This is a genomic window from Herbidospora daliensis (assembly GCF_001570585.1).
GTDB lineage: Bacteria > Actinomycetota > Actinomycetes > Streptosporangiales > Streptosporangiaceae > Herbidospora > Herbidospora daliensis.
Genome location: NZ_BBXF01000003.1, coordinates 1066853 through 1122378 on the forward strand (window position 1 = coordinate 1066853; position 55526 = coordinate 1122378).

The following is a 55526-nucleotide window of genomic DNA, read 5'->3' on the forward strand; positions in this document are numbered from 1 at the left end:
CGGGCGGCGGCGTCATCGGCCGCCCTCACGTCGCGCGGGCGATGGTGCAGGTCGGTGCGGTCGCCGACTTCGAAGAGGCCTTCTCGAACCGGTGGATCGGCTCGGGCGGCCGCGCCCACGTGGCGCGTTACGCCCTCGATCCGGTGCGCGCCGTCGAACTGACCCGCGCCGCCGGGGGCGTGGCGGTGCTGGCGCATCCGAGGTCGGCCAAACGCGGCCGGGTGGTGCCCGACGAGTGGATCGCCGAGATGGCCGCCGCCGGGCTGGCCGGCGTCGAGGTCGACCACCGCGACCACACCACGACCGCGCGCGAGGAGCTGCGCGGCCTGGCCAAGGAACTCGGGCTGGTCGTGACGGGGTCGAGCGACGACCACGGGGAGCTGACCGGCCACCGCTTGGGCTGCGAGACCACCGCGCCCGAGGCCTACGAGGCGCTGCTCGACGCCCGGCCGTAGTCCTTGAGCGTGATCGCGTTCGCGGCCGTGCGGATCGGCTCGGTGACCCGCCTGATCATGCCTTCCCTGCCCGGCAGGTGGGGCATCAGCCGCAGCAGGAACATCTGGACGCGGATCCGCGCCGCCGGGGCGCGCTCCACGACGGTGAAGCGGCCGGCACCAGCCTCGCCGCCATCGGCTACCACTTCCGATCGACGAAGGCGCTGCTGAACGAGGCCCTCATCGAGGCGATGGAGGATTGGGGCAAGGAGATCGAGCGGGCCCTGACGACCGAGGCCCCGCCCGGCGCCACGCCGCTCCAGCGTTTCGAGGCGATCTGGACGCAGATCATCGAGTCCTACGTCCGGCTGCGGCCCCTGTGGGCCATCCAGTTCGAACTCGTCGCCCAGATGGACCGGCTGCCCGAGGTGCGCGAGGCGTTCGCGAACGCCAACCGGCAGGCCCGGCTGGGGCTGGCCGCGCTCTTCGAGAACCTCGACCCCGAGGCCGACGAACGCAGGGCGATGGCGGTGGGGGCGTTCTACCAGGCGCTGCTCGGCGGCCTGGCGACCCAGTGGCTGGTCGACCCCGACACCGCGCCCACGGCCCAGGACCTGGTCGAGGCCCTGCGCACGATCGCGGCCGGGCAGCACGCGCGGTGATTGCCTCGCGCGGAGCCGGGTAGCGACCGGGGAACAGCACAACAGCCGCGCTGTGAGCACGTTCTGTTGTGACAGGGGTCCTCGTCGACAGGCCGGCCGCTGTTCTCAACCAGCCTCGAAGGCGGTCTCATGATCACCCCTGACAACCGGCCGCTGGCCCTGGTGACCGGCGCGTCGAGCGGAATCGGCTACGAACTGGCCCGTCAGTTCGCCCAGAACGGCTTCGACCTGGTCGTGGCGGCGGAGGACGAACGCCTGCTCGAAGCGGCCCGCGCCCTGGAGGACCTGGGCGCCGCCGTCTCGGCGGTCCGCGCCGACCTGGCCCACTACGAAGGGGTCGAGGAGCTCCATCTGCGCGCCACGGCGTCCGGCCGCCCGCTCGACGCGGTCGCGATCAACGCGGGCGTCGGCGTCGGCGGCGACTTCGCCCGCGAGACCGACTTCGACGCGGAGCTCAAGCTGATCAAGCTCAACGTCGTGTCGTCCGTCCACCTGGCCAAGCGGGTGCTGCCCGCGATGGTCGAGAAAGGCCGCGGCCGGGTGCTGTTCACCTCGTCGATCGCGGGCACCATGCCGGGGCCCTTCCACGCGGTCTACGCCGCGTCCAAGGCGTTCCTCTACTCCTTCGCCGAGTCGATCCGCGAGGAGCTCAAGGACACCGGCGTCACCGTGACGGCGCTGCTGCCCGGCCCGACCGACACCGACTTCTTCCGGCGGGCCGGGATGCAGGACACGAAGGTCGGCTCGGCCGACAAGGACGACCCGGCCGAGGTCGCCCGCCAGGGGTACGCGGCGCTGATGAGCGGCGACGACCACGTGGTCGCCGGTTCGAAGAAGAACCTGGCGCAGAACCTGGCCGGCAAGGTGCTGCCCGAGACGGCCAAGGCACGGCTCACCCGCCGGATGACCGAACCCGGCGGCGATTAGGCCGTCAGCTCCTCGCCCAGCAGGTGGACGAGGGTCTGCACCCCCTTGAGCAGCACGCCGACGTCGGCGCTCTCGTCGGCGTCGTGCCAGCGGTCCTCCGGCAGGCCGGTCCCGAAGAACACCACGGGGCTGTCCAGCCGGCGGGCCAGCAGGTCGGCAGGGGCGCCGCCGCCGTTGCGCATCCGCCCGGCGGGCCGCCCCCAGGCCCGGGACATCGCTCGTTCCAGCGCGGCGACCGCCGGGTGGCCGGGCGGGGTGACGTAGGGCTCGGAGAGGGTGTCGGCGAAGGTCAGGGTGTACTCGTAGCCGTCGGTGACCTGTTCGCTCACCCACTGCCGGATCTGCGCGGCGGCCTTGCCGGAGTTCTGGCCCTGGACGATGTGGAAGACCAGCGAGGCCGACGCGGCCGACGGGATGACGCCCCGCGACGAGGTCACGCCGGTCCCGCCGAGCACCTGCTCGATCTCCACCGCCGGGCGGGTCCACAACCGTTCGGGCACGCTGCGGCCCTTCTCCCCGCCGATGAAGGAGGTCCGCGTACGGGCCAGCCAGTCGCCGGGGTCGAACGGGAAGAAGGCCAGTTCCGGCGGCGTCTCGGCGACGGCGTCGTAGAAGTCCGGCACGGTGATCCGGCCGTCGCCGTCGACGAGCCCGCCGAGCAGGCGGCACAGTTCGCGCAGCGGGTTGGGCGCGGCGCCGGAGGCCACCCCGGCGTGCACGTCGACCGCCGGGCCGCGGATCTCCAGCGTGAGGCCGACCAGGCCGCGCACCCCCGTGCACACCGCCGGCTGGCCGGCCGACCACAACAGGGTGTCGCTGAGTATCACCAGGTCGGCGGCCAGCCGGTCGCCGTGCTCCGCAAGCAGGCCGGTCAGATGCGGCGAGCCGATCTCCTCCTCGCCCTCGACGAGGAGGGTCACGCCGACGGGCAGGTCGCCGGCGGCCAGCAGGGTGCGCAGCGCCCACAGGTGGCACAGCACCTGCCCCTTCGCGTCGGAGGCGCCCCTGCCGTAGACGCGGCCGCGGCGCACCACCGGGTCGAACGGCGGGGTCTCCCGCCAGTGGTCGGGCCGCACCTCCCGCACGTCGTGGTGCGAGTAGACCAGCACGGTGGGCGCGTCCGGGTGAGGGCGGGGCCAGCGGGCGTACACGGCGGTCCCGCCGCCGGTGGGCCACTCCTCGACCTCCGGGCAGCCCATCTCCTCCAGGTACGCCGCCAGCCAGCGGGCCGACCGGGCGACGTCCGGCGCGTGCCCGGCGACCGCCGAGACCGACGGGATCCGCACCCAGGCTTCGAGGTCGGCCAGGAACTCCCCGACCGGCGGCCTCACGTCGTCTCCTGGAGCGAGAGGGCCTCCCCGCGCTCGACGTAGCGGATCCGGTCGGCCAGGCCCGCCCGTTCCATGTGCCGGTGGAAGTCCTCGATGGGCGAGGTGAAGACGTCGTAGTCGTCGAAGTGCACCGGCATGACGGCGCGCGGATCGATCAGTTTGACCCAGCCCGCGCCCTGTTCCCCGTCCATGGTGACCAGCATCAGGCCCAGGATCTTGGTGCCGCCCAGGTGGACGATGGCCAGGTCGACGTCGGGGAACCGGGTGGTGATGCGTTCGAGACGGCGGTCGAGCAGGGTGTCCCCGCTGATGTGGACGCGCAGGTCGACCAGGCCGTCGGCGCCGGTGAACTCCAGCATGCCGCCCATGACGGGCGGCAGCAGGAACTGGGCCGCGCCGGGCGCGTGCCGGGCGGGCAGCGCCGTGATCGTGAGTGAACGGTCTCCTTTGTGCAGTTCGTGGCTCCGCCAGGCGGGCAGCCCGATGGCGTTGCCGTACCCCTGCCGGCGCAGCCGCCGGGCGGCGTGCTCGGTGGTCAGCACCGGCAGGTCGTGGTCGAGGCCGTCTCTGGCGGTCTTGTCCCAGTGGTCGTCGTGCAGGTGCGAGAGCACCACGGCGTCCAGCGGCGGCAGTTCCGAGACGTCGAGAGCGGGTTCCCTGAGCCGCCGCGTGGTCAGGCCGTACCCCAGATGCGCCCGCTGCCCCCGGTGCATGAAGTTGGGGTCGGTCAGCAGGGTGAAGCCGTTGTGGCGGATCACCGTGGTCGCGTTCCCGATGAACCGCACGCTGGACTCGCCGTTCATGGCGCCCCCTCCGTCACGCGGCCCGGTGGTGGGTCAGGGAGCTGGGCGCGTCGAGGTTGGCGCCGTCGTGCACGCCCACGCCGAGCCGGTCGACCAGCTCGCCGCCCAGCCAGCCGGTCACGCCGCCCAGCACCACCCCGGCGAAGCTCAGCACCAGAGCCCAGGCGCCGGGCGTCCAGTCGACCGCGCCGGCGCGCAGCAGCCAGCTGCCCGCGAAGAGCAGCAGCACCACCACGTTGCCGATCCCGTGGTAGGCGCCGATGCGCCGGGCCCGGGTGCCCGCCGGGACGGCGAGCCAGTCGACCAGCCCGAAGACGCCCGCGATCACGCCGCCGACGACCCCGGCCGCGATGACGTAGGCGGCGGCCAGCGCGAAGCCGGCGCCGCCGGTGAACAGGCGGATGACGTCGAAGACCACCCCGGTGACGAGCAGGCCCAGCGGGAAGACGATGAGCACCTGGTGGATGGGATGGCCGAGGGCCTTGGCTCTGCTTTCCATGACACGCCCCTCTCGTCATCCGGCCGGGCGGTCCAGCCGGAGGCTCGGTACGGGATGCGGCCCCTCCGTCTCGAGCCGGTATTCGCGTCCGGACTTGCCGGCGTTCTCGGCGATCACCAGCTCCGAGGCCGGGCTCTCGCTACCCATGACGGCGTTCTGCATGGCCTCGAACCGCTCGTGCGCGTCCTGGACGTAACCCGTTCCGATCGTCGTGTAGTCGATCTGCGTGGCGGTGAGCTCGCGCAGGTAGCCCTTGTTGGGCTCGAAGGTCACCGGCGCGGGCAGTTCGGGGGCGAGCACCTGCTCCGGGTCGCGGCCGTCGTGCTCCCTGAACAGCTCGGCGGCCAGCCGCAGGTGTTCGAGCTCCATGTTCAGGTGGAGCTCCCAGATGGCCTTCACCTTCGGGTCGCTCTCGGTCTCCATGAACGAGTGGTAGAGGTAGCACTCGTTGTACTCGTGGTGCAGCAGCATCTCCCACCAGGTCTCGCCCGGGTCGACCAGGGACTCGTAGTGGGTGACGTGCTCCTCCTCGATCATCCCGATCTCCTGGTAGAGCTAGCGGGCGATCGGCTCCATGTACGTCGGGCCGACGTTCATGTAGAAGTTCATCGTCTGCTGCTCGGCCGACATGATCGTGAGGGCGTGCAGCTTGGAGATCGGCGCGGTGGCGTCCTTGTCGTAGCTCTGCCGGACGTTGTCGATCGGATCGCGGTGGTGCAGGTACGTCGGCCGTCCGGGCATCACCTCGGTCAGCCCGTCGACGATCTTCTCGGCGCGGCGGTGCTCGATCATCTCGTAGAGGTTGGCGTACCGGTAGAGGTGGTCGAAGTCCTCCAGGACGCCGAACTGGTAGGCCTGCTTGAGGTAGGGGTCGGGTTCCATCCGGGCGACCCACGCGGTGAGGTCGACGGCGACCTGCTCGTAGGCGATGGTCGTCTCCAGGACCGAGGCGAGGCCGGGCAGCAGCCAGTTGACCGCCTTCTGCTGCTGGGCCTCGATGTAACGCACCCGGGCCAGGTGCTGTTTGAGCTCCAGGCTCGGGGCGTGGCGGGCCATCTGGTGACTGAAAAGGATCGCCTCGACCTCGATGCCGTTCAGCGTGATGATGCGGCAGCGGGTGTAGGGGTCGGAGTGCTCGGGGTCGACGGGGGTCACGGCCAGCTCGCGCCAGGAGCGGAGTTGCCGGTCGAGCGGGATGCCGCGCTCACGCAGGGGATTGAACGTCATCGGCCCTCTCCCATCGCCTTGCGGATGGCGTCGCGGGCCCGGTCCATGATCGCCACGGGCGGGCCCAGCAGCAGGTTCCTGGTCGCCGACTCGACGCCCGGATGCGGCCGGGTGGGGGCCATCTTCTCGGCGGCCTGGACGGCGGCGGTCATCTTGGCCAGCCGCGCCGGGTCGCCCTCACGGGTCAGGTGGGTGAACTCGTACCGCTCCTCGGCGCGGGCGTGGGCCAGCACCTCGACCCGCAGGATCTCCAGGTGCTTGGGGAAGTCGGGGTGGTCGCTGCCCATCTGGTCGAGGTCGGCGAGCAGCCGCTTGGCCTGGTTCTCCTCGCGGAGCCGGTCGTCGGCGATGCCGTCGCCGCCGTCCACGACCTGCCGGACGTAGGGGTGGACGAGTTCCTCCTCGGCCGTCTCGTGCACGGCGAGCAGGCGGACGAGGCGGCGGAAGGCCTCTTCGCGGGCCGCGCCGTCGGTCGCCGTGACTTCGGTGAACAGATCGTTGATCTCCGCGTGCTGGCGGACGAGGAAGGCCACGACATCGGTCTGCTGAGCGTCCATGACGGAACACCTTCGATGATCAGCAGGGGTCGGCTGCGCCTTGGGGGAGCCGACGAGATGGCACGCTGTTCGGCCAGGTGGACTCCCTTACCCCCGCTGCCGGGGGCTAACCACAGCCGTGCGCCGCTACTCCTTGACGACGCGGATCGTCTCCAGCGAGGAGTCCCACGCGTCCGGGATGACCATGCCCGACCGCAACCCGGTGGTCAGATACGCCAGCACGTCGCCGGTGAGCCGCTCGCCGGGCAGCGCGGCCGGGATGCCCGGCGGGTAGGGCGTGAGCATCTCGGCGGAGATCCGCCCGGCGGCCCGGTCGGCGGGGACCGGCTCGGTCTCGGCGAAGAAGGCGTCGCGCGGCGCCATCACCTGGTCGAGGCGCAGGTCGCCGGGCACCCGCACCTGGGCGGCCGGCAGCTCGCCGGCGCGGTCGGCCAGGTCTCTCAGGGCGGCCAGCAGGGCCTCGGCCGACTTCTCGTCGTCGGCGTGGCTGAGCTGGGCGCTGATGCGGCGGTGGTCCGACAGGTGCATGTTGATCTGGTGGTGCTCCCGCAGCCAGTCGGCCATCGCGTAGCCCGAGGCGCCGGTCGCGGAGACGTCCACGACGACCTGGAGCGGGTCCATGTCGGCGATCATGCCGTCGTAGTCGGCGCGGCCGTACACGTGGAAGCCGTCGAGGTCGTCGGCGGCCGCGCGCACGTGGTGGGCCAGCGCGAGGGTGCGGTCGTACGTCGCGCGGCCGTGCTCGACCATCTGCCGCCGCCAGCCGTCGAGCGCGGCGTAGATCAGCACCGACGAGCTCGTGGTGTTCAGCAGGTCGGAGCGGGCCTTGAGCAGGGCCGGGTCGATGCGGTCGCCCCGCAGGTGGAAGACCGAGCTCTGCTCCAGGGCCGATCCCATCTTGTGGACGGACGTCACGCACATGTCCGCGCCGGCGTCCATCGCCCAGGTGGGCAGGTCGGGATGGAACGGCAGGTGGGCGCCCCAGGCCTCGTCCACCAGAAGCGGTCGTCCGTGCTCGTGGCAGACCCGGGTCAGCTCGGTCAGGTCGGCGCAGGTGCCGTAGGGCGTCGGGCTGACCACCAGGACGCCCTTGGCGTCGGGATGGGCCTTCAGGGCGGCGGCGAACGCCTCGACCGACGGCGGGTGGGCGAGCTGCCGCTCGTGGTCCCACGTCGGGTCGACCCAGACCGGGATCACCCCGGTCAGGACCAGGCCGGACCCGACCGACTTGTGCGCGTCCCGGCCGATGATCAGCTTCTCGCCCGGCCCGGCCGTCGCCATGATCGCCGTCTTGACCGACAACGAGCTGCCGCACGTGCTGAAGAACGCCTGGTCGGCGTCGACGGCGTCGGCCATCAGCTCCTCGGCCTCCTGGACGACGCCCCCAGACGCGCGCCGGTCGTCGAGCCCGGCCGTGGCCAGCACGTCCGACCGGAAGACGTCCAGGCCCATGACCTCGGCGACCCGGGGATCCACCCCCCGCCCCTGTTTGTGGCCGGGCGGGGTGAACGGGGTCTGCCCGCTCGCGTGGTAGGCGGCGAGGGCTTCCAGGATCGGTGCGCGTGAATGGTCCACGCCGGGGCCCTTCCCGGCAGGCCCGGGAACAGCCCCAACCGCCAGGTGATTTTCTTTGGCCCGCGTCAGCCGGGCCGGTCCACGCGCAGGCTCGGCACCGGGTGCGGCCCTTCGGTCTCCAGGCGGTACTCGCGCTCCGCATCGCCTCGAAGCGCTCGTGCGCCTCCTGGACGTAGCCGGTCCCGATCGATCCCTCGGCCGAACTTCGACCTCACATATCCCCACGAGACGGAACGGGACCGCGGTCGTGCCGGGCGCCAGGTGGTGACCAGGGCCAGGGCCAGGAGGAGTTCGGCGAGGTCGCCGCCGTAGTACATGATCTCGCCCGCGCCGCGCAGCTGGGCGATCGGCGCGTCCAAATGGACGAGGTAGCCGCCGTACATGAGCTGCGAGACGACGGCGTGGGCGGCGATGGCGACGCCCAGCACCACCAGCCGGGCCCGCACCCCCGGCCGCGCGGGAGCCGGATCGGGACCGGCCACAGCCCAGGCGAACAGCAGGCCCGACAGCAGGAAGTGGACGTGCACCACCGGATGGGCGCCGATGAGTGAGTACAGCGGGGTGAGGTAGAGCGCCGCCATGCCTCCGGTGCTCAGCACCAGGGCCGTGACCGGGTGGGCGGCGACGCGCACGAACGGGGTGCGCAGCGCGCCGGTCACCCGCCGGGCCGCGGCGGCGGGCAGCGCCCGCAGCAGCACCGTGACGGGTGCGCCCAGGACGAGCGCGATGGGGGCGTACATGCCGATGAGAAGGTGCTGGAGCATGTGGCCGCGCAGGTCGTGGTGGGCCGCCGAGGCCACCGCGGGCAGCAGCGCGACCACCAGGAGGAGGCAGCCGAGCACGAACGAGACGGCCCGGCCCCGGTCGGCCGGGCGCGCTCCGGTACGTCCCCGGGCCCGCGTCAGCAGGAGCAGGTAGGCCGCCGCGGCCAGGAGGGGGATCGGCCAGGCGCCGATCGGGTGGTCGTGCATCAGGCGGTCTCGGGGGCGAGCGCCCGGCCGCCGCGCTGCAGCAGGTAGCCGCCGGCCACCAGGGCCGCGCCGAGCAGCAGGAAAGCGAGGTCCCACCACACCTGGTAGGGGCCGCCGTGGACGTGGTGGATGCCCAGGACGTGGTGGTCGATCACGCCCTCGACCAGGTTGAACAGCCCCCACCCGACGAGCATCCAGCCCCACAGCACCCGGGAGGTCCAGACCCTGCGGCGGCCGTGGGCGACCCGGCCGTACAGGAGGGCGAGGCCCGTCAGCACCGCCAGCCAGCACACGGTGTGGAACAGCCCGTCCCACAGGGTGTTCATCTCCAGCCCCGGGACGGTGAGGGGCGAGTAGTACCGCACCCCGATGTTGTCGGTGTCGGTGCTGCTCAGCATGTGGTGCCACTGCAGGACCTGGTGCAGCAGGATGCCGTCGACGAACCCGCCGAGCCCCACCCCCAGGACGATCCCGGGCAACCTCAGGCTCACCACGGCCGCTCCCGCCTCTCCGTTACAAGATCACGTGCAGTCTGCCCCCGAGGGCGCGACCGTGAAACCTCCGGGCCGGCGGGAGCGGCTCCGGCTCAGAGGTGGTCCCTGGCCTGCTCCGCCGTGGTGTGGGCCGCCTCACCGGCCGTCTGCCGGACCTTCTCGGCGGCCTGCTGGGCCGTCTCCCTGGCCTCCTGGCCGAGCGTCTGGGCGCTGTCTTTCACCTGGTCGACGACCGGCTGCACGTACTCGCCGACCTGGGCGGCGGCGCGTTTCTCCGCGCGGCTCTCGGGGATCAGCGCGGCGGCCAGCGCGCCGACGCCGAAGGCGACCAGCCCGGCGGCCAGCGGGTTGCCCCTGGTTCCGCGCATCGCCTGATGTGGTGTGTTCGCGATCGTGTCCTTCATGGTGCCGGCTGCGTGTCCGGTGGTGCCCATGACGCGCTCCTTGATGGTTCGGGTGGTGGTCCGGATGCCTTCGGTGCGCCGGCGCATGATCTGGCGGGGGCTCGTGTGCTCGCCGATCCGGTCGACGTCCTGGGCGATCTCGGCGCGGGTCCGCTCGATGTCGCGTTTCAGCTCGTCCGGTCGCGCATCCACTGGGCGTCCTCCTTCAGGGTCTGTACGGTCTTCTCCGGCACGGGATTGATCTCCCGCGCCTGGCGGCGTGCTCGGGCGTACATTCCGGCGGCCGCGCCGCCCCACAGGACGGCGACGATGAAGGCGGCCCACCCGGCGTCGAGCACGGCGTCGAGCGCCCACACGACCGCCAGGCTCAGGAAGATCGCGGCCATCCATCCGGCCAGTCCCGCGCCGCCGAACAGGCCCGCCGCCTTGCCCGCCTTGGCGGCCTCGGCCCGGATCTCCGTCTTGGCCAGCTCGACCTCCTGCCGGAACAGGGTCGACAGGTCGCCGCCCAACTGCCCCACGAGCTCGCCGAGCGTGGGCTCCGGACGGGCGGGACCGCTCATCGCGGGTCCTCGCCGGGCCGCGTGGGAGCGGGCGTGCCGTAATCGGTCGGATAGGACTGGCGGGGGGCGGGCGTCGTGTAGTCGGTCGGGTAGGTCGTGGCCGGGCCGGGTGCGACGGGTGCGGTTCCGGTCGGTCCTGAGCCGGTGGGCCCCCAGCCCGTCGAGTTCTCGGTGCCCGCCTTCGCGACGCGGCCGATCAGGAAGCCGGCCGCCAGGGCGCCGGCGAGGAAGAGGCCGGGGCGGCGGCGGGCGAAGTCCTGCAGGTCGCCCGTCGCGCCGGTCAGGCCGCGGTGCTGCAGGTAGTCGGCGGCCCGGTGGCCGGTGCCGGCGACCTGCTGGAGCATTCCGTGGACGGGGCTGTCGGGCTTGCCGCTCTCGGTCATGCCGGACAGGTCGTCGGCCCACTGCCGCAGGTTCTGCGCGGCCCGGCGGGTCTGGGAATCGGCCTCGTCGCGGACCCGGCCGCGCAACTGGTGCGCGGCCTGGCCCGCCTGGGTCCTGATCTCGTCGCCGACCTGGCGGGCCTGCTCCTTCGCGGTCCGCGTGGTGTCCGCGGTGGCCTCTTTGGCGCGGTCGACGGTGCTGGGCGTGGTGTGGTCACTCATGAGGGCTCCTGCCTCGTCGGTGGATTCATCGAGGGCGCCCTAGTCGCGGCGGCGCGAGCCTTCGCCGGGACGGGAGAGGACGACGCCGAGGGCGATCATGCCCAGGCCCAAGGCCAGGTGCAGCCAGTTGTCGGCGGTGTTGAGAGGGACGAAGTTGGCGTCGCTCTCGTGCCCGACGAGGAGGCCGTACACCAGCAGGAGCAGGTAGACGACGCCGCCGCCGATGAGGAAGACCCGGGAGGCGGTCCAGGAGCGGTAGGCGGCGATGCCGGCCACGCCGAAGAGCAGATGCACGATGTTGTGCAAGATCGACACCTGGAAGACGCCGAGGAGCAGCGCTTCGGAGTGGTGCCCGGCGAACTCCATCGTGTCGTAGTTCGTGGTGATGCCCGGCACGAAGCCGAGCAGGCCCACCAGCAGGAAGACCACGCCGGTGATGAGCGCGGCGCGGCGCAGCGGTAAGTGGGTGCGGGGGGAAACCGAGGTGTTCACGAGTCCTCCTACGACGGAACGTCGATCGGACGGTCTCGACAGCGCGACTGATGTGCTGGTCCCCGTGCGCTACCCGGCGATATCGGCCTCAATCGTCATGGACGACACAACACCGACTCGCGGATCGGGTTGTGTCCGGCCGGTCATGCGTCTGGCCTGGCCGCGGAGGGGGTTCCGCGTTGTCCGCCAGGCCGGTTCACGGCTTCTCAGCTCCGGGTCACGCCGGGAAGTCCTTCGGGTTGACGCCGGTCGTGCGGGCGTTGCCGCCCTTGACGGGGTTGAGGGTGAGCGTCCAGACGGTCGACGAGGTCGCGGTCGTGGTGAACTTCAGGCGGCCGGTGAAGCGCTGGTAGGAGGCGCTCTTGGTGAACCTCCGCTTCGAGGTGCTGAAACGGTAGCCGGTGGTGAAGTAGACGACGTAGTTGCCGTCGTCGACCTGCTTGAAGCTCGCGGTCGACTTCGCCCGGACGTACAGGCTGAAGGCTTTGGACTTGCCCCGGACCAGGGTGACGACCCCGTCCTTGGCGGTGCCGTTCTTGATCTTCAGGATGCCTTCTCCGCCGCTGATGCGGTTGTAGATGACCTTGCCGTTGCCCGGTCGCGCCGCGGCCTGGGAGACCGTGGCGGTCTCCTGGACGGAGGCGGCGGCGGGCGAGACGACATATCCGGTCAGGAGAGCGGATGTCAGGATCGCTCCTGCGAGGGGACGTAATGAGAACATTTCGCCAGAATGGCGAAGTTCTGTCGGCCGCGCAACGCGCTTAATGTCGGCCGATCCCGCGCTGGAAGCGGCCCGACTGCGCTGATCAGGACACGTGCGCCGGTTCTCGAAGCTCGGGCTCGCCGGGAAACGGGCACGGGTAGGACATCCTCGGTGACGTGACCCGCGTCACCGAAAAAGGTCGGTCCGGCGGTGATCAACTGGCCGATGCGGGGGCAGTACCGGTCGACCCGAGAGGTTCCGTCCGGAGGAGTCTGACATGGCCCTGTTCGAGCTGATCTGCTACCTGATCGCGTTCGTCCTGTTCATCCTGGCCGCGCTCAACGTCGGCGCGCGCTTCAACCTGGTGGCGGCGGGGCTCGCGGCGGCCGTGCTGCCGACCCTGGTCGCCGCGTTCAACGGCCTGACCTGAGCCGCTACGATCTTCGGCGTGCTTCGTCCCTGGTCTCTGGTCGCGCTGGTCGCCGCCGTGGTGCCGATCGTGGTGCTGGCCCACGGCGAGGGGAGCGGATCGGTCCCGGCCATGCCCGTCGGCATGGCCGGCACCCTGTTCCCCGGCAGCGGCCATCGGGGCCTGCTCTATCCGGTGGACGTCTTCCTCGTCGGCGTCATGCTGCTCCTGGTGGCGGCGGCCCTGCTGGCCGCCTCCCGGACCCCGGCCCGCGTGGTCGGGGTCGGCTGCGGGCTGCTGGGGTCGTTCCATCTGGCGGAGCTCGTCGACGAACTGCCGTCGACCCTGGCGATGATCGGGCTGCCCGCCGACGCGACCGCGGGCAGTCAGGCCGACGAGTACTTCGGCACCCGCCCCGACGGCGCCTACTGGGCGCTGGCCGTGCTCGCCTACGGGCTGATCGCGGTCGCGCTGCTGCGTCACCCCGGCAGGAACGAGAGCACGAAGCCGGCCGCCAGGTCGTGCCAGTAGCGGGGGTTGCGCAGCATCGCGTGGTTCTCCCCGGGCACGTCCACCACCTCGACGGCGCGGGTCACCTCGCGGGCCCGGCCGGCGTAGTAGTGGGTGGCGCGGGGAGAGGTCATGCGGTCGTCGGTTCCGTGGGCCAGCAGCAGCCGCCGGTCCCGGAGCTGCTCCACCGGTTCGCCCTTGGGCAACCACGGCGCCAGCGCCGCGACGCCCCGCACGTTCGGGTGCCCGGCGGCGCGCAGCGCCGTGCGGCCGCCCATCGAGTGGCCGACCATGACCACCGGGACGTCGATCCCGTGCGCGAGCCGCACCTGCTCCAGCACCCGTTCGACGTCGGCGACGGGGGAGGCGGCCGGGCCGTTCCAGCCGCGCACCCGGTAACGCACCCGCCAGACGGCGACGCCGCGGCGCGCCCCGGCGTTCCGGATCGCCCAGGCGAACGGCAGCATGCGCAGGACGGCGAGCTGCCAGGCGTTCGTCGGGCCCGGCCCGACCTCCCGGCCGCCGTGCAGCACCAGCGTGACCAGTCGCGTCGCGCCCCGGGCGGGATGGATCGTCGTGTACGGCATGCTCTCCATGACATCTCATTCGGAGCGGTGGCCGGAACGGACGGGTCTAGACGAGGGTCAGCACCCGCGGGCCGTCGTCGGTGATCGCGACGGAGTGCTCGACGTGGACGGCCCGGCTGCCGTCGACCGTGTGCAGGGCCCAGCCGTCCTCGGCCGTCAGGTAGCGGTCCTTGCCGCCGGCCATGAACATCGGCTCCAGGGCCAGCGTCATGCCCGCCTTCAGCACCAGCCCCCGGCCGGGACGGCCCTCGTTGGCGACGTGCGGGTCCTCGTGCATGTGCCGGCCGATGCCGTGGCCGCCGAAGTCGCGCGGGATGCCGTAACCGGCGGCCCGGCCGACGGCGCCGATCGCCGCGCCGATGTCGCCGAGCCGGTTCCCCGGGACGGCGGCGGCGATGGCCGCCTCCAGGGCCTTCTCCGCGGTGGCGACGAGCCGCTCGTCGGCCGGGTCGGCGGGCCCGACGATGACCGTGAACGCCGAGTCGGCCGCCCAGCCGTTCAGGTAGGCGCCACAGTCGATGCTGACGACGTCGCCCTCGCCGATCCGGTAGCGGTCGGGGATGCCGTGCACGATCACGTCGTTCACCGAGGCGCAGATCACGGCGGGGAAGGGGGTCGGCGCGAAGCGGGGCTGGTAGTGCAGGAAGGCGGGCTTGGCGCCGCTCTCCCTGATGACGGTCGCGGCGATCTCGTCGAGCTCGACGAGCCGCACGCCGGGCCTGATCGCCTCCCGCGCGGCCCGCAGCGCCCTGCCCACCACGAGGCCGACCTCGCGCATGGCGTCCAGTTCGGCGGCGGTCTTGATCTCAACCATGGTGTACTCCCGTGGATCCAATACTTATACCGGTATTGTTATCACGTGTTGCTATGATCGCGTGCATGGTCCGACCACCGCTCACCGAACTCGACCACGAACGCGGCAACCGCCTGGGCGCCCTCCTCCGCCAGGCCCGCGGCGACCGCAGCATGACCGACGTCGCCGCCGCCGCCGGCATCAGCCCCGAGACCCTCCGCAAGATCGAGACCGGCCGGGTCCCCACGCCGGCCTTCTTCACCATCGCCGCCCTCGCCGGCGCCCTGGGCATCTCCCTCGACGTCCTCGCCGAGATCACCACGGCGGAGCGCGCCGCCTGACGCCCGCCCGGCCCCTGATCCTGCTCGACGTCGACGGGGTGCTGAACCCGTTCCGGCGGCCGGGCCCGGAGTGGGGGCCGCACACGTGCACGTCGGCCGGGCAGCCCTACCTGCTGTGGCTGAACCCGGCCCACGGCCCGCGCCTGCTGGCGCTCGCCCACGAGACCGGCGCCGAACTGGTGTGGGCGACCACCTGGCAGCACGACGCCAACGTGAGCATCGGCCCGATCCTCGGGCTGCCGAAGTTGCCGGTCATCGAGGTCGACAAGGGACGGGGCGCCGAGGGGCCCGGGTGCTGCTGGAAGATCCCGGCCGTCGCCGACTACGTCGGCCGCCGCCCCTTCGTGTGGTTCGACGACGACCTCGGCCGGGCCGACCGGCTCTGGCTGGAGGCCCATCCGAACGTCGGCCGGTTCCGGCTGCTGCACGTCGGTTCGAGCCGGGGTATCCGTGACGCCCACTTCCGTCAGGCCCGTGCCTGGCTCACCTCCTGACGGAGTGGCCCGTCGTCGGAGTGGTCTTGGGTGTTTTCGCTGGTCACGACGGTTTTCGCGGGTCGGTTCGGCCGGGCTTCAAGTGCCTCGCAAGGTGATCCTCCGACGGTGGCGTTCACGGCTGCCCATTCAGCAGGAGGATGCGCGATGTCCGCGTACAAGAAGATCGCCGTCGGTGTGACCGCCCTCGCGGCGCTGGCGCTGGCCGCGCCCGCGCAGGCGGCCGACGAGGCCGGCAAGCTGACCGCCCGCCTCACGATCACCGAGCTCGGCAAGCACGGCAACGACTGCCGGGTGCTCACCGTCGGCAAGGTCGGGATGACGCACGCCCAGGCGCAGTACCTGGTCGACAACGGCGCGACGGCGCGGGTGGAGATCTGGGGTGAGGACCCCGCCTACGACAACCGCATGTACAAGGGGCCGAAGGCGTCGCTCAGCGCGGTGTCGGACAAGAACGGCGGCGGGCTCTTCATCCTCTCCGACCTGACCCTGTTCTGCGCGAAGTACCTCGACGAGGACGACGGGCCGCTGCTCGACATCGGCGACGAGATCTACACGAAGATCATCTTCGAGGCGCCCGGCTATCCCCGAATGACGAAACGGTCGAATACGGTCCACGGCTCCTACGGCCTGTTCGGCACCTGACCCCCGAGGCCGGGTGGATCACCTCGGCCCAGATCGCCGATCCCGAGCAGCCTGGTCGGAAAGCCCGGCCCGAAAGCCCGGTCGGAAAGCCCAGCCGTAAAGCCCGGCCGTAAAGCCCGGCCGGGCCGGCTCGGAATGGCCGAGCGGCCCGGCCTCAGCGGGGGGTCAGCGTTTCTTGCGGCCGCCCTCGTCGGTCAGGCCCGCGCGGCGCAGTGCCTCGGCCATCGCGCCGCCCGCGGGCGGGGGCGACTGGCGGCGGTCCTGCTGGCGGGGCTGGCGGTCCTGGCGGGGCTGGCGTTCGCCGCGTTCGCCGCGTTCCTGGCGGGGGGCCTGCTGGCGGGCCGGTTCGTCCTGCAGGCGCAGCGTCAGCGAGATGCGCTTGCGGGGGATGTCGACCTCCAGCACCTTCACCTTCACGATGTCGCCGGGCTTGACGACGTCGCGCGGGTCTTTGACGAAGGTGTTCGACATGGCCGACACGTGGACCAGGCCGTCCTGGTGCACGCCGACGTCGACGAACGCGCCGAACGCCGCCACGTTGGTGACCACGCCTTCGAGGATCATGCCCTTCTGCAGGTCGGAGATCTTCTCCACGCCCTCGCGGAAGGCGGCCGTCTTGAAGGCCGGGCGCGGGTCGCGGCCGGGCTTCTCGAGTTCGCCGAGGATGTCGGTCACGGTCGGCAGGCCGAACGTGCCGTCGACGAAGTCGGCCGGCTTCAGCGACCGCAGCGCGGCGGTGTTGCCGATCAGGGTGCGCAGGTCGCCGCCGGTCGCGGTGAGGATCTTGCGGACCACCGGATAGGACTCGGGGTGCACGCTGGAGGCGTCGAGCGGGTCGTCGCCGCCGGGGATGCGCAGGAAGCCCGCGCACTGCTCGAACGCCTTCGGGCCCAGGCGCGGCACCTGCTTGAGCGACGACCGCGACCGGAACGGGCCGTTGGCGTCGCGGTGCTGCACGATGTTGTCGGCCAGCGTCGAGCCGATGCCCGACACCCGGGTCAGCAGCGGGGCCGACGCGGTGTTGACGTCGACGCCGACGGCGTTCACGCAGTCTTCGACCACCGCGTCGAGCGAGCGGGAGAGCTTCTGCTCGGCCAGGTCGTGCTGGTACTGCCCGACGCCGATCGACTTGGGGTCGATCTTGACCAGCTCGGCCAGCGGGTCTTGCAGGCGGCGGGCGATCGAGACCGCGCCGCGCAGCGACACGTCGAGGCCCGGGAGCTCCTGCGAGGCGAACGCCGACGCCGAGTAGACCGACGCGCCCGCCTCGGAGACCATGATCTTCGTCACGCCGGGCATCAGCGCGACCAGTTCGCCGGCCAGCTTGTCGGTCTCGCGCGAGGCGGTGCCGTTGCCGATCGCGATCAGCTCGACGCCGTGCTTCTGGCACAGTGCCCCGAGGACCGCCATCGACTGGTCCCACTGCCGCTTCGGCTCGTGGGGGTAGATGGTGGCGGTGTCGACGACCTTGCCGGTCGCGTCGACCACGGCCACCTTCACGCCGGTACGCAGGCCCGGGTCGAGGCCCATCGTCACGCGGGTGCCGGCCGGGGCGGCCAGCAGCAGGTCGCGCAGGTTGGCCGCGAACACCCGCACGGCCTCGTCCTCGGCCGCCTGCCACAGGCGCATCCGCAGGTCGATGCCCAGATGGACGAGGATGCGGGTGCGCCAGGCCCACCGCACGGTGTCGGAGAGCCACTTGTCGCCCGGACGCCCCTGGTCGGAGATCCCGAACCGGGTGGCGATGCGCACCTCGAACGTCGTCGGGCCCTCCTGCGGCTCCTCGGGCTCCAGCGTGAGGGAGAGCACCTCCTCCTTCTCGCCCCGGAACATCGCCAGGATCCGGTGGGAGGGCAGCTTCGCGAACGGCTCGGCGAAGTCGAAATAGTCGGAGAACTTGGCCCCGGCCTCCTCCTTGCCCTCGCGGACGGCCGACATCAGCCGGCCCCGGCTCCACATCGACTCGCGCAGGGTGCCGATCAGGTCGGCGTCCTCGCCGAAACGCTCGATCAGGATCGCGCGGGCGCCTTCGAGCGCCGCCGCGGCGTCGGCCACGTTCTCGCCGACGAACCCGGCGGCGACCGTCGCGGGGTCGAGCGTCGGGTCGCCGAGCAGCTTGTCGGCCAGCGGTTCGAGGCCGGCCTCGCGGGCGATCTGGGCCTTGGTGCGGCGCTTCGGCTTGTAGGGGAGGTAGATGTCCTCCAGCCGGGCCTTCGAGTCGGCCGCCATGATCTGCGCCTCGAGCGCGTCGTCGAGCTTGCCCTGCGACCGGATCGACTCCAGGATCGCGGCGCGGCGCTCCTCCATCTCCCGCAGGTAGCGCAGCCGCTCCTCCAGCGCGCGCAGCTGCGCGTCGTCGAGCGTTTCGGTGGCTTCCTTGCGGTAGCGGGCGATGAACGGCACCGTCGCGCCGCCGTCGAGCAGATCGACGGCCGCGGCGACCTGCCGCTCACGTACGCCGAGTTCCTCGGCGATCCGCTGGTTGATCGACTGGATCACGATCTTCCTTCTCCCTAGGCTCCGGCCCATTCTGCCGGACCGGCGTGCCCGCCGAGCCTGGTCGGCCACAGCCGGGTGGTGCAGTCGTCCGAGGTGGTGGCCAGCAGGTGGCCGTCGGGATGGAAGGCGGCCCCGTTGACGGCCGAGGTGTGGCCGGTGCGGCAGGCCAGCTCCGCGCCGCTCGCGGTGTCCCAGATCCTGACGGTACGGTCGTCGCCCCCCGTCGCCAGCAGCTCGCCCGCGGCGTCGAAGGCGACGGCCCGCACGCCGGCGGTGTGGCCGGTCAGCTCTCGGGAGGCGCCGGTGCGCCGGTTCTCCAGCCTGACCGCGCCCCCCGGCAGGGCGGTCGCCACCAGGTGGCCGCACGCCGCCGAGGCCCCGACCACCAGGTCGTCGCCGGCGAAGACGACGCTGTCACCCGGCTGCTGGCTCAGCTGGCGGCCCATCACGGTGTCCCACTCCCGGACCGTGCCGTCGGCGCCCGCGGTCGCGATGACGTCGCCCGACGGATGGAAGGCGACCGAGGTCACCGGGCCGATGTGCCCGATCAGGGGCTCGCCGAAGGAGCGCCGGGTGTCGGGGTCCCAGAGCCGTACGGTGTGGTCGGCGCAGGAGGCCGCCAGCAGGTGGCCGCCCGGGTGGAAGGCCACCACCGGGCCGCCCGGCAGCGGGTCGCCGATCGGGTCGCGGGTCACCGGGTCCCAGAGCCGGACCGCCCGGTCGGCGGTGGCCAGCAGGTGCCCGCGCGGGTGGAAGGCCACCCCGTGGACGGGCGCGTCGTGGCCGGTCAGCCGGCGGGCGACGACCGCCGAGGTCATCCGGGTCTCCAGCTCGTCGACGCGGGCGCTCAGGCGGCGCACCAGGTCGTCGCGCTCTTCGAGGCGGCGGTGCAGGTCGTCGCGGACCCGCCGGGCCACCGCGTGGGTGTGCTGGAGGGTCACCAGCGAGCGGCGCAGCCGGGCCACCCGGTCGGCCGGCTCATCGTCGGGCAGGCCCTCGATCCGCCAGCGCCGGACCTCGCCCCGGTCGTCGACGGCGACCAGGAGCGAGCGGCCGAGGGCCACCGCCTGGACCGCCCCCGTATGGCCGGTCACCCGGGCGAGGGGGGCGGCGCCCAGGTCGTACAGGGAAATGGAGTCGTCCCAGTTCACGGCGGCCAGCACAGCGCCGCGGGCGGCCAGGCCGGACACCGGCTCGGGCGTGATCACCTCGTCGCCGACGCGGGCGAGGCGGTCGGCGCCGACGATCACCAGCCGCCCCGCGAGGAAGGCGACGCCCTCGCCGGGGACGGGGTCGCCGACCGGCTGGCCGGTGCCGGCGTCCCACAGGCGGACCGTGCCGTCCTTGGCGGCGGTGGCGAGCAGGTGCCCGGCGGGGTGGAAGGCCAGCTCGACGACCCGGCCGGTGTGCCCGGTCAGCGGGTCGCCGACCGGCATCCGGGTCACCGGGTCCCAGAGGCGGACCGTGTGGTCCCAGCCCGCGCTGGCCAGCAGGTGGCCGTCGGGGTGGAAGCCGACGGCGGTCACGAGGTCGTCGTGACCCTTCAGCTCCCCGGCCGGCACCCCGGACAGGTCCCACAGGCGGACCACGCCGTCGTCGCCCCCGGAGGCGAGCAGGTGGCCGTCGGGGTGGAAGGCGAGGGTCATCGTGTACGGGGACCCGCTCATCTCCACGCCCGTGGAGTAGCGGATCAGGCCCGTGTCGTCGGAGGTGGCGATCAGTTCGCCGCCGGGATGCAGGGCCACCCCGGCGACGGGGGCGGAATGGCCGGTCAGCGGTTCGCCGAAAGGCGTGACTCTAAGGCGCATATGACCGGCAGCATTCCAGATTGTCAGGGTTACGGCAGGAGAACGACCCGTCCCCGCAGTCCGCCCTCGGCCATCCGGATGTGCGCGGCGGCCGCCTCGGTGAGCGGATAGGTCGCGGCCACCCGGACCGTCACCTTGCCCGCGTCCACCAGCCCGGTGAGCGCCTCCAGCTGGTCGCGGGCCGAGTGGGCCCACATGACCTGCGACGTGATGCCGCGCCCCTCGCCGGGCACGCCGTCGATGACCACGGACACGAACCCGCCGCCGTCGCGCACGGCGTCGTGGGCGGCCTGCACCAGCTTCGCCGGGTCGACGGCCCCGTCGACGCCCTCGGGCAGCAGCTCGCGCACCTTCGCGACGTCGTCGACGACGTACTGCGCGCCGAACGCCCGCAGGACCTCCTCGTCGGCGGCCCGCGCCAGCGCGACGACCGTGAGGCCGCGCAGCGCGGCCAGCTGCACCAGCATGCCGCCGACGCTCCCGGCCGCGCCGGTGACCAGCAGGGTCGAGCCCTCCGGCAGATCGAGGATGTCGAGGCACTGCCACGCGGTCAGGCCCGGCAGCGGGAGGCCGGCGGCCCGCTCGGCGGGCCACTCGGCGGGCACGGGGGCGAGTTCGTCGACGCCGATGACCGCCTGGTCGGCGTACGGGCCGAAGTCGCGGCCGAAACCGCCCCAGGTCGAGGCGGCCATGACGCGGTCGCCGACCGCGACGCCGGTGACGTCGGGGCCGAGGGCCTCCACGATCCCGGCGACGTCGCAGCCCATGCCGGTCTGCTCGCGGGCCGGGGCGCCGTGCAGGACCAGGCCGCCGCCGCGGATGAACAGGTCGACGGGGTTGACCGCCGCCGCCTCGACCCGGATGCGGACCTGGCCGGGCCCCGGCTCGGGGGCCGGCGCCTCCACGGTCAGCAGGGCCTCCGGGCCCCCGTAGTTCCTGACGACCACCGCGCGCATTGGTTCTCCTCCGGTGAGGGGGTCCCGAGGCTGATGATCGTAATAGATATTTCAACCAATAATCAGACAAGGAACCCCGGGCGGAATCGCCCGGGGTTCCTATTCAGCGTTTAGGCGAGGCCGTTTTTCATGGCCGTGATGAGTTCGCCGTTGCTCGTGTCACCGCTGAGCTCCCAGAAGAACGAACCGCCGAGGTTCTGGTCCTTCGAATAGGTCATCTTCCCGGTGATCGTGGACGGGGTGTCGTAACTCCACCAGTTGCTGCCGCACTTGGCGTAGGCGGTGCCCGCGATGGTGCCGGTGGGCGGGCAGGTGTTCTTCAGGACCTTGTAGTCCTCGTTGCCGGCCTCGTAGGTGCCCGGCGCGGCGCCGGTGGCGCTGCCGCCCGGGGTGGCCTGGGTGACGCCGGTCCAGCCCCGGCCGTAGAAGCCGATGCCGAGCAGCAGCTTGGACGCCGGCACGCCCTTCGACTTGAGCTTCTGGATCGCGTTGTCGCTGTAGAAGCCGGCCGTCGGGATCCCGCTGTAGCTGTGCAGCGGCGAGTGCGGGGCGGTCGGGCCCTGCGCCGCGAAGGCGCCGAAGTAGTCGTAGGTCATGACGTTGTACCAGTCGAGGTACTGCGCCGCGCCGCCGTAGTCGGCCGCGTCGATCTTGCCGCCGCTGGTGCCGTCGGCGGTGATGGCCGCGGTGACCAGGTAGTTCTGGCCGAAGCGGTTACGCAGGGCCTGCATCAGGTTCTTGAAGGACGCGAAGCCGGAGGCGTCACAGGACAGGCCGCAGGCGTTCGGGTACTCCCAGTCGATGTCGATGCCGTCGAAGACGTCCGCCCAGCGCGGGTCCTCGACGAGGTTGTAGCAGGAGTTGGCGAAGGCGGTCGGGTTCTGCGCGGCCTGGCCGAAGCCGCCCGACCAGGTCCAGCCGCCGAAGGAGAACAGCACCTTGATGTTCGGGTACTGCTGCTTGAGCTTGCGCAGCTGGTTGAAGCTGCCGCGCAGCGGCTGGTCCCACGTGTCGGCCACGCCGTCGACGCTCTCGGCCGCGGTGTAGGCCTTCTCGTAGTCGGCGTAGCTGTCGCCGATGGTGCACTGCCCGTTCTGGACGTTGCCGAAGGCGTAGTTGATGTGGGTCAGCTTCGCCGCGGAGCCGCTCGTGACGATGTTCTTCACGTGGTAGGCGCGCTGGTAGACGCCCCACTGGACGAAGTAGCCGAGCAGCTTCTTGTTCCCGCCCGTCCCCGTCTGGGAGGTGGTGCCGGTGACGCTGCCCGACAGGCCCGACTGATTGTTGGCCGCGTCGCGGGCGCGCACCTGGTAGGTGTACGCCGTGTTCGCGGAGCGCCCGGTGTCGGTGTAGCTGGTGCCGGTCACGGTGGTGACGAGGCTGCCGCCCCGGTAGATCAGGTAGCCGGTGACGCCGACGTTGTCGGTCGAGGCGTTCCAGCTCAGCGAGACGGAGTTGCTGGTCACGCCGGTCACCTGCAGGCCGCCGGGCGTGCTCGGCGCGGTGGTGTCCGGGCCGCCGGTCCCGGAGGTGGTGCCGGTGACGCTGTTCGACAGGCCCGACTGATTGTTGGCCGCGTCGCGGGCGCGCACCTGATAGGTGTACGCCGTGCTGGCCGAGCGCCCGGTGTCGGTGTAGCTGGTGCCGGTCACGGTGGTGACCAGGGTGCCGCCCCGGTAGATCAGGTAGCCGGTGACGCCGACGTTGTCGGTCGAGGAGCCCCAGCTCAGCGAGACGCTGCTGCTGGTCACGCCGGTCACCTGGAGGTTGCCGGGGGTCGAGGGCGCGGTGGTGTCGCCCCCGCCGGTGCCGCCGGTGACCTGGACCGCCGACACGATGGCGTAGTTGGCGCCGCCGTTCATGTTGAACTGCACGTTGAGCTGCCCGTCGGAGACGGTCGCGGTGTAGGTGCGGTCGCAGGCGGTCAGCGCGCCGCAGGAGGCGAACACGTCGAACGCCGAGGCGACCACGGTGTTCTCGATCCGGATGTCGAACCTGCGCTGCCCGGCGGCGTTCGCCCAGTCCTCGACCATCTTCAGGGTGACCTGGTAGGTGCCGTTGGCGACGTCGAACTTGTAGCCGCCCCACCCGCTGAACAGCTGGTAGTTCTGGTAGAGCGCGTCGTCGGTGGTGCCGGCGATGGCGCTGCCGGTGGAGCCGGCCCCGTAGGACGTCTCGTAGCCCCAGGTGCCGCTGGTGTACGCCTTGTCGGCGAGCCAGGCGTTGCCGCCGCCGTCGGTCAGGGCCGGTCCGTTCGCGTTGGCCCGCAGGGGCACGCTCACCGCGCCGAACGCCGCGGACTGCGCGAACATCAGCGGCAGGATCAGCGCACCGATCGCCAGTAAGAGGGTCAGGACTCTTCTCATCGAGCTACTCCACGTCCGGGGGGAAGGGGATGCGGCGGGACGCGCCGGGAACAGGTGGTTCCCGTCCAACTAATAGGAAGCTTTCCTTTTAATTAGGGCGAACGTAACCCGCGTCACAGATCCCGTCAATGGGCGCGCAGGGAACGCCAGATCGGGCCGGGCAGCGCGTCGGCGGCGGCGTCCAGGTCGAGGCCCGGCGCGCCCGCCAGCACCCGGCGCGTGGTCTCGGCCAGTGGCCCGATGAGCAGCATCTCGATCAGCGCCGGGGGCAGGTCGGCGATCTCCCCGGCCGCGACGCGCGGCGCGAACCAGGCGGTCAGGCGGGCCATCAGGGGCGCCTTGCGGGCCGCGACGGCGGCGGCGTGCGGCTCGACGAGGGGAGCGGCGTGGATGAACCGGGCCTTCGGGGCCGCGTCGCGGGCGAAGGCCAGATAGGCGCGCACGATCGCACGCACCCCCTCCTCGGTGCCCTCCGCTTGTTCGGCCGCCTCGATGAGGCGGGTGAGCAGGTCGTCCATGCACTCGGAGTAGAGGGCGGCGGCCAGCCCGTCGAAGCTGCCGAAGTGGTGGTAGAGGCTGCCCACGCTGACGCCGCTGCGCGCGGTCACCGCGCGCAGGGTGAAGTCGCCGTCGGTGAACGCCGCCAGGGCGGTGCCGAGCAGTCTGCGGATCGTGGCCTCGCTGCGGGCCTGCCTCACGCGACCCCCGACAACGTCTCCGCCTGCTCCCACAACCGCAGGCCGAGGTCGCGGTCGACGGTCATCGGGATCTCCTTCAGCTCGTCGTAGTAGCGGCCGGTGGTGGACCGCGTGGTCAGCGCCACCACGGGGGCCGCGCCCTGCTCGGGAGTCTTCCAGAACCGCTTGGCCGCCTTGAGCAGCAGCCCGACCGGCCCGCCCCGCGCGCCCAGGCCGGTGTTGATCACCCCGGGGTGGACGGCGTCGATCGTCACGCCGCGCGTGCGCCAGCGCTCGGCGAACAGCGGCAGCACGGCGACGTTGCAGAGCTTGGTGTCGGCGTAGGTGCGCAGGGGATGGAAGTCCCGGCCGAAGGGGGTGCGGCCGGGATCGGCCTTCCCCTTCACGTAGAGCCCCGCGCTGACCTGCACGACCCGGCCGACGCGCTCTTCGAGCAGCCGGTTCAGCGTGTACGGCGCCAGGTGGTTGACCGCGAACGACTCCTCCAGGCCGTCGGCCGTGAGGGTGAGCCGCGACGGCCACAGGCCCGCGTTGTGGACCAGCACGTCGATGCGCGGGCAGACCTCGGCCAGCCGCCCGGCCACACCGTGCATGCCGGCGACGGTCGCCAGGTCGCCGACGACCAGGCCGGCCTCGCCCGGCAGCGAGCGGACCGCCTGCTCTCCCCGGGCGGCGTCGCGCGCGACGACGACCACCCGATGCCCCCGCCGCGCCAGTTCGGCGCAGACGGCGTACCCGATTCCCCGGTTTCCTCCGGTCACCACCACGTTCATGGCCGGAGTATAAATTAGAGCAGTTCTCTAAATCTTCTTCAGCTGACCTTGGTGTGTGTCATCACGCCAGCATGCGAGGGGGAGCTGTCTCGGCTGTCGAGTCCTTGCCATGGCGTCGGACGAGAAGACGCGAGTACGCGCACACCTTTCGTAGGGCCCGGTGCAGAGAGCAACCAGTGGACCGGAGATGGGCTGCGTAGCAGATCCGAGCGACGACCAGAAATGGCGAAGCGGACAACATGGCCCATAGTGCGACCTTGATGCTCCGTCTGATGTGCGACAGGGGTCGGCCGATAAGAAACTGACACCGGTGGAACCAGACGGGTTCTACGACATAGCCCGCGCGCCCGTATTGACCCAATTTGGTGGTTTAGCGGTTCCGGGCGGTCGGGAAACGGGCTTCGGCCTGGTTCCATGTGTAGTGATCAATGCTTGTGACGGTGGGTGCGGTTGGTTCCCTCGCGGAGACCTGGGCGCCTCCTGTCATAAAGGCGCCCACTTATTCGGTCGACCCAGAGAAACCCCTGAGTCACCTCGATGGCCTTCCTGTGATGATCTATGAGAGATCCACCCTGTCGGCTCATCGATCCCGTGCCATGTCGATCGCCAGGTATCGAATGAGTAACAAAATTGTGTTGACGGATTGATCGCGGTGTTCTGGAGCTAAATATCTGTGGGGCATTCCAGGCGTTCGGACGGTGGGTGGCAGCAATTGTCTGCGATGATGTCGAACCAGGCGCTCAGGCGTAGGCTCCTTGCTTATGCGCTTGGTCTCGGATATGTGATAACGCTTGCCGTCGGCTTTGTGATGGTGATTGGCGACCCCAAGATCAGTGCCCCTGCCGTATGGTCGGCGATCGGTCTGAACCTCATCGCCTCGGCGGTCTTCGCGCTTATTTTTGCCACGCTTAGTTCGCGTATACAGGAGCGTAGTGCGCATGAAAATGTCGAGGAACTATTCCGGGGTCTGTCTGACAAGCTCTTGCGGCGGCTTGCGGATGAAAATGTAACCTATATGCCGATGGCGGAGTATCCGATGTCGCAGGGCTATGACGTCGGTATCAATAGAGACATAATGGATAGTTTTTCTCGCTCTAGCTTTTTCGCCTACCGGGGCCCTAGCGCTCGATATGTCCCCGCCCGGATCAGGGTGGCGATGAGATGCCCCCAGCAGGTCAGGGTCTGCATGCTCAATCCGAAACTTGATAAGGCGATAACGAGGGCGGCTTCTGACACCCGAGGCAGGCCGAATCAGCGAGGGTTGCCGATTGATGTACTCGCCCGCAAGCTCCAGCGGGAGATCGAGCTATCCGTGGTCGGGCTCTTCGATTGCCGTCTCATCTGCCCCATTGAGATCAGCTATATGGAAGATACCATGATCAACCGAGTCGAAGTCTTCGATGACTCGGTTTATATATCTTGGTATCATGCCGGTTCGGCATATCATTTCAACTTCCCTCCTTGTCTGCGATTTCCGGCGGGATCGCTTTTGTATCAGTCCGAGCGTCTTGACGTGACGCGTCGGTGGGAGGTGAGTGACACCTCCATCAGGTTTACGTCACGGAGCACCGATCGTGATCTTATCGAGCATCTGAGGGTGTTGACGGGAAACGAAATAAACCAGGCTTATGTTGACGAACTAAGGCAAGATTATGAAGACTTCATCTCCGAATTCATCGACTTCCTCAGAGGCTTGTAGAATCCTGCCCCGTCGCAAAGTCGGCGGGCCGTTTTAGAGAGCACCTTGATCAATTCGATGGGAACTTGAAGGGCCTGGCTCCACCTCCAGGCATCGTCCCGCCGACAACGGCGTGTGCACGACCGGGTCACGGTAATCTGCGACCTTGGCTTGAGGCTAAGGTTATCCGGGGGCGACCGGCGTGATGCGCACTCATTCGACTGCCCTCATCGGCCACGGCTTCCATCTCTGGCGGTCGCGGTCATCGGGAGGACTCAGGCTGAAATCGCTCGGTATTCGTGCGGGACCGGATGCGATTGCTTCGGCGATCCCAATGCTAACGGTCGGGTTAACCGATGATCGTTTAGGAATGAAGTTCGCCGAACTGGAATTCGGTCACTAAATCTTCTTCAGCAGGCCGTCGACCGCGGCCAGCGCCAGGGTCTTGTAGCCGACCGAGTCGAACAGCACCGTCACCCGGTCGGGGTCGGCGCTCATCACCGTCCCGGCCCCCCAGGCGGTGTGCTCGACCTTCGATTGGAGCGGGAAGGGGCCGTCGCCCACCTCCTGGACCACGCCCCGGCAGGTGTCGCAGGTGCCGCACGAACGGCCGTACGGCTCGCCGAAGTACTCCAGCAGGAACCGGCGGCGGCAGCCGGTCGTCTCGGCGTAGCCGCGCATCATGTCGAGGCGCGACTCGTCGACGCGGTGGCGCACCTCGTCGAGCTCGACCGCCTTCTCCACCGCCCGCTCGGCGGTCAGGCGCTTGCGGGTCCAGCGCAGCTCGCCGGGGACCAGCGCGCCCGCGCGCTCCAGCAGGTTGGCCAGCGCGGTCAGCCGGGTGGTGCCGACGCCGAGCAGCTCGCGCAGTTCCCCGGCCGGGACCAGCCCGCCGTGCTCGCGCACCAGCACCGCGATGCGCAGCAGCAGCTCGGGGTCGGCCCGGCCGCCGGTCTGGAACCGGCGCAGGCCCAGGTCCTCGGGGCGGTAGAACAGGATCGCCTCGGCCGGGCGGCCGTCGCGGCCGGCTCGGCCGATCTCCTGGTAGTAGGCGTCGGGCGACTCCGGCGGGCCCGCGTGCAGCACCCGGCGCACGTCGGGGCGGTCGATGCCCATGCCGAAGGCGGAGGTCGCCACGACCACGTCGAGCTCCCCGGCCGCGAACCGGGTGTGGGTGCGGTTGCGGTCGGCCGTCTTCAGCCCCGCGTGGTACGGCTCGGCCCGCTTGCCCGCCAGCAGCGCGCAGTACTCCTCGGCGTCCCGCCGGGTCGGCACGTACACCAGCGTCAGGCCGTCGCTGTCCAGCACGTGGTCGACCAGGGCGCGGCGCCGGTCGTCCTCCGAGGTGAACCGGCGGGCCGACAGGGTCAGGTTCGGCCGGTCGAAGCCGCGCACGATCTCCACCGGGTCGCGCAGCCCCAGCGACCGCACGATCTCGGCCCGCACGTTCGGGGCCGCCGTCGCGGTCAGCGCCACCACCGGCGGATGGCCCAGCTTCTCGATCACCTGGCCGAGCCGCAGGTAGTCGGGCCGGAAGTCGTGCCCCCACGACGACACGCAGTGGGCCTCGTCGATCGCGATCAGCGACGGCCGGGCCGCCGCCAGGCGCTCCACCACCTCGGGCTTGGCCAGCTGCTCCGGCGACAGGAACACGAACTCGGCGGTCCCGGCGGTGACCTGGTCGAGGCCCTTGTCGACCGACTGCGTCGAATTGACCGCCACCGCGCCGGTGCCCGCCTTCAGCAGGCTCATCACCTGGTCGCGCTGCAACGCGATCAGCGGCGACACCACGATCGTCGGGCCGTCGAGCAGCAGGGCGGGCACCTGGTAGACGGCCGACTTGCCGCCCCCGGTCGGCATCACCAGCAGCACGTCGCGCCCGGCGACCAGATGCCGCATGGCCTCCTTCTGACCGGGCCGCAGCCCCTGCCAGCCGAACACGCGCCGGGCCGTCGACCCGAGCCGGAATCTCGCGAGCGCTCTCCTCATGGCCGCCCTCTATGCCCGGCTTGAGGCGGTTCAGGCCGGCCGGGGCGGGGTTCGTTCGCCGACCAGCGCCAGATCGGTCTCGACGGCGTGCGCGGTGGCCCGGAGATGCGCCAGCAGACCGGGCCTGACCTGGCCGGTCATCGCGACGTTCACCGCCGCGACCACCCGGCCGCCGCGGTCGCGGATCGGCACGGCCAGCGCCCGCAGCCCCTCTTCGAGCTCGTCCTCGACGATCGCGTAGCCGTCGGCGCGCGCCTTCTCGATCAGCGCCCGCAGCCGGGCCGGATCGGTCACGGTGTGCGGCGTGAGCGCGACCGGCTCGCCCAGGTCGGCGTCGCCGGTCAGCAGCACCCGGCCCATCGACGTGGCGTAGGCCGGGAACCGGGTGCCGACCGTGATGTCCACACTCATGATCTTGTACGCCGGAGCGCGCGCCACGTACCGGATGTCGGTCCCGTCGAGCACCGCCACCGACGCCGACTCGCCGACCGCCTCGGCCAGCGCCGCCAGGTGGGGCGTGGCGAGCTCGCCCAGCGTCAGCGACGACAACCGGGCGTAGCCCAGCTCCAGCACCTTCGGCAGCGCGACGAACCGGTTGCCCGCCTTCACCGCGTAGCCGAGCTCGACCAGGGTCAGCAGCGCCCGCCGGGCGGTCGCCCGCGCCAGCCCGGTGGCCTCGGCGACCTCCGAGAGCGTGCCGCCGAGCGCGGTGAGCGCCGCCAGGCCCCGGGCCAGCGACTGGACCGGGGTGTCGTCGGGGATGTCGATCGGCGCGGGCGGCGCGGGCGCCTGGACGGCCAGCAGGTGCTCCATCCGGGCGGTGTCGAGCCGGGGGAGGGCCAGCGCCGCCAGCGACTCGACGGTGTGCCGGCTGCGGTGGGAGACCACGCTGACCGCGCACGCCACCCGGCCGCGCGAGCGCACCGGCACCGCGACCGCGATCAGGCCCGGCTCGATGAGCTCGTCGTCGCGGGCCCAGCCCGCCGCGAGCGCGGCCTTGGCCCGGTCGCGGAACTGCGGCTCGGCGTCCGGGTCGGCGGGCACCACGGTCTCCGGCCGGGCCGCCCGCCAGCGGGCCCAGCCCGCCTCGGTCCATTCGGCGGCCAGCAGCGCGCCCGCCGCGCAGCGTTCGGCCGGCACCAGGTCGCCCACCCGGAAGGTCAGCGAGCGGCTGCGCCGCCGGGGGAGCTGGGTGACGAACCGGACCGCCGTGCCGTCGGCCACCGCCAGCGACACCGACTCGTCGAGGTCCCCGGCGAGCCGGGCCGCCTCCGGGGCCAGCGCGTCGGGGATCCCGCTGCCCGACAGATAGGTGTTCCCGACGGCCAGGACGCGGGGCGTCAGCCGTACCGAACGATCGGGCCCGGCCGGACGGGCCAGGCCCATCGCGACCAGGGTCGCCAGCACCCGGTCGACGGTCGAGCGGGCCAGCCCGGTGGCGCGGGTGAGCTCGCTCGGGCGGCAGGGCTCGCCGCCGGCCATCGCCCGCAGCACGGCGAGCCCGCGTTCCAGCGGACCCACGACAGCCTCGGTCATTGACACACGTCCAAAGGGGGTAGCAGACTCCTGAACTACGTCAAATGTGAACAATAGTTCATCAGGCGAACAAGTCCACTCCGAACAGGGAGAACATGGCGGAGATCCGTAGCCTGCGGGACGCGGTGGCCGGGCTCGTGCACTCCGGCGACACCGTGGCGATGGAGGGGTTCACCCACCTCATCCCCTTCGCCGCCGCGCACGAGATGATCCGGCAGCGGGTGACCGATCTCACCCTCGTCCGGATGACCCCCGACGTCATCTACGACCAGCTCATCGGCATGGGCGCGGCCCGCAAGCTGGTCTTCTCCTGGGGCGGCAACCCGGGCGTCGGCTCGCTGCACCGCTTCCGCGACGCCGTCGAGAACGGCTGGCCGCGCCCCCTCGAACTCGACGAGCACAGCCACGCCGGCATGGCCAACCGCTACGTCGCCGGGGCCTCCCGGCTGCCCTTCGCGGTGCTGCGCGGCTACCGGGGCAGCGACCTGCCGTCGCGGTCGGCGACGATCTCGACCGTGGTGTGCCCCTTCACCGGCGAGGAACTGGCGGCCGTCGCCGCGATCAACCCCGACGTCACCGTGATCCACGCCCAGCGCGCCGACCGCGACGGGAACGTGCAGCTGTGGGGGCTGGTCGGCGTCCAGAAGGAGGCCGCGCTGGCCGCCTCCCGGGTGCTCGTGACCGTCGAGGAGATCGTGGACGACCTCACGCCGACCCCCGGCGCGGTGGTGCTGCCGTCGTGGACGGTCGACGCGGTGGCCGTGGCCCCCAACGGCGCCCACCCCTCCTACGCGGCCGGCTACACCGTCCGCGACAACGGCTTCTACCAGCAGTGGGACGCCGTCTCCCGCGACCGCGACGCCTTCCTGCGCTGGATGGACGAGAACGTGCTGGAGGCGGCCCGATGACCTGGACCCCCGACGAGCTGATGACCGTGAACGCCGCCCGCGCCCTGGCCGGGGCCCGGACCTGCTTCGTCGGCATCGGCCTGCCCAGCGCCGCCGCCAACCTGGCCCGCCGGACCATCGAACCGGGCCTGGTGCTCATCTACGAGTCGGGCACCCTCGGCTCCAAGCCGTCGCGGCTGCCGCTGTCGATCGGCGACGGCGAACTCGCCGACACCGCCGACGCGGTCGTGTCGGTGCCGGAGATCTTCAACTACTGGCTGCAGGCCGGGCGGATCGACGTCGGCTTCCTCGGCGCGGCCCAGGTCGACCGGTACGCCAACGTCAACACCACCGTCATCGACCGGGGGCCGGGCCGTCCCGAAGGGCGGCTGCCGGGCGCGGGCGGCGCGCCCGAGATCGCCGCCAGCTGCGGGAAGGTGCTGCTCGTGCTGCGCCACTCGCCCCGGAACCTGGTCGGCAAGCTCGACTTCGTCACCACCGTCGGGCACGGCGACGGGCCCGGGGCACGGGCCCGGCTCGGCCTGCCCGGCGCCGGCCCGGTCGCGGTGATCACCGACCTCGGGATCATGCGGCCCGACCCCGAGACCGCCGAACTCACGCTCACCGACGTGCATCCCGGCACGACCGCCGGCCAGGCCGTCGCCGCCACCGGCTGGCCCCTGGCGGTCGCCGCCGATTTGCGCGTCACCGAACCCCCCACGGAGGCGGAGCTGACCGCGCTGCGCCGCCTCGCCCAAGGAGCACCCGATGCCTGAACCGCTGTCCCAGGAGACGATCTCCCGGGAGATCGCCGCGCTCGCCGCCGAATCCGACGGCGGCGACCACCCCGCGCGCGACTATCCGCCCTACCGCTCCAGCGGCCTCCGGCACCCGCACCGCCCGCTCGTCGCCCCGCCCGAGGCCTACGCCGAACTGCGCGGGCCCGTCTTCGGCGCGAGCGACGTCACCCCGCTCGACGCCGACCTCACCCGCCAGCACCCCGGCGAGCCGCTCGGAGAGCGCATCACCGTGACCGGCCGGGTGACCGACCGCGACGGCCGCCCGGTACGCGGCCAGCTCGTGGAGGTCTGGCAGGCCAACGCCTCGGGCCGCTACCCGCACCAGCGCGACCAGCACCCCGCGCCGCTGGACCCCAACTTCACCGGCACCGGCCGCTGCCTGACCGACGCCGACGGCCGCTACGCCTTCACCACGATCAAGCCCGGCGCCTACCCGTGGAAGAACCACGTCAACGCCTGGCGGCCGGCCCACATCCACTTCTCGGTCTTCGGCACGGCCTTCGCGCAGCGGCTGGTCACCCAGATGTACTTCCCGGGCGACCCGCTGTTCCCGTACGACCCGATCCTCCAGTCGGTGACCGACGACAAGGCCCGCGAGCGCCTCGTGGCCGCCTACGACCACGGGCTCTCCGAGCCGGAGTGGAGCCTGGGGTACAGATGGGACATCGTCCTCGACGGCCCGGCCGCGACCTGGATGGAGGAAGGCCGATGAGACCCACCCCCTCGCAGACCGTGGGCCCGTTCTACGGGTACGCCCTGCCCTTCGGCGGCGGCGGCGACCTCGTCCCGCCCGGCCACCCGGGCGCGATCTCCGTCCACGGGTACGTCTACGACGGCGCGGGCGACCCGATCCCCGACGCGCTGCTGGAGTTCTGGCAGGCCGACGAGGCCGGCAACCTCGACGGGAAGCCCGGCTCGATGCGCCGAGACGACGTCGACGGCTCCTTCGCCGGCCGCGACGGGGTGACGTTCACCGGCTTCGCCCGCGTGGCGACCGACCTCGCCGGACACTGGACGCTGCACACGGTCCGCCCGGGGGAGGTGCCCTACATCGCGGTCTGCGTGTTCGCCCGGGGCCTGCTGCACCACCTCTACACCCGCGTCTACCTCGACGACACCGGCGACGCCCTGCTGACCGCACTGCCCGCCGACCGGCGCGCGACCCTGGTCGCCGCCCCCGAGCGGGACGGGGTGTACCGGTTCGACATCCGCCTCCAGGGCGAGGGCGAGACGGTCTTCCTCGACCTGGGCTGAACCCGGAGGCTCTCGTGATCACCGGTGACGGCCTCCTCGGCCCGGCCTGGTCCGGCACCCCGATCGACGGGGCGACCGCCGACACGGCCGTCCTCCGCGCCCTGGTGGACGCGGAGGCGGCCCTGGCCCGCGCCCAGAACCGCCCCGACCTGGCCGCCGCCATCGAGTCGGCGGCCGGGACGCTCGACCACAGCGGGGGGAACCCCGTGATTCCGCTGGTCAAGGCGTTGCCCGAGGGTGCTCATGACGGGGCGACGAGCCAGGACGTCATGGACACCGGGCTCATGCTGGTCGCGGCGCGGGCGCGGCGGCTGATCCTGCTCGACCTCGCCTCGGCCGCCGGGGCGCTGGCCGGGCTGGCCCGGGAGTACCGGGACACCCCGATGCCCGGCCGCACCCTCACCCAGCACGCCGTGCCGACCACGTTCGGACTGAAGGCGGCCGGGTGGCGGTCGCTGGTGCTCGACGCCCACGAGCGGCTCGGCGCGGTGACCCTGCCCGCGCAGCTCGGCGGCGCCGGGGGCACCCTGGCCACGCTCTCGGTCCCGCTCATGGAGCGGTTCGCCCGGGAGACCGGCCTCGCGGCGCCGCTGCTGCCCTGGCACGTGCTGCGCACCCCGGTCGCCGACCTCGCCGGGGCGCTGGCCTTCTGCTGCGGCGCGCTCGGCAAGATCGCGGCCGACGTCCTGGTGTCGTCGCGCACCGAGATCGGCGAGGTCACCGAGGGCTCGGGCGGCGGCTCGTCGGCGATGCCGCACAAGAGCAACCCCGTCCACGCCACCCTGATCGCCGCCTGCGCCCGCCAGGCCCCGGCACTGGCCGCCACCCTCTACGGCGCGATGGCCGCCGAGGACGAACGCCCCGCCGGGGCATGGCACGCCGAATGGGAACCCCTGCGCACCCTGCTGCGCCTGGCCGGGGGAGCGGCCCACCACACGGCCACGCTCGCGGGCGGCCTGCGGGTCCACCCGGCGCGGATGCGGGAGAACCTGTCGCTCACGGGCGGCCTGATCGTGGCCGAACGCGTCATGGGCGAGTTGTCCCGCCAGATCGGGAGGAAGGCGGCGCGGGACCTCCTCGAAACCGCCTCCCGCGACGCGGCCCGCCTCCGCATGCCACTCCGCCAGGCTTTCGAACTCGCCTGCGCGAATGCCGAAATATCCGTCGAAATAGACGGGTCACCCGTGATCCATCCCGACCCGGAGAACGAAAAAGAAGAGCGCCCGGATGCGTCTGCGGGCTCCATCCGGTTCGAGTCCGCGGACGAAGGGCCGGGGCGGGTGATTCGTCTCGAATCCGGGCTTTTCGAGCCGACCGGCTATTCCGGTGCGGCGGGGGAACTCGTCGATCGAGCTCTCGACCGTCCCCTCAAGGAGATCGCCGATGTTGAACTTCCGCGTTGACGGGCCCGCGCACGCGCCCGCGCTGATCCTCGGGCCGTCTCTGGGCACCTCGCTCCGGGTCTGGGACGCCCCGGCCGCCGCCCTGTCGCGGCACTTCAAGGTCGTCCGGTACGACCTTCCCGGCCACGGCGCCTCGAAGGTCGTCCAGGGGGCGGCCTCGATGGAGTCGCTGGCCGCGCTCGTCGCCGGGGTCGCCGACGCCGCGGGGGCGGACGCCTTCCACTACGCCGGGATCTCCCTGGGCGGCGCGATCGGCGCGTGGCTGGCGCTGCGGCACCCCGACCGGGTGCTCTCGCTGACGATGGTCTGCTCGGCCGCCAAGTTCGGCACCGAGGAGAGCTGGCACGAACGTTCCGCGCTGGTCCGCAACCAGGGCACCCGGGCGATCGCCGACCTCGCGTGGGGGCGCTGGTTCACCCCGGACGCCGACAAGGCCGCCGGGCAGGCCATGATCGACGACCTGCTGGCCGCCGCCGACGAGGGCTACGCCGAGTGCTGCGAGGCCCTCGCGGGCTACGACGTCCGGGCCGAGCTCCCGGCCATCACGGCCCCGACCCTCGTCATCGCCGGCCGCGACGACCCGGCCGTCCCCCCGGCGGTCGCGCGGGAACTGGCCGACGGCATCCCCGGCGCGGCCCTGCACGAGCTCCCCGGCGCCGCCCACCTGGCCCCGGTCGAGCGGCCCGACGCCGTCGTGGCGGCCATGCGCGCCCACCTGCCCCAGACCGACGGCATGACGGTGCGCCGCGCCGTGCTCGGCGACGACCACGTCGACCGGGCCGTGGCGAACACCACCGGCTTCACCGCCGACTTCCAGGACCTCATCACCCGCTACGCCTGGGGCGAGATCTGGACCCGCCCGGGTCTCGACCGGAAGACCCGCAGCTGCGTCACCCTCACCGCGCTGGTCGCGGGCGGCCACCTCGACGAGCTGGCCATGCACGTCCGGGCCGCGATCCGCAACGGACTCACGCCCGACGAGATCAAGGAAGTCCTCCTCCAGACCGCGATCTACTGCGGCGTCCCGGCCGCCAACGCCGCCTTCGCCGTCGCCCAACGTACGCTAGGGAGCCTGGAATGACCCACACCACGGTCGCGATCATCGGCGGCGGCCCGGCGGGCCTGCTGCTGGCCCGGATGCTGCACAACGCCGGGATCGACTCCGTCGTGCTGGAGAGCCGCGACCGCGCCTACGTCGAGCAGCGCCAGCGGGCCGGCATGCTCGAACAGGGCACCGTCGACGCGCTGCGCGAGTGCGGCGCCGGCGCGCGCATGGACCGCGAGGGGCTCCCGCACAACGGCATCGAGCTGCGCTTCGACCGGCGCGCCCACCGCCTCGACTTCCCGGCCCTGACCGGCGGCAGCACCGTCATGATCTACGCCCAGACCGAGATCGTGAAGGACCTGGTCGCCCTCCAGCTCGACGAGGGCGGCCCGCTGCTGTTCGAGGCCCAGGCGACCGCCATCGGCGACGGCTACGTGACGTACCGGCACGAGGGCCAGGAGAAGACCCTGACCTGCGACTTCATCGTGGGGGCCGACGGCTTCCACGGCATCTCGCGGGCCGCCGTGCCGTCGGGCCGGGTCTACGAGGCCGACTACCCCTACTCGTGGCTCGGCGTGCTGGCCGACGTCGCCCCCTCGACCGACGAGCTCATCTACGCCCACTCGCCGCGCGGCTTCGCGCTGCACAGCATGCGCTCCCCGACGGTCAGCCGCCTCTACCTCCAGGTGCCCAACGACACCGACCCCGCCGACTGGGGCGACGAGCAGATCTGGGACGAACTCGACCTGCGGTTCGCGATCGACGGCGACTGGAAGCTGGCCCGGGGGCCGATCACCGCCAAGGCCGTCACCCCGATGCGCAGCTTCGTCACCGAGCCGATGCGCCACGGCCGGCTGTTCCTGGCCGGGGACGCCGCCCACATCGTGCCGCCGACGGGCGCCAAGGGCCTCAACCTGGCCGTCGCCGACGTGGTGGTGCTGGCGCGGGCGCTGGAGCACTGGCGGCGTACCGGGAAGGAGGACCTGCTCGCCGACTACGGCGACATCTGCCTGCGGCGCGTCTGGCGGGCCGAGCACTTCTCCTGGTTCATGACCACGATGCTGCACCTGGCGCCCGGCCAGTCCGACTACGACACCCGGCTCCAGCTGGCCCAGCTCCACCGCATCGCGACCTCCGAGGCCGCGGCGGCGGAGCTGGCGCTCAACTACACCGGGACGGTGTGACGACTACGGCAGGAACGCGCACAGCAGCCGGTCGTCGCCCTCCTGCCACACCGTGCCGATCTCGGCGAAGCCCGCCTTGGCCAGCGCGGTCACGTGGGTCTCCAGGCGCAGCGACTCCGAGCCGTGGTGCGCGGCCATCTCGCGGCGCTTCTCGCGGTCGGCGTGCAGGCCGGTCAGGACGGGGTCCCGCTCGACCGCCGCCCACCAGTCGGCCCAGTTCTCCGGGCGTCCCTGGGGAAAACGCCGGTCGGTGGCGCGGCCGGCCAGGGCGCGCTCGAGGACGGCCAGGCGGCTGCCGTCGGGCGAGGCCATCTGGTCGCCGTTGAGGAAGATGCCACCCGGCCGCAGCACCGTGGACAGCTCCCCGTAGAGGTCGGTCAGGGGCCCTTCCGGGAGCCAGTGGAGCGCGGTCGTGCTGACCGCGGCGTCAGCGAGGCGGGGGAGCTCCGCCGCCGCGCTCCACCCCGGGGTGCGCAGGTCGGCGTCCACGAACCGGAGCCCGTCGTAGGCGGCCTGGCCGAGCGCCGTCAGCAGCGGGTCGGTGTCGAAGCCGATCACGGTCGCCCGTGGCAGCCGCTTTTTCAGCCGGACGCCGAGCGACCCGGGCCCGCAGCCGAGGTCCAGCACGATCGGGTCGGGCCGGCCGGCCGACTCGACCACGGCGTCGATCAGGGTCGCGAAGCGCTCCTCGCGGGCGGGGTGGTAGCCCTCCTGCTGGCGGTCCCAGCGGTCGAGCCACTGCTTGGCGTGCTCGCGGGTGAGTGTCACGGTCGTCTCCCTTGTAACTGTCGTCTAGGCTTGTGGCAGTTACCGTAATCATGAAGGGCGTAACTGGTCAAGTGAACTTCAACAGTCACACCGACGCCGTCGTGGCCATGTTCGTGACCGTGGTGAACGTGCTGACCCCGGGCGAGCGCCGGGGACGGCCCTACGCGGTGCCGTCGGGCCCCGAGCTGACCGCGGAGGTCGCCGCGGCGCTGCGCGAGCGGGGAGAGCTGTCGGAGGCCGACGTGGCCGAGCTGGCGGGCTACGCGGCCGACCTGCGCGCGGCCTTCTCCGGCGACCACGACCACGCCTGCACGGTGATCAACCGGGTGCTCGACGCCACCGACGCCCGCCCCCACCTCAGCGGCCACGACGGCGAGCCCTGGCATCTCCACTTCCACGGCACGACCGGCACCTGGGCCGCCAACTGGGTGGCGTCGGGGGCCACCGCGCTGGCGATCGTGCTGGGCGGGGAGTTCCACGACCGCCTGGGGGTCTGCACGGCCGACCGCTGCGACCGCGTCTTCGTGGACGTCTCCCGCAACGGCACCCGCCGCTTCTGCTCCACGGCGTGCCAAAATCGTACGAAAACCGCTGCTTTTCGGGCCAGAGTGTGACTTTTCGTCATTCCGACGGGGTAACGACGACAGGAACGTTCCGAAAAGGGCGATACCGTCATGAGCATGCGACTAGGTGTCCTCGACGTGGGTTCCAACACGGTGCATCTCCTCGTGATGGACGCACACCGGGGGGCCCGGCCCCAGCCGGCGTTCTCCCACAAGGTCGACATGAGACTCGCCGAACACATCGACGACCACCGCCTCTCCGAAGAGGGGGCCGCCCGGCTCCGCGACTTCGTCGAGGAGGCCCTGCGCTTCGCCGAGGACAAGGGTTGTGAGGACCTGGTGGCCTTCGCCACCTCCGCCGTCCGCGAGGCCCGCAACGGCGAAGAGGTGCTGGCCGAGATCAAGGGCCAGACCCAGGTCGACATCCAGGTCCTCTCCGGCGCCGAGGAGGCCCGGCTGACGTTCCTGGCCGTCCGGCGCTGGTACGGCTGGTCGTCGGGCCGCCTGCTGGTGCTCGACATCGGCGGGGGCTCCCTGGAGATCGCCTCCGGCATCGACGAGGCCCCCGACGCGGCCGTCTCGCTGCCCCTGGGGGCCGGGCGGCTGACCCGCGACTGGTTCACCGAGGACCCGCCCACCCCCGAGGAGATCCGCGCCCTGCGCCGCCACATCCGGACCGAGATCGGCCGCCGCGTCGGCGACGTCACCCGCTACGGCCCGCCCGACCACGCCGTGGCGACGTCCAAGACCTTCAAGCAGCTGGCCAGGATGGCCGGGGCCGCGCCGTCGAGCGAGGGCCCCTACATCCGCCGCAACCTCAGCCACGAGGCCGTCTCGACGTGGGCGGCCCGGATGGGCGAGATGTCGGCCGACCGCCGGGCCGCCCTGCCGGGGGTGTCGGCCGGCCGGGCCGGGCAGTTGCTGGCGGGCGCACTCGTGGCGGATGCGACGATGGACCTGTTCCAGGTGCCGGCGCTGGAGATCTGCCCCTGGGCGCTGCGCGAGGGTGTGATCTTCCGGCGGCTGGACGTCCTGGGGGGTTCGGACCTCGCCCCCGAGTAAGGAATGAGAATGGTCATACCGGGCAAAACGGCCGCATGATCGAGCTACTGGGTGTCGCCGCCATGCTCGCATCGATCCTGGCGATGGCGATCGCGGCCCTTTTCATCATCTCCGTCCTGATGCTGGTGGGATTGGCCCTCATGGCATTGAGTACGAAGTTGCCCGTCCGACGCCACAATCGGGAAATATCCGGAAACCACTTAGAGGCTCCGGAAAACAGTAGGTTCTGGGGGAGCAGACCTGACAGGAGACCCCGTGACCAACCCCCGGATCGACACGACCGTCCCCCATTCGGCCCGGATGTGGAACTACTGGCTGGGCGGCAAAGACCACTACGAGGTTGACCGGGTCGCCGGAGACCAGTTCGCCGCGTCGTTCCCCGACATCGTGGCGATCGCCCGGCTCTCGCGTTACCTGCTGTCGCGGATCGTCCGCCACGTCAGCGCCGAGGGCGTCAGCCAGTTCCTCGACGTCGGCACCGGCCTGCCGACCGTCGACAACACCCACGACCTGGCCCAGCGCATCAACCCCGAGGCCCGCGTCGTGTACGTCGACAACGACCCCCTCGTGCTCTCCCACGCGCGCGCCCTGCTCGTCGGCACCCGCGAGGGCGTGACCGACTACATGGACGCCGACCTGCGCGACCCCGCCCGCATCCTGGCCGGGGCCGCCAAGTCGCTCGACTTCGACCGCCCCGTGGCGCTGATGCTGATGGGCATCCTCGGCTACGTGGGCCCCGACGAGGGCGCCTACGACATCGTCCGCACCCTGATGGAGCCGCTGCCCTCCGGCAGCTACCTGGCCGTCTGGGACGGCTCCAACGTCGTGACGGGCGAGGCCCTCGACAAGGCCCAGGACGACCTCAACGAGGGCCCGGGAGCGCCGTACACGCTGCGGAACCACGAGGAGTTCAGCCGCTTCTTCGACGGCTTCGACCTGGTCGAGCCGGGCGTTGTGCCGATCACCCAGTGGCGCCCCGACCCCGACCCCTTCGGCCCGCCGTCACCGGTCGACGCCCTGGTCGGGGTGGCCCGCAAACCCTAGAGGTCGGCCATGCAGCGCCGCAGGATCCCGCTCGTCGCGGTGGCCGGCTCCGCCTCGGTGCCGGCCTCGTTGAGCAGGTGCAGATACGGCTGCACCTCGTGGTCCTTGGTCAGGTACTGCGCGTCGCCGAGCCGCTCCAGGTAGATCACGTCGGGCAGGGCGCCCCCCGCCAGCCGCAGCAGGGTGACCGGGCCGATGCCGCGCGAGACGTAGCCCGAGTCGAGCGGGACGATCTGGACGGTCACGTTCGGCAGCCGGCTCATCTCGTCGAGGTGGCGCAGCTGCTCCCGCATCACGGCCGGGCCGCCGATGGTGCGGCGCAGGGCCGCCTCGTCGACGACCGCCCACAGTTTCACCGGGGAGGTGCCGACCAGGATGCGCTGCCGCCGCATGCGCAGCTCGACGCGCTTGGCCACCTGGTCTTCGTCGTAGACGCGGTGGGCGTGGGAGACGACCGCGCGGGCGTAGCCGGGGGTCTGGAGGAGGCCGGGGACGAACTGGACCTCGTACGTGCGGATCAGCGCCGCGTCCTGCTCCAGGCCGAGGCACGGCTCGAACCAGTCGGGCACGACCTCGCGCAGCGGATGCCACCAGCTGGGCTCGTTGGCCCGTCGGGCCAGGATCATGATCGCCGACCGTTCCCTGTCGTCGGTGACGCCGTAGAGGGTGAGCAGGTCGGCCACGTCGCGGGGCTTGAAGGTGGCCTGGCCCGTCTCCATGCGGCTGATCTTCGAGGCGGAGGCGCGGATGGCGAAGCCGGCGTCCTCCCGGGTGATCCGCCGCGTCTCCCGCAGTTCCCGCAACTGGGCGCCGACGAGCATGCGGAGCGCGGTCGGGCCGGAGGTGCGGACATCCTCGCCGGCTCCGTGGACAGGCGGCATCGCTGGTTGTTCCCCCAGAGGCTGGCCGGGCACGAACGGACCCGGCGATAGTGCCATGCCGGGCGTCACTCAGTATGACATTTCATGTCTTTTTCAGGACGTGTCGGTAAATCGCCGGAGAGATACCCGATGAATAGGGAGAAAGGGCCGGAAGAATGGGGGGTTTCCGGCGGCTCATCCGGGAAGCCGGGCGGGGAGATCCGGTCTATGCGGGACGCCCGGAAAGGCCCCGGATCACTCGCGCTCTTCGGTGAGGGCTTCCAGCATCTCGGTGAGATGGGCGACCTGCGTCTCCAGCCCCCGGACCCGCGCTTCGAGCTCCGCGACTGTCACCTGCTGGTACGCGCTGGCGATCTGCCTGCTCATGGTGCCTCCGGCGGGCGGAATATCGACTCGCACGCCGGACGGCGCGCACATTCATCGTTCACTTCCCTGTATATCCCGCTTCGCACCTAGGGAGGGCAAAGTCTCCCGGCGCAGTAACCTGCGAGGATGAACGTCTGGCAGGTCCCCGCCAAAGTCGTGGCCGTGAAGGCCGCCGGGACCCTGATCTGCTTGCTCCTGGTCCTCTACGGCTGGCTCGCCGGCGACCTCCGCGCCCTGATCCTGACGGGCGTCGCCACGGTCGTGCTGGCCGCCTTCACCGCCCGCGACGTGCTCGCGCGGGTGCGCCTGAGCGCCGACCAGGGCGGCATCACGGTGGTCGAGGGCTTCGCCGGCCGCCGCCGCATCGCCTGGAGCGAGATCGAGCGCATCAAGGTCGACGAACGCGCCCGCTACGGGATGCGGACCACCATCCTCGAGATCGACACCGGCGACGACGTCCACCTGTTCAGCCAGTACGACCTGGGCGAGCCCGTCGTCCCGGTGGCCGAGACGCTGATGCGGCTGCGCCCGTGAAATCACGCGATATGTGATCCTTGCCGCATGCGGATCGCCGAGATCGCCGGTACGGAACTGTTCGCCGAGGGCCCGCGCCAGATCGTCCGGGTCACCCTCGAAGAGGGCGCTCCCGCCGAGGTGGTGATCACCGGCGAGATGGCGGGCGCCGCCGTCGGATCGGGTGTCGTCGAGGTCCCGGTCACGACCGACCGGCCGCCGGGTGCGACCGCGGCCGTCACCGTGCGGGCGGGCGGCGACGAGAAATCCGCCGCGATCGTCGTCGCCGAACCCGGCTGGACCGTCTGGATGGTCTCCCACTTCCACTACGACCCCGTCTGGTGGAACACCCAGGCCGCCTACACCACCACGTGGGACACGGCGGGCGAGGCCGCCCAGGCCACCCGCCAGTCGTTCCAGCACGCCGGCTTCGAACTCGTCCACCTGCACCTGGAGACCGCCCGCCGGGAGCCCGATTACAGGTTCGTGCTGGCCGAGGTCGACTACCTCAAGCCCTTCTGGGACGCCCACCCCGAGCACCGCGCCTACCTGCGCCGGCTCATCGAGGAGGGCCGCGTGGAGATCATGGGCGGCACCTACAACGAGCCCAACACCAACCTGACGAGCGCCGAGTCGACGATCCGCAACCTCGTCCACGGCGCGGGTTTCCAACGCGACGTCCTCGGCGGCGACCCGCACACCGCCTGGCAGCTCGACGCCTTCGGGCACGACCCCCAGTTCCCCGGCCTGGCCGCCGCGGCCGGGCTGACGTCGAGCTCCTGGGCGCGGGGGCCGTTCCACCAGTGGGGGCCGATGCTGGGCGGCGGCGACCCGCGCCGGATGCAGTTCCCGGCCGAGTTCGACTGGGTCGCCCCGTCGGGCGAGGGGGTGCTGACCCACTACATGCCCGGCCACTACAGCGCCGGGTGGTGGATGGACTCCTCGACGACCGTCGACGAGGCGGCGGAGCAGGTGTACGCGTGGTTCCTGGCGCTCAAGCAGGTCGCGGCCACCCGGAACGTGCTGCTGCCGGTCGGCACCGACTACACGCCGCCCAACAAGTGGATCATGGACATCCAGCGCGAGTGGGCCACCCGCTACGCCTGGCCCCGGTTCGTCTGCGGGCTGCCGAAGGAGTTCTTCGCCGCCGTCCGGGCCGAGCGCGCGGAGTTCCTGCCGCAGACGCGCGACATGAACCCCGTCTACACCGGCAAGGACGTCTCCTACATCGACACCAAGCAGGCGCAGCGCCGGGCCGAGGTCGCCGTCGCCGACGCCGAGAAGTTCGCCACCCTCGCCTCGGTGCGGAACGGGGCCGCCTACCCGTTCGCGCTGATGGACAAGGCGTGGCGGCAGCTCGTCTACGGGGCCCACCACGACGCGATCACCGGGTCGGAGTCCGACCAGGTCTACCTCGACCTGCTGACGGGGTGGCGGGAGGCGTACACGATCGGTTCGCGGACCCTCGACGGCGCGCTGGAGGTGCTCGGCGCGGGGCTGAGCGGGGTGGTGGTCTGGAACCCGTCGTCGTGGCCGCGCACCGACGTCGTCCGGGTACGCCTGACGCCGCCGCCCGGCTGGCGCGGGATCGCCGAGCCGGTGGTGGTCGAGAACGCGGTCGTCGACGACGAGGGCTTCCTCGTCGAGGCCGACGTGGTGTTCCTGGCCGAGGACGTGCCGCCGCTCGGCTACCGCACCTTCTCCTTCACCCCCGGCGTGAACGCCGGATGGCTGCCCGCCGGGGGCGTGTCGATCGCCAACGAGAGCCACGCCCTCACCGCCGACCCCGCCCGGGGCGGCGGGCTGTCGAGCTGGGTCACCGGCGGGCGGGAGCTGATCCAGCCCGGCGAGGTGGGCAACGAGCTGGTCGTCCACGACGAATACCCGGCCCATCCGAAATTTCACGAAGGGCCCTGGCACCTGGTGCCCAAGGGGACCCGGACGGGGTCGTCGCAGTGCGCCGCCGAGGTGGTGGCCGAGCGGTCGGCCGCCGGGGAGCGGCTCGTGGTGCGCGGCGCGTTCGGGCCGGTCCGGTACGTGCAGGAGATCACCCTCTGGCAGGGCCTGCGGCGCGTCGACCTGACGACCCGGCTCGACTTCGACGGGGCCGACCAGCTGGTCCGGCTCCGCTGGCCGGTCGCCGTCGAGGGCGCGCTGCCGGTCAGCGAGGTCGGCAACGCCGTGGTCGGACGGGGTTTCGCGCTCATCGACGCCGACACCGCCGACCATCCGTGGACCCTCGACAACCCCGCGCACAACTGGTTCGCCCTGTCGTCCACCTGCCGGATCGGCGGGCGGCCCGTCGGCGTGGCCGAGATCGTCGCCGGGCCCGACGTGCCGGTGCCGGCCCTGCGGGCGCTCGCGGTCGCGCTGGTCAAGCAGGGCGTCACGGCCACCGTCTCGCGCGCCGACGGCCCCCGCTACGGCGATCTGGCGGTCGACTCCAACCTGCCCGACGTCCGGATCGCGGTCGGCGAGACGCCCTGGCCGAAAGGCTGGCACCCGGCCGCCAGGCCGCTCACCGAGGTCTGGGTGCCGAGCGCCGACCTCACGGCGGCCGACGCGCTCCCGGTCCTGTCGATCGGTGCCGACGAGGTCGGCGCGCTGATCGACGACCTGGCCGACGCGGTCGTCGAGGCCGGCGGGGAGAGCTACCAGCCCTACACGGTCGGGATGATCAACCGGGGCGTGCCCGGCTTCGCGGTCGAGCCCGGCGGGGCCCTCAACCTGTCGCTGCTGCGGTCGTGCACGGGCTGGCCGTCGGGCATCTGGATCGACCCGCCCCGCCGGACGGTGCCCGACGGCAGCGGCTTCCAGCTCCAGCACTGGACCCACCGCTTCGAGTACGCCCTCGTCGCGGGCCCCGGCGACTGGCGCGATACCGGCCTGGTCCGCGAGGGCCACGACGTCAACCACCCGCTGATCGCCCGCGACCGGGGCGTGCGGGGCGAACCCGCCGCCGGGTCGCTGCTGGACGTGCCGCCCAACCTGGTGCTGACCGCGCTGAAGCCCGCGGGCAACCCGATCGCGACGGGCCGGCTGCCGGGCCGGGTCACCGGCATGACGATGCGGCTGTACGAGCCGCATGGGCGTACCGAACAGATCGACCTGCCCGGATGGCGGCGGACTGACCTGCTGGAGACCCGCGAGGTCCCCGACGGGCCGGTGACCGGCATGGACGTCGTCACCTGCACCCGCGACGCCGACGGCGGCGGGGCGGCCCCGGGGGCCGAGCCCTGCCAGCCGGTGTTCACCCGCTACTGGCTGCACAACACGGGCCCCGCGCCGGTCGGCAACCTGCCGGTCGCCGTCCACCTCACCGCCGAGACGCTCACCGTGGCGTCGTCGCTGACCGAACAGACCGTGGACGGCGTGGTCACCCTCGACGACGGGCAGACCCGCGCCTTCACCCTGGAGCCGGGCGCGTTCCGGTCGTGGCCCAGCGAGGGCTGGACCACGGCCCGCCTGGAGTTCGACGGCCAGACCTTCGAAGACCGCCTCGGCCCGGCCGCCCTGGAGGCGGCGACGGAGAGCCCGCACGTCGCGGTGCGCGCGGGCGAACGGTCGGCGATCGTGATCCGGGTGACCTGCGACGCGCCCGTCCAGGCCCAGCTGATCAGCCCGTGGCACACCTACGACCTGCTGCCCGAGTGGCACACCGGCTTCGGCCCCGGAACCCACGAGCTGCGTTTCCCGGTCGTCGGCGGCCCCGAACCGGGCACGTGGTGGGCCCTGGTCAAACTCGCCTCCGCCGGACGGGTCCACTACACCGAGCCGGTGACGATCGAGGTGCTGCCGTGATCGCCGCCACCGTCGGCGACGAGGTCGTCTCGGTCGCCGAGGTCGACGAGCGTCTCGCGGTCCTGTACGACGGCCCGCTGGCCGCCCGCCTCCCGCACCCCGCCTCGCCCGAGGGCCGCAACCTGCGCCGCTGGCTGGTCCAGCTGATGACCATGGAACGCGTGGTCGCCCAGGAGTGCGACCTCGCGGGGGAGGCGGTCCCGGTGACGCTGCCGGTCGCGCTGCGCACCGGGGGAGTGGTCGCCGCCGTGCTGGCCACCCCGGCCGGCCAGGCGCTGTTCGCCCGCGTCGAGGCGACGGTCCCGCCCGGCGAGGTGCGCGGCTACTACGACCGCAACCGCGACCGCCACCCCGGCCCGTTCGAGGAGGAGTCGGGCCGGATCGAGGCGCAGCTCGTCCACGCGCGGCGGGAGACCCTGTTCGCCCGGTGGCTGGACGGACGGCACCGCGCGAAGGTCACCCTGATGCCCGGTTTCGAGCATCCCGGCGACCCGCGTCAGCCAGATGCGACACACCGTCACTGACTCGTGCATTTCATGACTCGCCGGGCCCCCGGATGGGCAATGATCCCTGCATGGGACGGCAACTCAGCGCGCTCGACGCACAGTTCTTGAACTTCGAAACGGCCACGAACGTGGCGCACATCGCCAGCCTGGCGGTTTTGGAGGACGCGTCGGTCACGCGGGCCGGGATCATCGGCCTGCTCCGCTCCCGCCTCCACCTCGCGCCCCCGCTGAAGCGCCGGCTGGTCCGCGTCCCCTTCGGCCTCGACCACCCCTACTGGGACGAGTCGAAGGACGTCGACTTCGACTACCACGTGCGCGAACTGGCGCTCCCGGCCCCCGGCGACGACCACCAGCTCGCCGAACAGGTCGCCCGCCTGCACGCCCGCCGGCTCGACCGCCACCGGCCGCTGTGGGAGATGTACCTGATCCACAACCTGGAGGGCGGCCGGTCGGCCGTCTACACCAAGGTCCACCACGCGGCCATCGACGGCATCGCCGGCGCCGAGGTGCTGGCCACCCTCATGGACGTCACCCCCGAACCCCGCGAGGTGCCGCCCTCGGAGGAGCTCGCGGTCGTGGCGCCCGAACCGGCGGTCATGCTGAGCCGGGGCGTCGACCGTTTCCTCGACAGCCCCCAGGCCCTGCTCCGGTTCGTCGCCGGCGCGATCCCGCGGCTCGACGAGATCCCCGTGGTGTCCCAGATCCCCGGCACCGGCATGGTGTCGCGCTTCATCCGGGGCGCGGGCTGGCCCGGCGACACCGGCTCGGTGCTGCCCGACCTGCCCAGGCTGACCGTGCCCGCGACCCCGTTCTCCGGCCCGATCTCACCGCACCGCCGCTTCGCCTTCGGCCGCCTGCCGCTCCCCGAGGTCAAGAAGGTCAAGAACGACCACGGCGTGACCGTCAACGACGTCGTCATGGCCGTGGCCGCCACCGCGCTGCGCCGCTGGCTCTCCCAGCGCGACGAACTCCCGGTCGAACCGCTGGTCGTCGGCATCCCGTTCTCCTCCAACGTCCGCCCCGAACTCGGCAACCAGGTCCTGCTGGCCACCACGACCCTGCCGACGAACGTCTCCGACCCCGAGACCCGGCTCCGCATGATCAGCGCCAACATGGCGACGGTCAAGGAACGTTTCTCCGTCGCCCCCGCCCGCTGGCTGCTCGACTTCAGCCAGGCCATGCCCGCCGCCCTGAGCGGCCTGGCCGACAGGGCGGCCTTCCGGCTGGCGTCGGGCACGGTGTCGGCGATGAATCTGATGGTGTCGAACGTCCCGGGCCCGCAGCTGCCGCTGTACATCCTCGGCTCGCGGATCGTCGCCCACTACCCGCTGTCGGTGATCACCGACGTGAGCGGCGGCATGAACATCACGGTGTTCTCCTACGACGGTTTCCTGGACGTGGGGATCGTCGTCGACCGCGAGATGGTGCCGGACGTGTGGGACTTCATCGACTACATGAAGGACGCCCTGGCCGAGCTCTAACCGCCGGCCCGCTTCACGACGAGGATGCGCCCTTCGAGAAGAGCGGCGGCGTGTCTTTCCGCGTCCTTCTGCTTGAGGACGACCACGAGTGAGACCTGCTTGCCCGCGCCCCCGGAGGCCACCGACAGGACGAAGGCGTCGAGCTCGGCCCGCGCGCCGGTCAACATCAACCGGACGTGGTCGCCGGGCTGAAGCGCGCCGTTGAGACCACCGGGATAGGGAACCGACACACCGGCGACGATCGGGGTGGTCCCCACAACCTTCGTCACGTCCGGTGAGAGATCGGCCCGGGTCAGCGGTTGGTTCTTCTTGACGGCCTTCAAGGTGAGCCGTCCTGACACCGGCAGCGAGACGTAGTCGTCCCTTCCCGCGGACGCCGCGGTCGAAAGCGTCACGTCGCCTTCGGTGAGCATGCGGTAGGCGGGAAAGTCCTCTTTGAGCACCAGCACCGGTAGCCGGTCGGCGTCGGCGTCCCGCCACAGGAACGTCACGGCCAGTCCTGCGGCGATCGCGACCAGGACGTAGCGGGAGATGATCCCCGCCCTGCTCCGGTACGTCTGCCGCCGGGCCGGGCGGTTCTCCCAGAGGGCCTGATCCTCCAGCGACGCGTATCGGCCGGCTGCCACCGGGTGGCCCTCGTCTTCCTCCGAGACGGGCTGGCCGTCGCCGCCGGAGTGATCGTCACGATTGCCGTTCATCGAGCCGGGCAGTCGCGTCGGGGTCGTAACGCCAGTCCGGCTCGGCGCCACTCACGATGAAACTCATGAGCTGACGCCACTGGGCCTTCTCCTCCTGAAGGTTGTTCGGCAACGGCAGCCGGTAGCGGGCGAGCAGGTCGAACCGATGGAGCTCGAAGGCGCTTCTGAGATGCTCGCCGTATTCGGTAGCCGCCGAGATGGCCGAAACATACAGCAAATAGGCGAGCGGCATTCCGCCGAAGAAGCAGAGAAGCCCCGCCGACATCGACGATCCAGTGGTGTACGCGACCAGCGGGCCGCCGACCCCGAAAGCGACGAACCACAACGACAGGACGAGAGAGAACTCCAGCGTCGCACGGGCGTCCTCCACATCCGCGATCATGTCGCGGGGGAGGACGTAATAGAGGCGCGGCCACACGATGATCAGGTCGGCTCCGTATCGCCGCATCGGGTAGAGCTCCGCGGCGCGCAACACGTTGCCCAGACGGGTGGGCAGGACGTGCTCCTCGTCGGGATAGACGCGGTAGACGGCGAGGTCGGCGTTTTCGGCGGAATCGATGATCTGGCGGCGGGTGGCGCGATGGCGTTCCTCGGCCTGCCGGGCGAAGGGGACGAGGAGGGAAAAGCGTGTCAGCGGATATCCCTCATAAAGCCGGATGATGTTCCGCCACTGGCTGGAGACGATCGCGGCGCCGAACCAGGAAGCGGCGAAACAGCCCGCTAACGCGACGAACTGAACGGTGAGCGATTGGCCGTTCCACCAGGTGACCAGAGCCGGGAATCTGTCTCCCTGCATGAGCACGGGGGTCGCCACGGCAGGACAGAGCAGAAGGACGGGGAGAAACGCGTTCTTGAGAAAACGCCGCTCGAAGATCGAAGCCGCTCTGTCGAAGAGCCCTTCGATCATAGGCTGGAGTATCGCACAACGATCAGCCGGTGTCCGGAACCCGACTCCGCCCCCGGGCATCGAGGGAGTTCCCTTTCGAAGCGCTCGAACTGGCGTCCACAGACGCATCTGAGTTTGACCTTGACCTGTCGCACGCGGTGCCGTTCGTTCCGCGGGCACTTCCCGAGCTGGCTCTTGCGTGCGAAGACCTCGTCACACGCGTCGCACCGGACAAAGAAGACGGGGCTGCTGCCAGAGTGCGGATCGCCCGGTGGGATGAGACTGCCTGGGCTCATGGGTCCGCCCCCAGACCGGGTGTTCGCCAAGCCCCTGGTGTCACGGTGGATCCTGAGCCGGGTGACGTCAATACGGTCTGGACCCGGCGAGAGCGCCTGACGCTCCAGCATCGGCGACGTCAGCACGGCGGCGGTCCCGTGTCAGCGCCGCCCCGCATCGTATGACCCATGAACGGTTCCGCGATCGCGGCCACGGGGCTGCGTAAGGCATACAGAGACAAGGTCGTGCTCGATGGCGTCGACCTCGACGTCCGAGCCGGCACGGTCTTCGCGCTGCTCGGGCCCAACGGCGCGGGCAAGACCACCACGGTCAACGTGCTGACCACGCTGCTGGCCCCCGACGCCGGCACGGTGCTCGTCGCCGGGCACGATGTCACCACCCACACCCGGGCGGTCCGGGCGGCGATCGGCGTCACCGGGCAGTTCGCCTCGGTCGACCTTCTCCTCACCGGCGAGGAGAACCTCCAGATGATGGCCGACCTGCTGCGGCTGCCCCGGGCGGAGGGCCGTCGTCTGGTCGCCGGGCTGCTCGACCGGTTCGACCTGACGGAGGCGGCGGGCCGGCCCGCGGCGTCCTACTCGGGCGGCATGCGGCGCAAGCTCGACCTCGCGATGACGCTGGTCGGGCGGCCCCAGATCATCTTCCTGGACGAGCCCACCACCGGCCTCGACCCCCGCAGCCGCCGCACCATGTGGGAGATCATCCGCGAGCTGGTCGCCGACGGCACGACCGTCTTCCTGACCACCCAGTACCTCGAAGAGGCCGACCAGCTCGCCGGGCGGGTCGCCGTGCTCGACCACGGCCGGCTGGTCGCCGAGGGCACCCCGGCGGAGCTCAAGCGGCGGGTGCCCGGCAGCCACGTCCGGCTGAGGTTCGCCGACCGGACCGCCCTCGACGCCGCGGCGCGCGTCCTCGCCGGCTCCACCCCGGACGACGACGACCTGACCCTGCGGGTGCCCGGCGACGGCGGCGTCCGCGCGCTGCGCGCCCTGCTCGACCGTCTCGACGCGCACGGCGTCGAGGTCGGCGAACTGTCCGTGCACACCCCCGACCTCGACGACGTCTTCCTCTCCCTCACCGGCGGTGCCCGATGAAAACCCTGTCCGACTCCACGACCATGGTCCGGCGCAACGTCCGGCACGCCGTGCGCAACCCCGTCGCGGTCATCAACGCCCTGCTGCTGCCGGTCTTCCTGATCTTCCTGATGGTGTACGTCCTGGGCGACGGCTTCGACGTCGGGGTGAACTACATCGACTACGCCACCCCCGGCCTGGTCATCATGACCATCTGCTACGGCGTCACCTCGACCACCATCGCGGTGAACGCCGACATGACGACCGGGTTCATCAACCGCCTCCGCGTCATGGACGTCTCCCGCGCCGCCGTCCTGAACGCCCACGTGATCGTGACCACGCTGCGCAGCCTGCTGGCCATCGCGGTCGTCGTCGGGATCGCGTTCCTGATGGGGTTCGCGCCGCAGGCCGGGCCGGGGGAGTGGCTCGGCGCGATCGGCGTCGTGGTGCTCGCGGTGGCGGCGGTGGCGTGGCTGACCGTCGCGTTCGGGCTGGCCGCCAAGACCCCCGAGAGCGCCGGCGTCATCGCCGTCCCGCTGATGCTGCTGCCGTTCCTGAGCAGCGCGTTCGTGCCCGCCGAGCGGATGGGGCCCGGGGTGGCGCAGTTCGCCGAGTACCAGCCGTTCAGCGCGGTCATCGAGGCCCTGCGCGGGTTCCTCGCCGGGACCCCGTCGACCGGCGCGGCCGTGGCGGCGGTCGCCTGGTGCCTCGCGATCGCGGTGGTCAGCTACGGGTGGGCGCGGGCGACGTTCACGAAGCGAGTGTGACCTGCGCCAGCTCCCGCCAGTCGCGCCGCCCGCCCTCCCGGACCGCCTCGGTGAACGCCTGTTCGCCGAGGCGGTCGCGCGTCTCGGCGGAGATCCGGGCGACGTCCGGGAGCGAGTGGTCGGGGGTGCCGCGCACCGCCTCGGCCGCGCCGAGCAGCCGGGCGGCCTGCGCGGGCTCGCCCTGGCGGAGCGCCAGCTCGGCGATGCCGATCAGCACGGTGGCGATCATCGGCGGGTATCCGCTGGTCACGGCCACCCGGAACGCCTCGGCCCGGTGGCGGCGCGCCTCGCCGAGGTCGGCGGCCAGGCCGCCGCGCATGTCCATGGCCAGCGCGCGCACCCAGCCGGTCGGGTCGTCCTCCAGCAGCGCCCCGGCCGCGTCGAGCTGCCGCAGGGCCTCCTCGGAGTCGCCGCGCCAGCGGGCCAGCTGGCCCTTGGCGACGGCGAGTTCGGCCAGCACGTTCGGCCACGCGATGCCGCCCGCGCGGCGCTGCGCCTCGGCCATCGCCGCCGCGCTGCGCTCCTCGTCGCCGAGCAGCCAGTAGAGCTGGGCCTGCCGGGCGCGCAGGCCGACGACGTCCTCGATCGCGCCGACCTCGGTCAGCGCGGTGATCGCCTCCTCGTAGTGGGCGCAGGCCCGCTCGAACGCGCCCCGCATGGCGAGCCGGTCGGCCACGAACGCCAGCGCCGACGACACCCCCCACCGGTCGCCGACCTCGCGGAACCCGGCGAGGGCCAGCTCGCCGTCGGTGTCGACGCCGGTCTCGTCGCCGCCGACCGTCAGCCGCAGCCGGGCCCGGCTGAGCCGCGCCTGCGCGCGCACCCACGGGTCGTCGTCGAGCATCAGCGGGTCGAACGCCGACAGGAATCCGCCCGGCTCGCGCAGCATGCGCTCCAGCGGCTCGATGAACCCGAGCATGGGGTGCCGGTAGCCGCCCCGCACCGCCAGCCGGTGGGCCTCCAGGATCCACTTCTCGGCCTGGAAGTGGTCGCCGCCGAGCCCCGAGGTGACGAACACGGTGACGATCGTGTACGCCAGCGCCCGCACCTCGTCGGACACCTCGCCCGGCAGGGAGGCCGCCGCGACGCTCAGCTCGGCGCCCTCGGCCCGGTGCCCGCCCAGATACCAGTACCAGCCCGCCGCCGCGGCCAGCCGCATCGCCTCCTCCGCACGCCCGTCGGCGATGGCCCCGCGCAGCGCGGCCGAGACGTTGTCGTGCTCGGCGTCCAGCGTGGCCAGCCAGCCGAGCTGCCCGGCGCTCCGCAGGTGGGGGTCGGCAGTCTCGGCCAGCTCGGTGAAGTAGGCCAGGTGCGCCAGGCGGGCCGCCTCGGTCTCCCCGGCCTCGGCGAGCCGGTCGGCGGCGTACTCGGCGATGACGCCGAGCATCCGGTAGCGGGGCGCGTCGCCGCCGTCGGCGAGCACCAGCGACTTCTCCACCAGCGCGGTCAGCAGGTCCTCCTCGCCGCAGACCCGCACGGCCGCCTCCAGGCTCGCCCCGCCCGCGAACACCGACAACCGCCGCAGCACGCCGCGTTCGTCGTCCGACAGCAGGTCCCAGCTCCAGTCGACGACGGCGCGCAGCGTCCGGTGGTGCGGCAGCGCGGTCCGGCTGCCGCCCGTCAGCAGCCGGAACCGGTCGTCGAGGCGGCGGGCCAACTGCTCGACCGACATGGTGCGCAGCCGGGCCGCGGCCAGCTCGATCGCCAGCGGCATGCCGTCGACCGCCCGGCAGATCCGCGCCATGGCGGCCACGGCCGACTCGTCGGCCCCGACGTCCTGGCGCACCAGGGCGGCGCGGTCGCGCAGCAGCCGCAGCGCCGCCTCGGACGCCAGCGGCTCGACCTGCCAGAGCACCTCGCCGGTGATGCCGAGCGGCTCGCGGCTGGTGGCCAGGATCCGCAACCGGCGGCACTCGCCCAGCAGCCGGTCGGCGAACGCGGCGGCGGCCTCGATCACGTGCTCGCAGTTGTCGAGCACCAGCAGGATCTCGCGGTCGCGCAGCGCGGCGACGAGCCGCTCGACGGGCTCCCCGGCCCGCACCCCGCCGAGCAGGGCCTGCTCGCGCAGGCCGATCGCGGTGAGCGCGGCCTGGGCCAGGTCGCCGCCCGGCCGCAGCGGGGCCAGCTCGACCAGCCACACCCCGTCGGGCAGGCCGGGCAGCAGGGTGCGCGCGGTCTCGGTGGCCAGGCGGGTCTTGCCCGCGCCGCCCATGCCGGTCAGGGTGACCAGCCGGTGCCTTGCGGCCAGGGCGGCCACTTCGGCGACCTCGTCGTCCTTGCCGACGAAGCTGGTCAGCTCGGCGCGCAGGTTGGTGGACCGCCGCTCGCCGCCCGCCTCGCCCCGCAGGACGGCGGTGTGCAGGGCGGTCAGCTCGGCCGACGGGTCGACGCCCAGTTCCTCGGCGAGCCGTTCGCGGGTGCGCTGGTAGAGGGTGAGCGCCTCGGCGCCGCGTCCGGCCTCGGCGAACGCCCGCATCAGCGCCGCGACGAAGCCCTCGCGCAGCGGATGGGCGGCCACCAGGCCGGTCAGCTCGGTCACCAGGTCGGCGCCGTGGCCGAGGCGCAGGTCGGCCTCGATCCGGTCGCCGAGCGCGGCGAGGCGCAGCTCGCCGAGGCGGGTGACGGCGGCGTCGAAGGTCTCGCTGCCGCTCAGCGCGACGTCGGCCAGCGCGGGGCCGCGCCAGAGGGCCAGGGCCGACCGCAGCAGCTCGGCCCGCTGTGCGGGCTCGGCGGATCGCGCCTGGGCGACCAGCAGCTCGAACCGGGCGGCGTCGACCGCGTCGGGGGCCACGGCCAGCCGGTAGCCGCCGGAGTCGGCCTCGACCACCCCGTCCGGGAGCACCCGGCGCAGCCGGGACACCAGCGCCTGCACGGCGTTCACCTCGTCGGCGGGCGGCCGCTCGCCCCAGATCCAGTCGACCAGGCGCGAACGGGTCACGATCCGGCCCGGCTCCAGGGCGAGCGCGGCCAGCAGGGCCCGCAGCCGGGCCCCGGGAACCTCCACGACGGAACCGGCCTCGTTCCGGACCTCGAACGGCCCGAGCAAGTCAACGCGCACAGGGCAGTATCGCCCAGACCGGGACCAAGCCACTCGCAAGGGTGCTCCAAGTCGCGATCTCTACCGTCGGGGACCATGAAGAAGAGATTGATCGCCGCCGGTCTGACCGCCCTCGCGCTCGCCGCCGGCGGCCCCGCCGAGGCCGCCGCCGGAATCCACTGGGGCCCGGTGAACTCCACGAACGGCCGCGCCCAGGCCGACGTCCGGATCACCCCGTTCAGGGCGGAGACCTTCGTCGTGTACGGAAAGCTGCGCGACCGGTCGCCGTCGCACTGCGCGTACATCAGAGCGCGTTTCCACTACACGGGCGGCGGCACCGGCTGGAGCCGGGCCAAGACGACGTGCTCGACGGCGTCGTTCCGGCTGAGCTCCGACGGCCGGGTCAAACGGGCCGACGTGAAGGTCTGCCTCTACGCGAACCGCACGACCTCGCGCTGCTACGTCGAGAAGATCACGCCGGAGATCATCGCGAACTGGCCTCAGTAGGCGAAGTAGGACCCGTCGCCCGACTTGCCGGGCCTCGCGCCCACGCAGCGGTAGGAGTGGTCACCCGCCGCGAACGCCTCCTTGGTCGGCGGCAGCACGCTGGGCGACCACTGGTCGGCGGTGACCTTCTTCGCCGTTCCCTGCCGGGACGCCATCAGCGTCGCCATCGAGCAGAGCTTGGCGACCGTGGGGTGCTTCTCCAGGGTGTTGCCGTTCCACGTGACGGCGTCGGACGGCATCGGCGCGATGGCGTAGGTCTCCCACGCGTGCTGCGCCTCGCAGCCCACCCTCGGCGCGGTGACCGCCCCGGCCAGGCTGAGGATGCTCTCCCAGCACTCGGCCTCCTTCACGCACGCGGCGCCCGCGACCACCTT

The 55526-nt window shown here is 71.8% G+C and carries 57 protein-coding genes (2 of these 57 running past the window's edge); 26 read left to right on the forward strand and 31 right to left on the reverse strand.

Annotated elements, in window-relative coordinates:
- From AW274_RS19785 to AW274_RS19795, 3 genes are all read left to right on the forward strand, one after another.
- On the forward strand, positions 1-455 hold the 3' portion of the coding sequence (locus AW274_RS19785) for a PHP domain-containing protein (RefSeq protein ID WP_062434313.1). The gene continues 370 nt to the left of window position 1, outside the view; 455 of the gene's 825 nt are visible here — the last part of the coding sequence; its start codon lies beyond the left edge, outside the window; the stop codon is at positions 453-455.
- A 77-nt stretch (positions 456-532) separates the two neighbouring features.
- Positions 533-1096 carry a TetR family transcriptional regulator C-terminal domain-containing protein gene (locus tag AW274_RS19790; RefSeq protein ID WP_062434316.1) on the forward strand — a complete coding sequence of 188 codons (564 nt, stop codon included), beginning with the start codon at positions 533-535 and terminating at the stop codon, positions 1094-1096.
- A 129-nt stretch (positions 1097-1225) separates the two neighbouring features.
- Positions 1226-2023: an SDR family NAD(P)-dependent oxidoreductase gene (locus AW274_RS19795; RefSeq protein WP_062434319.1), complete on the forward strand. Its 798-nt coding sequence runs from the start codon at positions 1226-1228 to the stop codon at positions 2021-2023.
- Here the strand turns inward: AW274_RS19795 and AW274_RS19800 are convergent.
- From AW274_RS19800 to AW274_RS19860, 14 genes are all read right to left on the reverse strand, one after another.
- Complete coding sequence (locus AW274_RS19800) at positions 2020-3354, reverse strand: M20/M25/M40 family metallo-hydrolase (RefSeq protein ID WP_062434322.1); 1335 nt, start codon at positions 3352-3354, stop codon at positions 2020-2022. The genes AW274_RS19795 and AW274_RS19800 overlap by 4 nt on opposite strands.
- Positions 3351-4157: an MBL fold metallo-hydrolase gene (locus AW274_RS19805; protein ID WP_062434325.1), complete on the reverse strand. Its 807-nt coding sequence runs from the start codon at positions 4155-4157 to the stop codon at positions 3351-3353. Before AW274_RS19805 ends, AW274_RS19800 begins: the two co-directional genes overlap by 4 nt.
- A gap of 13 nt (positions 4158-4170) precedes the next feature.
- A complete protein-coding gene (locus AW274_RS19810; RefSeq protein WP_062434328.1) occupies positions 4171-4656 on the reverse strand; it encodes a DUF2231 domain-containing protein in 486 nt (161 codons plus the stop codon).
- A gap of 15 nt (positions 4657-4671) precedes the next feature.
- A complete protein-coding gene (locus tag AW274_RS42055) occupies positions 4672-5193 on the reverse strand; it encodes a ferritin family protein (RefSeq protein ID WP_232320188.1) in 522 nt (173 codons plus the stop codon).
- Between the two features lie 18 nt (positions 5194-5211).
- Positions 5212-5883: a hypothetical protein gene (locus AW274_RS42060; RefSeq protein ID WP_232320189.1), complete on the reverse strand. Its 672-nt coding sequence runs from the start codon at positions 5881-5883 to the stop codon at positions 5212-5214.
- Entirely contained in the window at positions 5880-6440 is a 561-nt protein-coding gene (locus AW274_RS19820) for a hemerythrin domain-containing protein (protein WP_062434331.1), read from the reverse strand. The genes AW274_RS42060 and AW274_RS19820 overlap by 4 nt, the downstream gene beginning before the upstream one ends.
- A 126-nt stretch (positions 6441-6566) precedes the next feature.
- The gene (locus tag AW274_RS19825; RefSeq protein WP_062434334.1) at positions 6567-8015 is read right to left on the reverse strand and encodes an aminotransferase class I/II-fold pyridoxal phosphate-dependent enzyme; all 1449 of its coding nucleotides are present in this window, start codon (positions 8013-8015) and stop codon (positions 6567-6569) included.
- A 65-nt stretch (positions 8016-8080) separates the two neighbouring features.
- Positions 8081-8986, reverse strand: a complete 906-nt coding sequence (locus tag AW274_RS19830) for a cytochrome c oxidase assembly protein (protein ID WP_063813455.1) — start codon at positions 8984-8986, stop codon at positions 8081-8083.
- Positions 8986-9477: a DUF2243 domain-containing protein gene (locus AW274_RS19835; protein ID WP_232320190.1), complete on the reverse strand. Its 492-nt coding sequence runs from the start codon at positions 9475-9477 to the stop codon at positions 8986-8988. The genes AW274_RS19830 and AW274_RS19835 overlap by 1 nt, the downstream gene beginning before the upstream one ends.
- A gap of 95 nt (positions 9478-9572) precedes the next feature.
- Complete coding sequence (locus tag AW274_RS19840; RefSeq protein ID WP_062434341.1) at positions 9573-10076, reverse strand: DUF3618 domain-containing protein; 504 nt, start codon at positions 10074-10076, stop codon at positions 9573-9575.
- Complete coding sequence (locus tag AW274_RS19845) at positions 10052-10447, reverse strand: phage holin family protein (RefSeq protein WP_062434344.1); 396 nt, start codon at positions 10445-10447, stop codon at positions 10052-10054. The genes AW274_RS19840 and AW274_RS19845 overlap by 25 nt, the downstream gene beginning before the upstream one ends.
- Positions 10444-11052, reverse strand: coding sequence for a hypothetical protein (locus tag AW274_RS19850; RefSeq protein WP_062434347.1), 609 nt, complete (start codon positions 11050-11052; stop codon positions 10444-10446). The genes AW274_RS19845 and AW274_RS19850 overlap by 4 nt, the downstream gene beginning before the upstream one ends.
- Positions 11053-11091: 39 nt before the next feature.
- Entirely contained in the window at positions 11092-11544 is a 453-nt protein-coding gene (locus AW274_RS19855) for a DUF4383 domain-containing protein (RefSeq protein WP_062434350.1), read from the reverse strand.
- A gap of 217 nt (positions 11545-11761) precedes the next feature.
- Positions 11762-12265 carry a hypothetical protein gene (locus AW274_RS19860; protein WP_062434354.1) on the reverse strand — a complete coding sequence of 168 codons (504 nt, stop codon included), beginning with the start codon at positions 12263-12265 and terminating at the stop codon, positions 11762-11764.
- Positions 12266-12524: 259 nt separating this feature from the next.
- Here AW274_RS19860 and AW274_RS40425 point away from each other — a divergent pair, with 259 nt between their 5' ends.
- Together AW274_RS40425 and AW274_RS19865 are read left to right on the forward strand one after the other, a co-directional pair.
- Positions 12525-12677 (forward strand): hypothetical protein, encoded by a 153-nt coding sequence (locus AW274_RS40425; RefSeq protein ID WP_157520469.1) that lies wholly within the window; start codon positions 12525-12527, stop codon positions 12675-12677.
- A gap of 18 nt (positions 12678-12695) precedes the next feature.
- Positions 12696-13187 (forward strand): hypothetical protein, encoded by a 492-nt coding sequence (locus AW274_RS19865; RefSeq protein WP_062434358.1) that lies wholly within the window; start codon positions 12696-12698, stop codon positions 13185-13187.
- On the opposite strand, the gene AW274_RS19870 is transcribed toward AW274_RS19865, so the two are convergent.
- Together AW274_RS19870 and map are read right to left on the reverse strand one after the other, a co-directional pair.
- Positions 13136-13762, reverse strand: coding sequence for an alpha/beta hydrolase (locus AW274_RS19870; RefSeq protein WP_232320191.1), 627 nt, complete (start codon positions 13760-13762; stop codon positions 13136-13138). The genes AW274_RS19865 and AW274_RS19870 overlap by 52 nt on opposite strands.
- 37 nt (positions 13763-13799) lie before the next feature.
- Positions 13800-14567 (reverse strand): type I methionyl aminopeptidase, encoded by a 768-nt coding sequence (map, locus tag AW274_RS19875; protein WP_062434361.1) that lies wholly within the window; start codon positions 14565-14567, stop codon positions 13800-13802.
- Between the two features lie 65 nt (positions 14568-14632).
- Here map and AW274_RS19880 point away from each other — a divergent pair, with 65 nt between their 5' ends.
- The 3 genes from AW274_RS19880 to AW274_RS19890 all read left to right on the forward strand — a co-directional run bounded on the left by AW274_RS19880 (position 14633) and on the right by AW274_RS19890 (position 16026).
- Complete coding sequence (locus tag AW274_RS19880) at positions 14633-14887, forward strand: helix-turn-helix domain-containing protein (RefSeq protein WP_062434744.1); 255 nt, start codon at positions 14633-14635, stop codon at positions 14885-14887.
- A gap of 20 nt (positions 14888-14907) precedes the next feature.
- Complete coding sequence (locus AW274_RS19885; RefSeq protein WP_269750596.1) at positions 14908-15381, forward strand: HAD domain-containing protein; 474 nt, start codon at positions 14908-14910, stop codon at positions 15379-15381.
- A gap of 147 nt (positions 15382-15528) precedes the next feature.
- Complete coding sequence (locus AW274_RS19890; protein WP_062434367.1) at positions 15529-16026, forward strand: hypothetical protein; 498 nt, start codon at positions 15529-15531, stop codon at positions 16024-16026.
- Between the two features lie 165 nt (positions 16027-16191).
- On the opposite strand, the gene AW274_RS19895 is transcribed toward AW274_RS19890, so the two are convergent.
- The 6 genes from AW274_RS19895 to AW274_RS19920 all read right to left on the reverse strand — a co-directional run bounded on the left by AW274_RS19895 (position 16192) and on the right by AW274_RS19920 (position 25126).
- Positions 16192-18555 (reverse strand): Tex family protein, encoded by a 2364-nt coding sequence (locus AW274_RS19895; protein WP_062434371.1) that lies wholly within the window; start codon positions 18553-18555, stop codon positions 16192-16194.
- Entirely contained in the window at positions 18540-20333 is a 1794-nt protein-coding gene (locus AW274_RS19900; protein WP_062434374.1) for a WD40 domain-containing protein, read from the reverse strand. Before AW274_RS19900 ends, AW274_RS19895 begins: the two co-directional genes overlap by 16 nt.
- Positions 20334-20362: 29 nt before the next feature.
- Entirely contained in the window at positions 20363-21289 is a 927-nt protein-coding gene (locus AW274_RS19905) for an NADP-dependent oxidoreductase (protein ID WP_062434375.1), read from the reverse strand.
- A 110-nt stretch (positions 21290-21399) separates the two neighbouring features.
- On the reverse strand, positions 21400-23655 hold the full coding sequence (locus AW274_RS39325) for a glycosyl hydrolase family 18 protein (RefSeq protein WP_083974501.1): 2256 nt from the start codon (positions 23653-23655) through the stop codon (positions 21400-21402).
- Positions 23656-23780: 125 nt separating this feature from the next.
- Positions 23781-24353, reverse strand: coding sequence for a TetR/AcrR family transcriptional regulator (locus AW274_RS19915; RefSeq protein ID WP_062434377.1), 573 nt, complete (start codon positions 24351-24353; stop codon positions 23781-23783).
- A complete protein-coding gene (locus tag AW274_RS19920; protein ID WP_062434380.1) occupies positions 24350-25126 on the reverse strand; it encodes an SDR family NAD(P)-dependent oxidoreductase in 777 nt (258 codons plus the stop codon). The genes AW274_RS19915 and AW274_RS19920 overlap by 4 nt, the downstream gene beginning before the upstream one ends.
- A 712-nt stretch (positions 25127-25838) precedes the next feature.
- Between AW274_RS19920 and AW274_RS19925 the strand changes: the two genes are divergently transcribed.
- Positions 25839-26825, forward strand: coding sequence for a hypothetical protein (locus AW274_RS19925; protein ID WP_232320193.1), 987 nt, complete (start codon positions 25839-25841; stop codon positions 26823-26825).
- A gap of 378 nt (positions 26826-27203) precedes the next feature.
- On the opposite strand, the gene AW274_RS19930 is transcribed toward AW274_RS19925, so the two are convergent.
- Positions 27204-28793 carry a RecQ family ATP-dependent DNA helicase gene (locus AW274_RS19930; protein WP_062434386.1) on the reverse strand — a complete coding sequence of 530 codons (1590 nt, stop codon included), beginning with the start codon at positions 28791-28793 and terminating at the stop codon, positions 27204-27206.
- 30 nt (positions 28794-28823) lie between these two features.
- Positions 28824-30329 (reverse strand): IclR family transcriptional regulator domain-containing protein, encoded by a 1506-nt coding sequence (locus tag AW274_RS19935; protein WP_062434387.1) that lies wholly within the window; start codon positions 30327-30329, stop codon positions 28824-28826.
- Positions 30330-30424: 95 nt separating this feature from the next.
- Between AW274_RS19935 and AW274_RS19940 the strand changes: the two genes are divergently transcribed.
- The 7 genes from AW274_RS19940 to AW274_RS19970 are packed head-to-tail and all read left to right on the forward strand — an operon-like array spanning position 30425 to position 36902.
- Positions 30425-31237 carry a CoA transferase subunit A gene (locus AW274_RS19940; protein WP_062434388.1) on the forward strand — a complete coding sequence of 271 codons (813 nt, stop codon included), beginning with the start codon at positions 30425-30427 and terminating at the stop codon, positions 31235-31237.
- Positions 31234-31992, forward strand: a complete 759-nt coding sequence (locus AW274_RS19945) for a CoA-transferase subunit beta (protein WP_062434389.1) — start codon at positions 31234-31236, stop codon at positions 31990-31992. The genes AW274_RS19940 and AW274_RS19945 overlap by 4 nt, the downstream gene beginning before the upstream one ends.
- A complete protein-coding gene (gene pcaH, locus AW274_RS19950; RefSeq protein WP_062434390.1) occupies positions 31985-32728 on the forward strand; it encodes a protocatechuate 3,4-dioxygenase subunit beta in 744 nt (247 codons plus the stop codon). The genes AW274_RS19945 and pcaH overlap by 8 nt, the downstream gene beginning before the upstream one ends.
- Entirely contained in the window at positions 32725-33270 is a 546-nt protein-coding gene (pcaG, locus tag AW274_RS19955; protein ID WP_198169292.1) for a protocatechuate 3,4-dioxygenase subunit alpha, read from the forward strand. The genes pcaH and pcaG overlap by 4 nt, the downstream gene beginning before the upstream one ends.
- A 14-nt stretch (positions 33271-33284) precedes the next feature.
- Positions 33285-34673: a lyase family protein gene (locus AW274_RS19960; RefSeq protein WP_157520474.1), complete on the forward strand. Its 1389-nt coding sequence runs from the start codon at positions 33285-33287 to the stop codon at positions 34671-34673.
- Complete coding sequence (gene pcaDC / locus AW274_RS19965; protein ID WP_062434393.1) at positions 34654-35754, forward strand: bifunctional 3-oxoadipate enol-lactonase/4-carboxymuconolactone decarboxylase PcaDC; 1101 nt, start codon at positions 34654-34656, stop codon at positions 35752-35754. The genes AW274_RS19960 and pcaDC overlap by 20 nt, the downstream gene beginning before the upstream one ends.
- On the forward strand, positions 35751-36902 hold the full coding sequence (locus tag AW274_RS19970; protein ID WP_062434396.1) for a 4-hydroxybenzoate 3-monooxygenase: 1152 nt from the start codon (positions 35751-35753) through the stop codon (positions 36900-36902). Before pcaDC ends, AW274_RS19970 begins: the two co-directional genes overlap by 4 nt.
- A 3-nt stretch (positions 36903-36905) precedes the next feature.
- On the opposite strand, the gene AW274_RS19975 is transcribed toward AW274_RS19970, so the two are convergent.
- Entirely contained in the window at positions 36906-37670 is a 765-nt protein-coding gene (locus AW274_RS19975) for a class I SAM-dependent methyltransferase (RefSeq protein WP_062434399.1), read from the reverse strand.
- 71 nt (positions 37671-37741) lie between these two features.
- Between AW274_RS19975 and AW274_RS19980 the strand changes: the two genes are divergently transcribed.
- The 3 genes from AW274_RS19980 to AW274_RS19990 all read left to right on the forward strand — a co-directional run bounded on the left by AW274_RS19980 (position 37742) and on the right by AW274_RS19990 (position 40339).
- On the forward strand, positions 37742-38284 hold the full coding sequence (locus AW274_RS19980) for a CGNR zinc finger domain-containing protein (protein WP_062434402.1): 543 nt from the start codon (positions 37742-37744) through the stop codon (positions 38282-38284).
- Positions 38285-38350: 66 nt separating this feature from the next.
- The gene (locus AW274_RS19985; RefSeq protein ID WP_062434753.1) at positions 38351-39295 is read left to right on the forward strand and encodes a Ppx/GppA family phosphatase; all 945 of its coding nucleotides are present in this window, start codon (positions 38351-38353) and stop codon (positions 39293-39295) included.
- A gap of 255 nt (positions 39296-39550) precedes the next feature.
- On the forward strand, positions 39551-40339 hold the full coding sequence (locus tag AW274_RS19990) for an SAM-dependent methyltransferase (protein ID WP_269750589.1): 789 nt from the start codon (positions 39551-39553) through the stop codon (positions 40337-40339).
- On the opposite strand, the gene AW274_RS19995 is transcribed toward AW274_RS19990, so the two are convergent.
- Both AW274_RS19995 and AW274_RS42655 read right to left on the reverse strand, forming a co-directional pair.
- Positions 40336-41220, reverse strand: a complete 885-nt coding sequence (locus tag AW274_RS19995) for a helix-turn-helix domain-containing protein (RefSeq protein ID WP_062434409.1) — start codon at positions 41218-41220, stop codon at positions 40336-40338. The genes AW274_RS19990 and AW274_RS19995 overlap by 4 nt on opposite strands.
- A 234-nt stretch (positions 41221-41454) precedes the next feature.
- A complete protein-coding gene (locus AW274_RS42655; RefSeq protein WP_269750590.1) occupies positions 41455-41586 on the reverse strand; it encodes a hypothetical protein in 132 nt (43 codons plus the stop codon).
- A 126-nt stretch (positions 41587-41712) separates the two neighbouring features.
- Between AW274_RS42655 and AW274_RS20000 the strand changes: the two genes are divergently transcribed.
- The 4 genes from AW274_RS20000 to AW274_RS20015 are packed head-to-tail and all read left to right on the forward strand — an operon-like array spanning position 41713 to position 47887.
- Positions 41713-42120: a PH domain-containing protein gene (locus AW274_RS20000; RefSeq protein WP_062434412.1), complete on the forward strand. Its 408-nt coding sequence runs from the start codon at positions 41713-41715 to the stop codon at positions 42118-42120.
- A 27-nt stretch (positions 42121-42147) separates the two neighbouring features.
- Positions 42148-45900 carry a glycoside hydrolase family 38 N-terminal domain-containing protein gene (locus AW274_RS20005; protein ID WP_062434415.1) on the forward strand — a complete coding sequence of 1251 codons (3753 nt, stop codon included), beginning with the start codon at positions 42148-42150 and terminating at the stop codon, positions 45898-45900.
- A complete protein-coding gene (locus AW274_RS20010; RefSeq protein ID WP_062434418.1) occupies positions 45897-46424 on the forward strand; it encodes a DUF7158 domain-containing protein in 528 nt (175 codons plus the stop codon). Before AW274_RS20005 ends, AW274_RS20010 begins: the two co-directional genes overlap by 4 nt.
- 50 nt (positions 46425-46474) lie before the next feature.
- On the forward strand, positions 46475-47887 hold the full coding sequence (locus tag AW274_RS20015; RefSeq protein ID WP_062434421.1) for a WS/DGAT/MGAT family O-acyltransferase: 1413 nt from the start codon (positions 46475-46477) through the stop codon (positions 47885-47887).
- Here AW274_RS20015 and AW274_RS20020 read toward each other — a convergent pair.
- Together AW274_RS20020 and AW274_RS20025 are read right to left on the reverse strand one after the other, a co-directional pair.
- The gene (locus AW274_RS20020; protein ID WP_062434424.1) at positions 47884-48585 is read right to left on the reverse strand and encodes a CpaB family protein; all 702 of its coding nucleotides are present in this window, start codon (positions 48583-48585) and stop codon (positions 47884-47886) included. The genes AW274_RS20015 and AW274_RS20020 overlap by 4 nt on opposite strands.
- The gene (locus tag AW274_RS20025; protein WP_062434427.1) at positions 48569-49492 is read right to left on the reverse strand and encodes a hypothetical protein; all 924 of its coding nucleotides are present in this window, start codon (positions 49490-49492) and stop codon (positions 48569-48571) included. Before AW274_RS20025 ends, AW274_RS20020 begins: the two co-directional genes overlap by 17 nt.
- A 443-nt stretch (positions 49493-49935) precedes the next feature.
- On the opposite strand from AW274_RS20025, the gene AW274_RS20030 reads away from it, so the two are divergent.
- Together AW274_RS20030 and AW274_RS20035 are read left to right on the forward strand one after the other, a co-directional pair.
- Positions 49936-50862, forward strand: a complete 927-nt coding sequence (locus AW274_RS20030) for an ATP-binding cassette domain-containing protein (protein ID WP_062434429.1) — start codon at positions 49936-49938, stop codon at positions 50860-50862.
- A complete protein-coding gene (locus AW274_RS20035; protein WP_062434432.1) occupies positions 50859-51608 on the forward strand; it encodes an ABC transporter permease in 750 nt (249 codons plus the stop codon). Before AW274_RS20030 ends, AW274_RS20035 begins: the two co-directional genes overlap by 4 nt.
- Here the strand turns inward: AW274_RS20035 and AW274_RS20040 are convergent.
- Positions 51592-54666 (reverse strand): AfsR/SARP family transcriptional regulator, encoded by a 3075-nt coding sequence (locus tag AW274_RS20040; protein WP_062434435.1) that lies wholly within the window; start codon positions 54664-54666, stop codon positions 51592-51594. The genes AW274_RS20035 and AW274_RS20040 overlap by 17 nt on opposite strands.
- A gap of 75 nt (positions 54667-54741) precedes the next feature.
- Between AW274_RS20040 and AW274_RS20045 the strand changes: the two genes are divergently transcribed.
- Complete coding sequence (locus AW274_RS20045; protein ID WP_157520477.1) at positions 54742-55152, forward strand: hypothetical protein; 411 nt, start codon at positions 54742-54744, stop codon at positions 55150-55152.
- On the opposite strand, the gene AW274_RS20050 is transcribed toward AW274_RS20045, so the two are convergent.
- Positions 55146-55526, reverse strand: the 3' portion of a protein-coding gene (locus AW274_RS20050) for a serine/threonine-protein kinase (RefSeq protein ID WP_062434756.1). 1212 nt of this gene lie beyond the right edge of the window; the window shows 381 of its 1593 coding nt (coding positions 1213-1593); its start codon lies beyond the right edge, outside the window; it ends in the stop codon at positions 55146-55148. The two genes, AW274_RS20045 and AW274_RS20050, sit on opposite strands and share 7 nt — an antisense overlap.

What these genes read in the sequence shown, in the direction of transcription:
- AW274_RS19795 (WP_062434319.1), top strand. Translation starts at nt 1,226, where the DNA reads ATGATCACCCCTGACAACCGGCCGCTGGCCCTGGTGACCGGCGCGTCG.
- AW274_RS19805 (WP_062434325.1), bottom strand. Translation starts at nt 4,157, where the DNA reads ATGAACGGCGAGTCCAGCGTGCGGTTCATCGGGAACGCGACCACGGTG.
- AW274_RS19810 (WP_062434328.1), bottom strand. Translation starts at nt 4,656, where the DNA reads ATGGAAAGCAGAGCCAAGGCCCTCGGCCATCCCATCCACCAGGTGCTC.
- AW274_RS42055 (WP_232320188.1), bottom strand. Translation starts at nt 5,193, where the DNA reads ATGATCGAGGAGGAGCACGTCACCCACTACGAGTCCCTGGTCGACCCG.
- AW274_RS42060 (WP_232320189.1), bottom strand. Translation starts at nt 5,883, where the DNA reads ATGACGTTCAATCCCCTGCGTGAGCGCGGCATCCCGCTCGACCGGCAA.
- AW274_RS19820 (WP_062434331.1), bottom strand. Translation starts at nt 6,440, where the DNA reads ATGGACGCTCAGCAGACCGATGTCGTGGCCTTCCTCGTCCGCCAGCAC.
- AW274_RS19830 (WP_063813455.1), bottom strand. Translation starts at nt 8,986, where the DNA reads ATGCACGACCACCCGATCGGCGCCTGGCCGATCCCCCTCCTGGCCGCG.
- AW274_RS19845 (WP_062434344.1), bottom strand. Translation starts at nt 10,447, where the DNA reads ATGAGCGGTCCCGCCCGTCCGGAGCCCACGCTCGGCGAGCTCGTGGGG.
- AW274_RS19850 (WP_062434347.1), bottom strand. Translation starts at nt 11,052, where the DNA reads ATGAGTGACCACACCACGCCCAGCACCGTCGACCGCGCCAAAGAGGCC.
- AW274_RS19860 (WP_062434354.1), bottom strand. Translation starts at nt 12,265, where the DNA reads ATGTTCTCATTACGTCCCCTCGCAGGAGCGATCCTGACATCCGCTCTC.
- AW274_RS40425 (WP_157520469.1), top strand. Translation starts at nt 12,525, where the DNA reads ATGGCCCTGTTCGAGCTGATCTGCTACCTGATCGCGTTCGTCCTGTTC.
- AW274_RS19870 (WP_232320191.1), bottom strand. Translation starts at nt 13,762, where the DNA reads ATGGAGAGCATGCCGTACACGACGATCCATCCCGCCCGGGGCGCGACG.
- map (WP_062434361.1), bottom strand. Translation starts at nt 14,567, where the DNA reads ATGGTTGAGATCAAGACCGCCGCCGAACTGGACGCCATGCGCGAGGTC.
- AW274_RS19880 (WP_062434744.1), top strand. Translation starts at nt 14,633, where the DNA reads ATGGTCCGACCACCGCTCACCGAACTCGACCACGAACGCGGCAACCGC.
- AW274_RS19890 (WP_062434367.1), top strand. Translation starts at nt 15,529, where the DNA reads ATGTCCGCGTACAAGAAGATCGCCGTCGGTGTGACCGCCCTCGCGGCG.
- AW274_RS19895 (WP_062434371.1), bottom strand. Translation starts at nt 18,555, where the DNA reads ATGGGCCGGAGCCTAGGGAGAAGGAAGATCGTGATCCAGTCGATCAAC.
- AW274_RS19900 (WP_062434374.1), bottom strand. Translation starts at nt 20,333, where the DNA reads ATGCGCCTTAGAGTCACGCCTTTCGGCGAACCGCTGACCGGCCATTCC.
- AW274_RS19905 (WP_062434375.1), bottom strand. Translation starts at nt 21,289, where the DNA reads ATGCGCGCGGTGGTCGTCAGGAACTACGGGGGCCCGGAGGCCCTGCTG.
- AW274_RS39325 (WP_083974501.1), bottom strand. Translation starts at nt 23,655, where the DNA reads ATGAGAAGAGTCCTGACCCTCTTACTGGCGATCGGTGCGCTGATCCTG.
- AW274_RS19920 (WP_062434380.1), bottom strand. Translation starts at nt 25,126, where the DNA reads ATGAACGTGGTGGTGACCGGAGGAAACCGGGGAATCGGGTACGCCGTC.
- AW274_RS19930 (WP_062434386.1), bottom strand. Translation starts at nt 28,793, where the DNA reads ATGAGGAGAGCGCTCGCGAGATTCCGGCTCGGGTCGACGGCCCGGCGC.
- AW274_RS19935 (WP_062434387.1), bottom strand. Translation starts at nt 30,329, where the DNA reads ATGACCGAGGCTGTCGTGGGTCCGCTGGAACGCGGGCTCGCCGTGCTG.
- AW274_RS19940 (WP_062434388.1), top strand. Translation starts at nt 30,425, where the DNA reads ATGGCGGAGATCCGTAGCCTGCGGGACGCGGTGGCCGGGCTCGTGCAC.
- AW274_RS19945 (WP_062434389.1), top strand. Translation starts at nt 31,234, where the DNA reads ATGACCTGGACCCCCGACGAGCTGATGACCGTGAACGCCGCCCGCGCC.
- pcaH (WP_062434390.1), top strand. Translation starts at nt 31,985, where the DNA reads ATGCCTGAACCGCTGTCCCAGGAGACGATCTCCCGGGAGATCGCCGCG.
- pcaG (WP_198169292.1), top strand. Translation starts at nt 32,725, where the DNA reads ATGAGACCCACCCCCTCGCAGACCGTGGGCCCGTTCTACGGGTACGCC.
- pcaDC (WP_062434393.1), top strand. Translation starts at nt 34,654, where the DNA reads ATGTTGAACTTCCGCGTTGACGGGCCCGCGCACGCGCCCGCGCTGATC.
- AW274_RS19970 (WP_062434396.1), top strand. Translation starts at nt 35,751, where the DNA reads ATGACCCACACCACGGTCGCGATCATCGGCGGCGGCCCGGCGGGCCTG.
- AW274_RS19985 (WP_062434753.1), top strand. Translation starts at nt 38,351, where the DNA reads ATGCGACTAGGTGTCCTCGACGTGGGTTCCAACACGGTGCATCTCCTC.
- AW274_RS19995 (WP_062434409.1), bottom strand. Translation starts at nt 41,220, where the DNA reads ATGCCGCCTGTCCACGGAGCCGGCGAGGATGTCCGCACCTCCGGCCCG.
- AW274_RS42655 (WP_269750590.1), bottom strand. Translation starts at nt 41,586, where the DNA reads ATGAGCAGGCAGATCGCCAGCGCGTACCAGCAGGTGACAGTCGCGGAG.
- AW274_RS20000 (WP_062434412.1), top strand. Translation starts at nt 41,713, where the DNA reads ATGAACGTCTGGCAGGTCCCCGCCAAAGTCGTGGCCGTGAAGGCCGCC.
- AW274_RS20005 (WP_062434415.1), top strand. Translation starts at nt 42,148, where the DNA reads ATGCGGATCGCCGAGATCGCCGGTACGGAACTGTTCGCCGAGGGCCCG.
- AW274_RS20015 (WP_062434421.1), top strand. Translation starts at nt 46,475, where the DNA reads ATGGGACGGCAACTCAGCGCGCTCGACGCACAGTTCTTGAACTTCGAA.
- AW274_RS20020 (WP_062434424.1), bottom strand. Translation starts at nt 48,585, where the DNA reads ATGAACGGCAATCGTGACGATCACTCCGGCGGCGACGGCCAGCCCGTC.
- AW274_RS20025 (WP_062434427.1), bottom strand. Translation starts at nt 49,492, where the DNA reads ATGATCGAAGGGCTCTTCGACAGAGCGGCTTCGATCTTCGAGCGGCGT.
- AW274_RS20030 (WP_062434429.1), top strand. Translation starts at nt 49,936, where the DNA reads ATGAACGGTTCCGCGATCGCGGCCACGGGGCTGCGTAAGGCATACAGA.
- AW274_RS20035 (WP_062434432.1), top strand. Translation starts at nt 50,859, where the DNA reads ATGAAAACCCTGTCCGACTCCACGACCATGGTCCGGCGCAACGTCCGG.
- AW274_RS20045 (WP_157520477.1), top strand. Translation starts at nt 54,742, where the DNA reads ATGAAGAAGAGATTGATCGCCGCCGGTCTGACCGCCCTCGCGCTCGCC.